Origin of the sequence: Streptosporangium jomthongense (assembly GCF_042650425.1) — a bacterium.
GTDB lineage: Bacteria > Actinomycetota > Actinomycetes > Streptosporangiales > Streptosporangiaceae > Streptosporangium.
Genome location: NZ_JBHSBC010000023.1, coordinates 54,863 through 111,261, shown reverse-complemented (window position 1 = coordinate 111,261; position 56,399 = coordinate 54,863). Strand labels below are relative to the sequence as shown.

General features: G+C 68.4%; 56 protein-coding genes, 1 tRNA gene and 1 pseudogene (1 of these 58 cut by a window edge). 38 read left to right on the top strand and 20 right to left on the bottom strand.

From position 1 onward, the window contains the following. Positions 1–169: 169 nt before the first annotated feature. Positions 170–1,216: a methyltransferase gene (locus tag ACFOYY_RS23985; RefSeq protein WP_386192208.1), complete on the bottom strand. Its 1,047-nt coding sequence runs from the start codon at positions 1,214–1,216 to the stop codon at positions 170–172. 351 nt (positions 1,217–1,567) lie between these two features. Here ACFOYY_RS23985 and ACFOYY_RS23980 point away from each other — a divergent pair, with 351 nt between their 5' ends. The 4 genes from ACFOYY_RS23980 (at position 1,568) to ACFOYY_RS23965 (ending at position 4,121) form a co-directional block, all read left to right on the top strand. Further along, positions 1,568–1,696, top strand: coding sequence for a hypothetical protein (locus ACFOYY_RS23980; protein WP_386192205.1), 129 nt, complete (start codon positions 1,568–1,570; stop codon positions 1,694–1,696). A 302-nt stretch (positions 1,697–1,998) separates the two neighbouring features. Next, complete coding sequence (locus ACFOYY_RS23975; RefSeq protein ID WP_386192202.1) at positions 1,999–2,310, top strand: DUF6355 family natural product biosynthesis protein; 312 nt, start codon at positions 1,999–2,001, stop codon at positions 2,308–2,310. A gap of 289 nt (positions 2,311–2,599) precedes the next feature. Further along, complete coding sequence (locus tag ACFOYY_RS23970) at positions 2,600–3,445, top strand: IS5 family transposase (protein ID WP_386192387.1); 846 nt, start codon at positions 2,600–2,602, stop codon at positions 3,443–3,445. 256 nt (positions 3,446–3,701) lie between these two features. Next, positions 3,702–4,121, top strand: a complete 420-nt coding sequence (locus tag ACFOYY_RS23965; RefSeq protein ID WP_386192199.1) for a hypothetical protein — start codon at positions 3,702–3,704, stop codon at positions 4,119–4,121. Between the two features lie 1,921 nt (positions 4,122–6,042). Here ACFOYY_RS23965 and ACFOYY_RS23960 read toward each other — a convergent pair. The 5 genes from ACFOYY_RS23960 to ACFOYY_RS23940 form a co-directional block, all read right to left on the bottom strand. Further along, complete coding sequence (locus tag ACFOYY_RS23960) at positions 6,043–6,324, bottom strand: hypothetical protein (RefSeq protein WP_386192196.1); 282 nt, start codon at positions 6,322–6,324, stop codon at positions 6,043–6,045. Positions 6,325–6,809: 485 nt separating this feature from the next. Then, positions 6,810–7,427 carry an HNH endonuclease gene (locus ACFOYY_RS23955; protein ID WP_386192384.1) on the bottom strand — a complete coding sequence of 206 codons (618 nt, stop codon included), beginning with the start codon at positions 7,425–7,427 and terminating at the stop codon, positions 6,810–6,812. A 165-nt stretch (positions 7,428–7,592) separates the two neighbouring features. Beyond that, the gene (locus ACFOYY_RS23950) at positions 7,593–8,870 is read right to left on the bottom strand and encodes an AAA family ATPase (RefSeq protein WP_386192193.1); all 1,278 of its coding nucleotides are present in this window, start codon (positions 8,868–8,870) and stop codon (positions 7,593–7,595) included. Positions 8,871–9,302: 432 nt separating this feature from the next. Next, positions 9,303–9,980, bottom strand: coding sequence for an HAD family hydrolase (locus tag ACFOYY_RS23945; protein ID WP_386192190.1), 678 nt, complete (start codon positions 9,978–9,980; stop codon positions 9,303–9,305). Further along, positions 9,977–10,825 (bottom strand): GntR family transcriptional regulator, encoded by an 849-nt coding sequence (locus tag ACFOYY_RS23940; protein ID WP_386192187.1) that lies wholly within the window; start codon positions 10,823–10,825, stop codon positions 9,977–9,979. Before ACFOYY_RS23940 ends, ACFOYY_RS23945 begins: the two co-directional genes overlap by 4 nt. A gap of 249 nt (positions 10,826–11,074) precedes the next feature. Here ACFOYY_RS23940 and ACFOYY_RS23935 point away from each other — a divergent pair, with 249 nt between their 5' ends. The 15 genes from ACFOYY_RS23935 to ACFOYY_RS23865 all read left to right on the top strand — a co-directional run bounded on the left by ACFOYY_RS23935 (position 11,075) and on the right by ACFOYY_RS23865 (position 21,571). Further along, positions 11,075–11,206: a hypothetical protein gene (locus ACFOYY_RS23935; protein ID WP_362774798.1), complete on the top strand. Its 132-nt coding sequence runs from the start codon at positions 11,075–11,077 to the stop codon at positions 11,204–11,206. Continuing rightward, positions 11,203–11,775, top strand: coding sequence for a hypothetical protein (locus ACFOYY_RS23930; protein WP_386192184.1), 573 nt, complete (start codon positions 11,203–11,205; stop codon positions 11,773–11,775). The genes ACFOYY_RS23935 and ACFOYY_RS23930 overlap by 4 nt, the downstream gene beginning before the upstream one ends. A gap of 17 nt (positions 11,776–11,792) precedes the next feature. Next, entirely contained in the window at positions 11,793–11,963 is a 171-nt protein-coding gene (locus ACFOYY_RS23925) for a hypothetical protein (RefSeq protein WP_386192181.1), read from the top strand. 111 nt (positions 11,964–12,074) lie between these two features. Next, positions 12,075–12,623: a WhiB family transcriptional regulator gene (locus ACFOYY_RS23920; protein ID WP_386192178.1), complete on the top strand. Its 549-nt coding sequence runs from the start codon at positions 12,075–12,077 to the stop codon at positions 12,621–12,623. 1 nt (position 12,624) lies between these two features. Next, on the top strand, positions 12,625–12,906 hold the full coding sequence (locus tag ACFOYY_RS23915) for a hypothetical protein (protein WP_386192175.1): 282 nt from the start codon (positions 12,625–12,627) through the stop codon (positions 12,904–12,906). 1 nt (position 12,907) lies between these two features. Further along, positions 12,908–13,081, top strand: coding sequence for a hypothetical protein (locus tag ACFOYY_RS23910; protein WP_386192172.1), 174 nt, complete (start codon positions 12,908–12,910; stop codon positions 13,079–13,081). Beyond that, positions 13,078–13,593, top strand: coding sequence for a Pycsar system effector family protein (locus tag ACFOYY_RS23905; RefSeq protein ID WP_386192169.1), 516 nt, complete (start codon positions 13,078–13,080; stop codon positions 13,591–13,593). Before ACFOYY_RS23910 ends, ACFOYY_RS23905 begins: the two co-directional genes overlap by 4 nt. A 12-nt stretch (positions 13,594–13,605) precedes the next feature. Next, positions 13,606–14,526 carry a hypothetical protein gene (locus ACFOYY_RS23900; protein ID WP_386192166.1) on the top strand — a complete coding sequence of 307 codons (921 nt, stop codon included), beginning with the start codon at positions 13,606–13,608 and terminating at the stop codon, positions 14,524–14,526. Further along, positions 14,526–14,810 (top strand): hypothetical protein, encoded by a 285-nt coding sequence (locus tag ACFOYY_RS23895; RefSeq protein ID WP_386192163.1) that lies wholly within the window; start codon positions 14,526–14,528, stop codon positions 14,808–14,810. Before ACFOYY_RS23900 ends, ACFOYY_RS23895 begins: the two co-directional genes overlap by 1 nt. Beyond that, on the top strand, positions 14,807–15,082 hold the full coding sequence (locus ACFOYY_RS23890) for a hypothetical protein (RefSeq protein ID WP_386192160.1): 276 nt from the start codon (positions 14,807–14,809) through the stop codon (positions 15,080–15,082). The genes ACFOYY_RS23895 and ACFOYY_RS23890 overlap by 4 nt, the downstream gene beginning before the upstream one ends. Next, complete coding sequence (locus ACFOYY_RS23885; protein WP_362774768.1) at positions 15,079–15,465, top strand: hypothetical protein; 387 nt, start codon at positions 15,079–15,081, stop codon at positions 15,463–15,465. The genes ACFOYY_RS23890 and ACFOYY_RS23885 overlap by 4 nt, the downstream gene beginning before the upstream one ends. Further along, a complete protein-coding gene (locus ACFOYY_RS23880; protein ID WP_386192156.1) occupies positions 15,465–17,510 on the top strand; it encodes a hypothetical protein in 2,046 nt (681 codons plus the stop codon). The genes ACFOYY_RS23885 and ACFOYY_RS23880 overlap by 1 nt, the downstream gene beginning before the upstream one ends. Positions 17,511–17,830: 320 nt before the next feature. Continuing rightward, positions 17,831–19,798, top strand: coding sequence for a DUF3987 domain-containing protein (locus ACFOYY_RS23875; RefSeq protein ID WP_386192153.1), 1,968 nt, complete (start codon positions 17,831–17,833; stop codon positions 19,796–19,798). Positions 19,799–19,994: 196 nt separating this feature from the next. Then, entirely contained in the window at positions 19,995–20,186 is a 192-nt protein-coding gene (locus ACFOYY_RS23870) for a helix-turn-helix transcriptional regulator (protein WP_386192150.1), read from the top strand. Next, positions 20,183–21,571 (top strand): tyrosine-type recombinase/integrase, encoded by a 1,389-nt coding sequence (locus ACFOYY_RS23865; RefSeq protein WP_386192147.1) that lies wholly within the window; start codon positions 20,183–20,185, stop codon positions 21,569–21,571. The genes ACFOYY_RS23870 and ACFOYY_RS23865 overlap by 4 nt, the downstream gene beginning before the upstream one ends. A 117-nt stretch (positions 21,572–21,688) precedes the next feature. Here ACFOYY_RS23865 and ACFOYY_RS23860 read toward each other — a convergent pair. Continuing rightward, positions 21,689–21,773 (bottom strand) — tRNA-Tyr (locus tag ACFOYY_RS23860). 278 nt (positions 21,774–22,051) lie between these two features. Between ACFOYY_RS23860 and ACFOYY_RS23855 the strand changes: the two genes are divergently transcribed. Next, entirely contained in the window at positions 22,052–22,546 is a 495-nt protein-coding gene (locus ACFOYY_RS23855; RefSeq protein ID WP_352010809.1) for a YajQ family cyclic di-GMP-binding protein, read from the top strand. Positions 22,547–23,006: 460 nt separating this feature from the next. Here the strand turns inward: ACFOYY_RS23855 and ACFOYY_RS23850 are convergent, their stop codons facing one another. Then, positions 23,007–23,402, bottom strand: a complete 396-nt coding sequence (locus tag ACFOYY_RS23850) for a cupin domain-containing protein (protein ID WP_352010810.1) — start codon at positions 23,400–23,402, stop codon at positions 23,007–23,009. A 339-nt stretch (positions 23,403–23,741) separates the two neighbouring features. Here ACFOYY_RS23850 and ACFOYY_RS23845 point away from each other — a divergent pair, with 339 nt between their 5' ends. The 4 genes from ACFOYY_RS23845 to ACFOYY_RS23830 all read left to right on the top strand — a co-directional run bounded on the left by ACFOYY_RS23845 (position 23,742) and on the right by ACFOYY_RS23830 (position 27,435). Beyond that, positions 23,742–24,704, top strand: a complete 963-nt coding sequence (locus ACFOYY_RS23845) for a GlxA family transcriptional regulator (protein ID WP_352010811.1) — start codon at positions 23,742–23,744, stop codon at positions 24,702–24,704. A gap of 60 nt (positions 24,705–24,764) precedes the next feature. Continuing rightward, positions 24,765–25,772, top strand: a complete 1,008-nt coding sequence (locus tag ACFOYY_RS23840; RefSeq protein ID WP_386192142.1) for a hypothetical protein — start codon at positions 24,765–24,767, stop codon at positions 25,770–25,772. 138 nt (positions 25,773–25,910) lie between these two features. Then, positions 25,911–26,486, top strand: coding sequence for a pyridoxamine 5'-phosphate oxidase family protein (locus ACFOYY_RS23835; RefSeq protein WP_386192139.1), 576 nt, complete (start codon positions 25,911–25,913; stop codon positions 26,484–26,486). Positions 26,487–26,565: 79 nt separating this feature from the next. Further along, on the top strand, positions 26,566–27,435 hold the full coding sequence (locus tag ACFOYY_RS23830; RefSeq protein ID WP_386192136.1) for a metallophosphoesterase: 870 nt from the start codon (positions 26,566–26,568) through the stop codon (positions 27,433–27,435). Here the strand turns inward: ACFOYY_RS23830 and ACFOYY_RS23825 are convergent. Then, a complete protein-coding gene (locus ACFOYY_RS23825; protein WP_386192133.1) occupies positions 27,407–28,126 on the bottom strand; it encodes a GntR family transcriptional regulator in 720 nt (239 codons plus the stop codon). The two genes, ACFOYY_RS23830 and ACFOYY_RS23825, sit on opposite strands and share 29 nt — an antisense overlap. 123 nt (positions 28,127–28,249) lie before the next feature. Between ACFOYY_RS23825 and ACFOYY_RS23820 the strand changes: the two genes are divergently transcribed. Together ACFOYY_RS23820 and ACFOYY_RS23815 are read left to right on the top strand one after the other, a co-directional pair. Continuing rightward, positions 28,250–28,978, top strand: coding sequence for a tyrosine-protein phosphatase (locus ACFOYY_RS23820; RefSeq protein ID WP_386192130.1), 729 nt, complete (start codon positions 28,250–28,252; stop codon positions 28,976–28,978). Positions 28,979–28,994: 16 nt separating this feature from the next. Then, entirely contained in the window at positions 28,995–30,263 is a 1,269-nt protein-coding gene (locus tag ACFOYY_RS23815; protein ID WP_386192127.1) for an MFS transporter, read from the top strand. 56 nt (positions 30,264–30,319) lie between these two features. On the opposite strand, the gene htpX is transcribed toward ACFOYY_RS23815, so the two are convergent. From htpX to ACFOYY_RS23780, 7 genes and pseudogenes are all read right to left on the bottom strand, one after another. After that, on the bottom strand, positions 30,320–31,171 hold the full coding sequence (gene htpX / locus ACFOYY_RS23810; RefSeq protein ID WP_352010818.1) for a zinc metalloprotease HtpX: 852 nt from the start codon (positions 31,169–31,171) through the stop codon (positions 30,320–30,322). A 75-nt stretch (positions 31,172–31,246) separates the two neighbouring features. Beyond that, positions 31,247–33,043, bottom strand: coding sequence for an NADH-quinone oxidoreductase subunit N (locus tag ACFOYY_RS23805; protein WP_386192123.1), 1,797 nt, complete (start codon positions 33,041–33,043; stop codon positions 31,247–31,249). Next, the gene (locus ACFOYY_RS23800) at positions 33,040–34,818 is read right to left on the bottom strand and encodes a complex I subunit 4 family protein (protein ID WP_386192120.1); all 1,779 of its coding nucleotides are present in this window, start codon (positions 34,816–34,818) and stop codon (positions 33,040–33,042) included. Before ACFOYY_RS23800 ends, ACFOYY_RS23805 begins: the two co-directional genes overlap by 4 nt. A 187-nt stretch (positions 34,819–35,005) precedes the next feature. Next, complete coding sequence (locus ACFOYY_RS23795; protein ID WP_386192117.1) at positions 35,006–36,889, bottom strand: NADH-quinone oxidoreductase subunit 5 family protein; 1,884 nt, start codon at positions 36,887–36,889, stop codon at positions 35,006–35,008. 164 nt (positions 36,890–37,053) lie between these two features. Next, positions 37,054–37,335, bottom strand: a pseudogene (nuoK, locus tag ACFOYY_RS23790) (NADH-quinone oxidoreductase subunit NuoK); the annotation flags it as partial. A gap of 1 nt (position 37,336) precedes the next feature. Further along, positions 37,337–37,873, bottom strand: a complete 537-nt coding sequence (locus ACFOYY_RS23785; protein WP_352010822.1) for an NADH-quinone oxidoreductase subunit J family protein — start codon at positions 37,871–37,873, stop codon at positions 37,337–37,339. A gap of 8 nt (positions 37,874–37,881) precedes the next feature. Continuing rightward, complete coding sequence (locus ACFOYY_RS23780; protein WP_386192113.1) at positions 37,882–38,907, bottom strand: 4Fe-4S binding protein; 1,026 nt, start codon at positions 38,905–38,907, stop codon at positions 37,882–37,884. A 324-nt stretch (positions 38,908–39,231) separates the two neighbouring features. On the opposite strand from ACFOYY_RS23780, the gene ACFOYY_RS23775 reads away from it, so the two are divergent. After that, positions 39,232–40,515, top strand: a complete 1,284-nt coding sequence (locus tag ACFOYY_RS23775) for a serine/threonine-protein kinase (protein ID WP_362780714.1) — start codon at positions 39,232–39,234, stop codon at positions 40,513–40,515. Positions 40,516–40,611: 96 nt separating this feature from the next. Next, positions 40,612–42,570: an ABC1 kinase family protein gene (locus tag ACFOYY_RS23770; protein WP_386192109.1), complete on the top strand. Its 1,959-nt coding sequence runs from the start codon at positions 40,612–40,614 to the stop codon at positions 42,568–42,570. Positions 42,571–42,583: 13 nt separating this feature from the next. On the opposite strand, the gene nuoH is transcribed toward ACFOYY_RS23770, so the two are convergent. Genes nuoH through ACFOYY_RS23750 form a run of 4 tightly spaced genes read right to left on the bottom strand, consistent with a single transcriptional unit; the run spans position 42,584 to position 44,967 of the window. Next, positions 42,584–43,531 (bottom strand): NADH-quinone oxidoreductase subunit NuoH, encoded by a 948-nt coding sequence (nuoH, locus tag ACFOYY_RS23765; protein ID WP_352010825.1) that lies wholly within the window; start codon positions 43,529–43,531, stop codon positions 42,584–42,586. Next, complete coding sequence (locus tag ACFOYY_RS23760; protein ID WP_352010826.1) at positions 43,524–44,060, bottom strand: NADH-quinone oxidoreductase subunit C; 537 nt, start codon at positions 44,058–44,060, stop codon at positions 43,524–43,526. Before ACFOYY_RS23760 ends, nuoH begins: the two co-directional genes overlap by 8 nt. Then, positions 44,053–44,562, bottom strand: coding sequence for an NADH-quinone oxidoreductase subunit B (locus tag ACFOYY_RS23755; protein ID WP_449343621.1), 510 nt, complete (start codon positions 44,560–44,562; stop codon positions 44,053–44,055). The genes ACFOYY_RS23760 and ACFOYY_RS23755 overlap by 8 nt, the downstream gene beginning before the upstream one ends. A 33-nt stretch (positions 44,563–44,595) precedes the next feature. Continuing rightward, positions 44,596–44,967, bottom strand: coding sequence for an NADH-quinone oxidoreductase subunit A (locus ACFOYY_RS23750; protein ID WP_386192104.1), 372 nt, complete (start codon positions 44,965–44,967; stop codon positions 44,596–44,598). A gap of 302 nt (positions 44,968–45,269) precedes the next feature. Between ACFOYY_RS23750 and ACFOYY_RS23745 the strand changes: the two genes are divergently transcribed. The 10 genes from ACFOYY_RS23745 to ACFOYY_RS23700 all read left to right on the top strand — a co-directional run. Further along, complete coding sequence (locus ACFOYY_RS23745; protein ID WP_386192102.1) at positions 45,270–46,640, top strand: polysaccharide deacetylase family protein; 1,371 nt, start codon at positions 45,270–45,272, stop codon at positions 46,638–46,640. A gap of 145 nt (positions 46,641–46,785) precedes the next feature. Next, positions 46,786–46,875: a putative leader peptide gene (locus ACFOYY_RS23740; protein WP_352001834.1), complete on the top strand. Its 90-nt coding sequence runs from the start codon at positions 46,786–46,788 to the stop codon at positions 46,873–46,875. A gap of 208 nt (positions 46,876–47,083) precedes the next feature. Further along, on the top strand, positions 47,084–48,937 hold the full coding sequence (locus ACFOYY_RS23735) for a 2-oxoacid:acceptor oxidoreductase subunit alpha (protein ID WP_352010829.1): 1,854 nt from the start codon (positions 47,084–47,086) through the stop codon (positions 48,935–48,937). Next, a complete protein-coding gene (locus ACFOYY_RS23730; protein ID WP_352010830.1) occupies positions 48,930–49,976 on the top strand; it encodes a 2-oxoacid:ferredoxin oxidoreductase subunit beta in 1,047 nt (348 codons plus the stop codon). Before ACFOYY_RS23735 ends, ACFOYY_RS23730 begins: the two co-directional genes overlap by 8 nt. 292 nt (positions 49,977–50,268) lie before the next feature. Further along, entirely contained in the window at positions 50,269–51,231 is a 963-nt protein-coding gene (locus ACFOYY_RS23725) for an NAD-dependent epimerase/dehydratase family protein (protein ID WP_352010831.1), read from the top strand. A 93-nt stretch (positions 51,232–51,324) separates the two neighbouring features. Further along, positions 51,325–51,990 carry a polysaccharide deacetylase family protein gene (locus ACFOYY_RS23720; RefSeq protein WP_352010832.1) on the top strand — a complete coding sequence of 222 codons (666 nt, stop codon included), beginning with the start codon at positions 51,325–51,327 and terminating at the stop codon, positions 51,988–51,990. A 153-nt stretch (positions 51,991–52,143) separates the two neighbouring features. Then, positions 52,144–53,067, top strand: a complete 924-nt coding sequence (locus ACFOYY_RS23715) for a glycosyltransferase family 2 protein (RefSeq protein ID WP_352010833.1) — start codon at positions 52,144–52,146, stop codon at positions 53,065–53,067. Positions 53,068–53,102: 35 nt separating this feature from the next. Next, positions 53,103–54,188 (top strand): GNAT family N-acetyltransferase, encoded by a 1,086-nt coding sequence (locus tag ACFOYY_RS23710; protein ID WP_386192096.1) that lies wholly within the window; start codon positions 53,103–53,105, stop codon positions 54,186–54,188. Between the two features lie 147 nt (positions 54,189–54,335). Continuing rightward, positions 54,336–55,652 (top strand): nucleotide sugar dehydrogenase, encoded by a 1,317-nt coding sequence (locus tag ACFOYY_RS23705; protein WP_362912610.1) that lies wholly within the window; start codon positions 54,336–54,338, stop codon positions 55,650–55,652. Next, positions 55,642–56,399, top strand: partial view of a glycosyltransferase family 4 protein gene (locus tag ACFOYY_RS23700; protein ID WP_386192093.1) — the 5' portion only. It continues 421 nt past the right edge of the window; 758 of the gene's 1,179 nt are visible here — the first part of the coding sequence; its start codon is at positions 55,642–55,644; the stop codon falls past the right edge of the window. The genes ACFOYY_RS23705 and ACFOYY_RS23700 overlap by 11 nt, the downstream gene beginning before the upstream one ends.

The following is a 56,399-nucleotide window of genomic DNA, read 5'->3' as shown; positions in this document are numbered from 1 at the left end:
AGACGGACCGACCGCCCCCCCTGTCCGTACGACGGAGACACCTGGAACGCGTGCCGGTGCCCGTTGACGTCGTCGCTCAGGCAGATCGGCTCGACCCCGCGGGGCGGTGGCGGCGGGCAACCGCACAGGAGTTCTCACCCGCTCGCCGGAGGCTCGGCGCGGGCCGGGATCAGCCGTCCGGGTCCTTCGGAGTCGCCTCCACGACGGACAGGACGGTACCGGTGGGGACGACGCGGGACAGCCGCAGATCGGCCGCCTCGAAAAGCTGTGAGAACTCCTGCGCCGTGCGCTCACGACCGACGAGAGAGGCCATCAGCAGAAGGTCGACGAGCTTCGCCTGGTGCGGGGCGTTGCCGGGGGGAACGACCGCGTCGATGACCAGGATCCGCCCGCCCGGCCGCATCGCCGTACGGCAGTTGCGCAGAATGGCCACGCACTGGTCGTCCTCCCAGTCGTGCAGGATGCGCTTCAGCAGGTAGACGTCCCCTTTGGGGACCTCGGTGAAGAAGTCCCCCACGGCCAGTTCCCAGCGGCCACGGGTCTCCGCCACGTCCAGCAGGTGGTCTCGCAGGACGTGCTCGGCGTCGAAGAGCACGCCCCGCAAGCCGTCCCTCCGGCCCAGCACCTCCCGCAGCAGCCCGCCCTGGCCACCCCCGACGTCGACGACGACTCCCGATTCGGGGAATTCGCAGGCCGCGGCGATCGGCGCGTTCTCCTGGGCGGACATGGCCGCCATCCCATGGTGGAAGATGGCCGCCGTCGCCTGATCTTGTGCGAAATGGTCGAAGAACGGCATGCCGAAGATGTCGTCGAACGCCGGACCGCCCTGCTGCAGGCAGCGTTCCATCTCGCCGGCGGGCCGCCACATCGACTGGTCCGTGAGCATCAGTACGGCCGACCGCGCCGACAGGGGCGCGTCCGTGCGCAGCGCGTCCCCCGCAGGGGTGAGGCGGAACCGGCCGTCGTCCAACTCCTCGAAGATCCCGCGGGTCACCGACACCCGCAGGGCCCGGTACAGGCTCCGCGCGTTGACACCCGTACGCCGGGCCAGGTCTTCGACGGTACGCGGACCGTCCGCGAGATGGTCCGCCACGCCGGTCGCGGCCACGGCCCGCAGGGCGGCCGGGTAATAGAACGTGAGCGCTTCGTCGATCAGGAAGGACGCCGACGTTCGGCCGTCGGCGGTCGCGCTGTCCTGTTCGTGGCGGCCTTCCATCGAGGTGCCTCCCCTGGTGGGATCTGCGTGTCCTTCGCCGGCGCGACGGAACACGCCGTCCGCCGACGCTGCGGTGTGGGACCTCGTTCGAGCCTATGGGCCTGCCGGATCTTCAACCATTGGTCCGGGGGGCGATATACGGCTGCACCACGAGTGAGCATAGTGTCGCGCGAGTCACCGTGGGTGCTCAACGATTTCCGGACAGTCAGGCGCATAACCTGACAGAGAGCCTGGAAGAGATAGGTACGCGACGCGACGTCGCAGGCGGTTCTCGCCCGAGTTCAAGGAGGAAGCCGCCCGCATGATGCTGGACGGCCCCGCACGGTCGCCTCAGCGGCCCGCGAGTCCGGCATGAACCCCACCACCCTCGGTAGCCGGGTCAACGTGCACAAAACCATCCACCCCTCGGCCGGCCGCACCGGCGTCCGCTGCGACAACGCGATGGCCGAATCGTTCTTCACCGCGATCAAAACCGAGTAGCCGGACCGGTTTGTCTTCTTAAAGACCAGCACCGACCGGCAAACCGCACATCGGCGACGGCTCCACCGTTGGCGCCGAGACAGGAACAGGCACCGATACCCGGTGAACGCCCTCATTGCCTGGGGTGCCGTCAAGCGAACCACCGCTCCGAAGACGTTAGTTCTCACAGGGCAGGGGCAACACGGCCGAGGGACTTTGGCAGAAAACCTTGACTGTTTGGCAGGAATCACGGTGGAGCAACCCAAATCCCACTGGATACTGTGGATGAAATTACGCACGACGCGAAGGGAAGTGAAATACGAATGCTTACCCGGATCCTCAAGACGGTTGGCGGCACGCTAGCCGCCCTGGCACTGACCACTGCTCCGGTATACGCCAACGCCATCACGACCGCCGGCGACCCGGGCGGCGCGAGGGCGCTCGTCGAGTGCGGTTACGACGAGGTCGGCGGGAGTGCCTATTACACCCACTGCAACTCAGATGTCAATGTCCTTATCCGTGTCGAACGGCACTGGGACCTGCCTGGATACGACCAGTGCGTACGTCCGGGGTCAACCTTCCTTGGCCTTACATACGAGATCAAGTTCGCGTGGTACAAGGGCGTTCTTTGCTGAACCGGTCATTGAGGTGATCTCAGCGAAATAGCTCGAACGACTGGATTTGTTGGACGCGGACTTCCGGCCTTCGAGAGATATTACCGAAGGCCGGAAACAGGTACGGAGCCCGAGTCAGAAAAGGGTCGTCTTCACTACTGCCCGGTTGATGACGGCCTTGGAACGCATGGCCCCACTCGTACGCCTTGTCCACGTCGATGCCGTAGTTCTGGGCGACGATCAGAGGGTGTCTGAAAAGCTGGCGTTCGCGTAACTGTCCGGTGGTCTGTCGGTGCGCGTTGCCGGCCCCATGCCCGACCCCCGACGCCCTTATCCAACCGATCTCACCGACGCTGAGTGGGCGCTGCTGGAGCCGCTGATTCCAGCCCCCAAGCACAACGGACGCCCAGCGGTGCACCCGCGCCGGGAGATCGTGAACGCCATCTCCTACTGGCTGCGGGCCGGCTGCGCCTGGCGACTGCTGCCGCACGACTTCCCGCCGTGGCAGACGGTCTATCACTACTGGCGCCAATGGCGGATCGCCGACTTGTGGGAAGACGTCCTGGCCAGGCTACGGGAGCAGAAAAGACTCGGCCAGGGCCGCGATCCCACACCAAGCGCCGGGGTCATCGACAGTCAGAGCGTGCGCGGTACCGAACGCGGCGGTCTGCACGGCTACGACGGCGCCAAGAAGGTCCTGGGCGTCAAGCGGCACCTGCTGGTCGACACGCTCGGCATCGTGCTGGGCGCCTGTGTGAGCCCGGCCAACGCTGATGACCGGGACGGCGCGATGGCGGTGCTGTCGCGCAGCATCGACCGTTTCCCGCGGCTGCATCATGTGTGGGCCGATCAGGGCTATCGCGGAATCCGGTTCATCGGCTGGGCGCAGGAGGCGCTCGACGTGGCCGTGCAGATCATGGTGCGCCGCGACGGCGGCATGCGCTCCACCTGGGCCAGGAACGACCCACCGCCACGCGAAGTACCGCGTATCGGGGTGATCCCGCGCCGCTGGGTCGTGGAGCGGACCTTCGCCTGGCTGGGCCGCTATCGGCGGCTGCCACGCAACTACGAGTACCTGATCAGAACCTCCGAGAACGTCATCTACACAGCCACCTGCATGCTGCTCCTACACCGCCTCGGAACACATCGATCATGACTTTTCAGACACCCTCTGAGACCGTTGACCCTCGCGTGGCGGTCAATCCGCGGCGGGCTCAGGAGCTCCTGACCATGGTCACCCACGTGGGCGGTCGCGGCCGGGGTCGCCGGCCATGGTGCTGTTCGCGCACATGTGTTACGCGGCCCTGCGCCCGGCCGAGGGCGGTCGGCCTGCGAGTGCGGGACTGCCACCTTCCGCTCAAGGGCTGGGGGCGGCTGACGGTCGACGTCTCCCGTCCCGAGGTCGACACGCGGTGGACCGACAGCGGGGACTCAAGCATCGAGGGCGTGACGACGTACGGCCGGTACCGATCCCGCCGACGCTGGTCGAGATTCTCCGGGAGCACATCGCCGAGTACGGCACCGGCCAGGACGGGCGGCTCTTCCGGAGTGAGCGCGGCGGGGTGGTCGCCTCGACGGCCTACACCGAGGTCTGGCAGGAGGCCAGGAAGCTTGCTCTCACTCCTGCCCAGGTGGCCTCTCCCCTGGCTCGCAGGCCGTACGACCTGCGGCACGCGGCGGTGTCGCTGTGGCTCAACGCGGGTGTCCCCGCTCCCGAGGTGGCCGAGCGGGCCGGGCACAGCGTGGACGTCCTGCTGCGGGTCTACGCCAAGTGCCTCGGCGGGCAGAAGGACGTGGCCAACCGACGGATAGACGACGCACTGGCCGCCTGAGCTGCCTGCCGTACGACCAGGACCCCGGGGTCCTTTGGCGTTCCGGGGCCGATTCTCGCCCCGGCACTGCCCGGAAACCCCGGCTCCACCTGGGGAAATGCCTTCAAGATCATTGCACGTATGTCGGTGGAGCGGTGACATACGGCTGCTCCTGGCCGCGTACGACCGCATGTCCCGGAAAAGCAAAAGAGCCCCTCGCGGGGCTCTGAGCTGCCGTTTTGGCTGGTGGCAGGTGCAGGACTTGAACCTGCGTAGGCTGAGCCGACGGTTTTACAGAGCCCTGTCTAATGAGGCGCCGCGCAGTACTTGACGTGCCAAAACGCAGCAGCGACGAACGGACAAGCACTTACGGCGACGCGCATACGACACAGCCCTTCCCAAAGACTGGCATCAGCTGGGGGCTGATGAGAACCTCCGCCCGTCCGCTGAGCAGGTCATCCACCAGATGGTTGCGAACCCTCGTAGGGCTGATGAGGACATGGGTCACATCAGACCGGCCGAGCGCCAGTAGCAGCTGCGAACCCTTGTAGGGGCGATGAGCACTCCCGATCTCCTATGGCCCCCACATCCCCGAGGTGATGTTGCGAACCCTCATAGGGGCGATGAGGACCCGGAAGGGGAGACAACCCTCTGCGGTCTACCTCTGTTGCGAACCCTCGTAGGGGCGATGATGACGGCCCCACGACGCCTCATGGTGAGGATGGCCAACAGGTTGTGCACCCTCGTAGGGGCGATGAGGACCTGGCGACCGGGTCGAGTTCAAGGGCTTCGGCACCTTGTTGCGAACCCTCGTAGGGCTGATGAGGACCCCGATGCCGGTCCCGATGGCCGATGCCCGCTTCTAGTCGCGAACCCTCGTAGGGCTGATGAGGACGACCACAGAGACACTCCTTGACCTTGAGCGCCATAGGACGTTGCGAACCCTCGTAGGGCTGATGAGGACCCATTGAACTAAAGTCGCTTAGCTGGCCATCCTGGATTGTTGCGAACCCTCGTAGGGCTGATGAGGACCCCAATGTAAAGCCCCAGCTCAGCAGCCGGATCATCGGGGAGATTCGAGGCTATTTTTCAGCGAACCTCCGGTAGAGCAGAAACCCTGGGAGGTTCGCTGAAAACCTTTGGCGCTTCATCTTGCCACGGCAGAGAACTGGCTGCCCTGCTATGACCTGAGCCTAGGGAGGATTTCCAGGCATGGAGGCTACCGGCTTGCCTGGCATCGGCAGGGCAGTGTCGTCAAGCTCCTGGTGGCCCGATCGACGTGGGCGAGCCTGCCCGACCCAAGGCAGAGGCGCCAAGTGCATCCACGGCCAGCCGGGCGAGGTGATGCGCCGGATCTGGGACGCGACCAGGGCCTGAAAACTTCGGTACGTATTCGGCACAGGCTCCCGTAGGGCGCCGTCGACAGTCAGGAACAGCCGGACATGACGAAAGAGCCCCTGACCGGCATCTCTGCTGGTCAGGGGCTCTTTTCGCTGCTGGTGGCAGGTGCAGGACTTGAACCTGCGTAGGCTGAGTCAACGGTTTTACAGTCCCAGCGCAGAAATGCTCTGACCAGCAGCGATGCGCTCCTAAGGAGCGATCTCGGCACGTATTCGGCATGGCCGAGCTCGACAACCAACCACCCTTGGCCGGTCCCATCGCCATGCACGACACGATGCAGGGATTATGAGACATCCACGCAGTCACAACGAGACGCACCCCCTACCTGCGCAAACGCCTCTGTCGCCGAACCGGCGCACCCACCTTGGGAAGGCATTGGGAAGAGCCACCGCCACAGGCGTCCGAAGCCTGGCGACGACCGGCACGCACCCGAGAAGCCAAGCGACGCCCAGACCATCTGTCGCACGGTAATCCAGCCCATGAGCGGTGCGTGCCCCCTCCCTGTTTCGAGTGGAGACCTCGCACTGACATTCCCATGAGCTCACCGGCCGACCAGGTGAAGATCGCCTCCAAAGCTCCAGGCGACCACACTTCCCGTGTCGAAGACGAACTCCGCCTCCATGCACTGGTCGTAAGCCTCGGCGTCGAATCTCTCGATCACCCGCACCAGCCGTTCACCGACATGGCGTACGAACGGAACCCCGTTAGGCGCCAGTACGACATCGACCCGGCTGCCGAGCTCCGGCATCGTGTAACTCTCCTCGGGCTCGTCCAGCGTGATCCGCAGCTGCCAATCGGAGGCGACACGGACTAAGACCGTCATCGACTCCAGTCGAAGGTAGACATCGACCAGCTCCGGGGCATCGGACCTATGAGTGACCAAGCTCGCGCTAACCCCGACCAGATACCGGCGCTCTACACAGGAAAGATCCACCGCCCCATCATCCCTGAACTGGTTCGAGTTATTCCCTATCTCTTCCTTCGTAGCGCGGAAATGATCAATTCGAAAAGCACCGCTTCAGGAGAGCGGTGGCCATACGGCCGTCCGATATGGGATGAGCTGCGCAAACATTCCATGCAGGCCTGCGGTGTTTGATCGTGCTGCTTTATCCCACTGCTGTAAATAGCACCCTGGCGGACGTCCCACCCGTCATTTGACGGCAAGGGGACGCATAACGCAGGGCTGCCAGGCCCGAGGAACGGAAGCCCCGCAATAGCAATTGCTGTTGCGGGGGGTCACCCAACATCACTGCTGTCATAACATGCCAAACATCCAGCAAATATTACATCGATCGACCCGCTAGACTATTACATCAAACTTGCGATACTCACATCGATAGGCTTATCGACATAAGGCCATCGCATTGCAAATGATATGAGCCTCCGATTGAGGTGAGGGAATGAGCATTTAAATGAAGAAAAAGGATCCTCACGGCTCCCCTCCCATGCAAAAAGCCACAGAGAGACGCCATAGTCATCTTCGGCCACTTCCTGTAGCAGCCGCTCCCATGCCTCCGCCTTTTCTTCTCGATTCAAAAAATCAGCTACAGCACGACGTAGTCGTTTTATTACCCTTAGTCGCCCTTCGCTGATCGATTCGTTCAACAGACAGTGAAGAACGTCTAGCGTCGCTTCACCAATTGGGTCATAATCTTCTTCACTGTAACGAGGGGCAATCAGCCCTGTGTGCACATCAAGAATAAGGTGCTTCCATGGATCCCTAGTGGAAGGATCAAGAAGTAGGGGATTTCCAGAGCTATCAGTGGGAAAGCGGTCAGACTTATGGCGGTTGCAGTTAGGGCAAACAAGCAACCAGTTTTTCCAAGTAAACGTTAGCGAATGCTTAAGTGCAATAGGCCAATAATGGTCAACGTCAGCCCCTAGAGAGTCTCCACAGTAGAAGCATCGCGCTCGCTTTCCGCTCATCTGCCCCAGCGCATTCAATGCATTCGCAGAAAACTTTGTTCGTCGAAAATTATTCCAGCATCTACGCCCTTCTTCTTTGGAGGTAACCGCTTTTGAGCGCCGATACAACTCCACCCTCAGGTCCAGGGGGAGCATAGGCCGGTAGAGTCGTCGCATTGGCCTCGTCTAGTTGTCTTCCGCGAACAGGGAGACGTAACCGAGCTCCCTTGCCTCGTCTTCTGTTAGTCCCTTTGAGATTCTCTTAGCGACTAGACGCGAGTGCTTTCTTCTAGCTTCGACCGCACGTGGCGATCGAGTATTTGTTAACCCAAAAGCAGGTGTGAGAAGAATTTGATCAGGCTTTCCTGTGATGATCCGAACATAATCATCATCCGAAAGAATGAACGGGTTCCCGGCACCGACAGGAGGCATATGATAGATCCGCTTACCGTCAGCAGCTTGACATACCAGTGGGCTGTGTGTAGTAACAATAAATTGCACTGCAGGAAAATGGCTCTTAAGCCAGAATCCAATCTCCCTCTGCCATTCTGGGTGAAGGTGGGCATCTACCTCATCAATAAGCACTACGCCGGGACGATTAACATACGAAGAACCGTCTGGATGGTGAGATACCAGATTCTCCACACCGTAGGCGTCAACCATGTGGCGGAATATATCAATTAGCATAGCGAGAGCAGCTCGGTATCCCTCGCTCATATCAGATAGCGGCATTCTTCTACCTGATGAATCTCGCAGCCACATGCCTTCTGAGTTCACTTCTTCGATGGTGATTCCTTGACGCAAGAAATCATCCCCTAAAATTTGAAGAAGAGAGTCTAGGGTGGCGCTTTCCTCCTGTCGAGACTCTAGCTTTCTATACTTTAGCTGCTTGACCCACTGTTCACACTCCCCCAGGGTTGCATCCTCTTTAAACAATGTCGCGAAGCGCGGGATTCTCCCAGGAATTACCATAAGGCGCTGGGCATCAGGAGAACTTCCATAAAGTCGCCTAAAGGGTCCGTATCCGAGCGCAAACCAACCCGGTGTACCCGCAGACCAAGGACCGTTGAACGCCCCCTTCCTTTTTTTCCGAAAAACATCCGTCGGAGACATTTCCCATACGCCTGCCTCTTTTGAAATCTGGACTTCAGCCCAGAAAGTAGACTGCGTCGGTGTGCCACCTTTAGCAGTCCGATCGATCTCATGATCGGGCTTTACTTCGACAGATATTGTCCCTATTTCCTCACCTTCGGTGACCCATCCGCGAAGATCCTGAATTAGTCCGCGGGCCTGGTCGGGCCCCATCAAAGCCAAGCAAGTCGCTTTAAGGAACGCGGTTTTTCCAGTGCCGTTATCCCCTGTCACAACGGCCCAACCTGGAAACCTTTCTCCATCTGGACATAGATCCAGATCGGCAACCTCGAAACCCTTTATATTTTTGAGGACGACACGACTTATGTACATGCCCCTACTTCCACGCCGCTCCGAAACGGTAGCGAATCTACTTGATGAGGATAGGCTAGTATGCCCTTGACTCGTTGTCTCCTGGTATAGCGTTGCCGAATTGTATCTCAGGGCCATATGTACTTCTAGAGTGTAGAGTCCCCTGAAGTGCAACAAACTAGATCAAATGCCTTCGTTCCCTACGAAACATCCCATATCGGCAGCACCACAACGTAGAAACATCCGTTTTTTACCCATTTGTGAAGACAAGGCTCCGTCATGATCACTACGGTGTCCTTGGTATCAGCGATCTCAGCATCGATGAGCCGGCAAGTGCGTGGATAGTGCGGGACCGCGATCGCCCGACGCTCAGCAAGGCGCTGAAGGGCGGATCGTCTTTAATACTCGTGCAGAAATTTCTCATTCAGAGGCGTGTCCTGTGTAGCTCGCAGCTCAGGTCAGAGCATCTGCGATGACCTTCATCGACCCCACGACCGCCACAGCACCGGCCGCTGCCAAAGAGCTGTCTTTCCCTGGCTTGTTGGCGTACCCGACGGTGGATACGTCTGCAGCGTCACCGGCTTCGACGTCTCGTACGGCGTCACCGATAAAGACACACTCCGCAGGGACGGAACCAGCGACATCCATGGCGTCCAGCAGCAGCCGTGGACTCGGCTTCATCGACGCCGGATCACCCGGGACACGGCCGAAGACACCCGCCACTTGGCTATTGAGACCGCGCGCGTTCAGGTAGGCCCGGATCGCACTGCTCGCGTTGTTGCTGACCAACCAGACAGTACGGCCAGACTCGGCACAGGCTCGGAGAACAGTCTCTCCCCCGGGTGTTGGGTGGGCGAGTTGGACGGCTTCCTCTTCCAGCCGCGTCAGCGCCGCATCCGCCATCGCCACGAGGTCTGGCCGTTCGATGCTGATGCGCCGCAGAAGGGCGAGCGGGTCGGTCTCGCTCTCCCAGCTCGTCGACGCCCTTTCTCCGTTGGAGAACAGGGCCGCGCGCAGGCGCTGGGCGACCTCCGGTGCGGGAAGGCCGGCGAAGACTGAGCAGATGGGGCCGTCGAAATCGATCAGGACGTGTTTCACCGGCCGCAGCACTTCCGCAAGGTCGGCGTTCATACGGGACGCTCGTAGGCGATGGTGGTCCACACGCTGTCGAACCAGACTTGAGCCTGCTGCACGTACTGGGAGCCCAGGGAGGCGTCGTCCGGGCCCGCGGAGTGGTGGAACAGGGTGGTGTCCTTCCCGGTGACGTCGTAGAAGGTGTGGCTGTCGCCGTCGATCGTCAGGGACCGTTCACGTAGCGGGTAGAACCCGAAGAAGGCTTCGGAGCGGTTCAGGATGTAGAGCTTGAACAGGCTCGACGCCTTGTGCACCTTCACCTGGACGCTCGCCGACTGGACAAGCCCGAGTTCGGCGAGGACCTCGACCGAGTGCGCGATGCCGCCGGCGTTGGTCAGTGCGATGGTGCGGGCGCGCTCCCGAAGCGCGGCCTCGTCGCGCAGCTCGTCCACGAGGACGGGTACGGCCATCGGCGCCGAGGTGTCCGGCAGCAGCAGCCGCACGCTGATCGTCTCCGGGGCAAGGCGGCCTGAGCGGACCTTGTCGAGCGGTTCCTGCATCGCGTTGTGCAGCGTCTCGCTGGAGAAGCCCGAGAAGTCGATGGTGACGTGCGGCTCGGCGAACGCGGCTTCCAGGTGCGGACGCAGTCCGACCGGCCGTTCCGTCCGCTCCCGGACGAAGGATCCGCTTCCCTGCCGGGTGACGATCAGCCCTTCGCTCCTGAGGAGGTCCAGGGCCTTGTCCACCGTTCCGCGGGCCACGCCGTAGTGCTTGGACAGCTCTGGCCCTGAAGGAAGTTTGTCGCCGGGCTGGAACCCCTCTCTCTTCGTGAGGATCGCGGCTCGTAGAGAGCTGCTGACCTGCTGGTATGGCGGGCGAGGGTCGTCCGGGTCGAGGCTCATACCCCAATGCTAAGCCACATGCCCAACACAGCCGAGATGCTCAACTCTGTTGACCTGCCTAAGCAGGTTGTCTATGTTGAGCATGTCGCCACCGCGAGGAGCGGAAGCGGCTGGAGGGGCCTTATTTGGGCTGCTCAGAGCATGGAAAAGGCTTCCGGCAATCGCGCCGAAAGCCTCAAAAACTGGGGCTGTCCCCATCCGCCAAGACCAGGACAGCCCCGCGACTCCTCGACAAGGAGCACACCAATCATGTCCCACAGAACGACTCTGCTGATCGCGCTCCGGGGTCCCTGTCACTGCTGTGGCGGCGAGGGGTGGATGACCTCCACCCAGAAGTGCGGGGTGTGCGAGGGCACCGGTCAGTGCGGCAGGCAGCGGTGAGTAACCTGCGTCACGCCTACTTCAACTGGTGTCCTGTCGGTCATCTGCCCGGCTGTCGCCGTCCCGCCTGGGACGTGCAGACCCTCCGCCTGGAGCGGCCCGGTGGGATGAGTGAGCTGGGGATGCGGGCGGTGTGCTGGTCGTGCGGCACCGTCCACGACCTCACCGCCCACATCGCTCCCGACACCGACCCCAATCCCGACGTCGACGTCAACGAGATGCGGTCGGAGGCGCACCTGCGGCTGACCGCGACCTGGGTCACCGGGTACGGCCAGCCCGCTCTCCGGTCGGCTGGGCTGTGGCTGCACCCCGGCCCGGCCGTCCTGCGCCGCATCGGCACCCCGCCGGACCCGGTCGGCTACCTCGTCACCACCACCCCCGCCGTCCCCCGCACCGCCACCGACGTCGCCGGGGTCATCACCCGCCGCCGCGGCCCGCGCGGCGGGGTCGTGTGGAGCGCGGGCGTCGGCTACGACCCGCCCACCGCCACCCGGCACGGCCTGCCCTCCCGGACAGCTGGGGCCCGCTGGATCGCCGCCACCATCACCGCTCAGACCACCCGCCCGTAACCGCGAAGGAGCACGTCATGGGCAAGAAAGTCGACTTCGCCGTGTACCGGACCAACCACGACGCCCGGTTCACGATGGCCTACACCTGCGTGTGCGGTCAGCCGACCATCGGCTACAGCGACGACCTCAAGGGCCTGTTCACCGGCGAGTGCGCCAACGGCCACTCCTCCACCGTGATGGCCAGCTGACCCGCCGGACCTTCTCCGTTGCTGGTCCGGGGCGGCTCGTTTCCGCCAAGTCCCGACGCCGCCCCGGCCGGCTCCTTTTCCACTCTTCAGTAGTCAGGAGTTCTCGCCATCATGGCAAATCTCGTTCGTCTGCACACCACCGAGCCGATGCGGCACACGGTGGGGGTTGAGCCCATCACCGAGGGCCTGCGTCTGCGGGACCCGTCGCTGCCCGCCGCGGCGCGCCTGGCCGTGGTCGAGCGCACCGGTGGCCGGTTCGGCGCGGTGTGCACCACCGACGTGACCAACCACAGTGGCGCCGACCTGGGCGCCATGGCCCGCGTCTACGCCGCCGCCTACGGCGCCCAGGCCCTGCCGCCCCTGCACCCGTCCCGGATGACCGACGAGCAGCTCGCCGCAGCCTGGCGCATCGAAGGAGAGCCGCTGGCCCCCGAGTGCGCCTACGACCCTGAGATGCACACCGGCCCTGAGCACGGCGCCGAGACGCCCGGCGAGCAGGCCGCCCGCGAGGAGATCGGCCGCGAGGTGTGCGCCACCTGCCCGGCGCTCCTGCTGTGCGGTCTGTACGCCGCCGAAGTTCGTCCCTCCTCTGGGGTCTGGGCGGGCCGTACGCGCGAGCAGGTCGACCAGGTGGCCGAGTTCGGGCAGCGGGTGGCCTGACATGGAACAGCGTTACTTCTCCGTCCTGGCCCCGGCGCCGTGGAACAAGTCCGGCACGACCCGCGTCACGGTGCGCACCGGCGGCTCGTACGCGGTGTACCTGTGCGTCGGCAACGCCCGACTCGGCCTGAACGCCGACGAGGCGTGGGCGCTGTGGACCGCGATGGGCACCGCCCTGGCCACCACCTTCGGCCCCATCCCCGACTGGGCCACCCAACAGGCCGCCAGCAAGCCCGCCCCCACCATCTCCACCCCGGCCCCGACCAGCGACAAGGAGGGATGAGGTGAGCATGACCCGCTTCCAGTGCTCGGCCTGCTCGCGCCGTCACACCGCGCTGACCGGCTGCCCACGCTGCACCGACAGCGTCGGCCAGATCCAGCGCTGTCCGACCCACGGTGCTCGTTTGTCGGCCCAGTGCGGCGCCTGCCGCGCCCTGACCCGATCCCGTGGCCGGTGATCGCCGTGACTCACTCCACGATCCCCACCGCGCCGATGTCCGGTCGCGCGGTTGCCGCGCTGCAGCAGGAGGTAGCCGCGGTGCGGGGTGAGCTGGCTCGGGTGGATGCCAAGTGCGCCCTGCTGGTTTCCCTGGCCGCTGGGGGACTCGCCCTCGTCGCCACCGTCGACCTCCCGGCCGACGTCGTCGGGGCGGTGACTGTTCTGCGGCAGTTCGCCGGGGTCCTGTTCGCCGCTGCGGTGGGGGTGGTGCTGGTCGCGGTACTGCCTCGCATCCCCCGCCGTGGCGGTACAGGGTTCGTCGCCCACGCCCGGCACGCCTGCCCGGCCGACCTGCTCGCTTCCCTCACCTCTGGCGCCGACGGCGCCCAGGAGGAAGGGGAGCGGTTGTCGGCCGAGGTGTGGCGGCTGTCTCGCCTGGCTCTCGCCAAGTACCGGACCATCCGCGTCGCGGTGTGGCTGCTGATCGCCGCGACGACCACCGTGCTCGTCGCGCTGCTGATGAGCCGCTGAAAGGAGGCCGTCATGACCACTATCCCCCTTCCCGCTCCGGAACCGGATGAGGTCGCCCGAGGGCTGGCCGCGCTGGAACACCACCTCGCCCAGCAGCTCCCGGCCCTCCCCGACTCCGACGCACCCGGCCGGACCGGCCAGGGAGAGGTCAGTGGGGAGACCGCTCGGGTTCGGCGGTTGCGGGCCGAGGTCGCCGAGGCCCGCCGCCTGGCCGAGCTGCAGGACGATGACACGCCGTTGCTGGTGGAGAGTGTGCGGGTGCGGCGGTTGCGGCAGGCCGCGCACGAGGCCGGACGGCTGGCCGAGCTGGCCCAGGACCCCGCCATGCGGATCTACCAGAGCATGCGGGTCCGACGGCTGCTGGTCGGCGTGGCGCTGACGTCGCTGACGCTCGCGCTGGCCTGGTCCACCGCAGGTGTGCAGACCTTCGCCGCCGACGGCGCCCCTGTCGGGTCGCCGGTGTGGTGGTTCGCCTGGCTGGTCGAGCCGTTCCTGTCGCTGGCCCTGCTCGTCGTGGTCGGCGCCCGCGCCTATCTAGGCACCCGAGGCCATGTGCTGGACCACCCGACTCTGGTCAAGGTCGAACGGCTGTTCCTGGCCCTGACGGTCGGCATGAACGCTTGGCCGTACCTGCCGCTCGTCGCCGAGCCGTTCAATCTGGCCCGGCTGGTGCTGCACATCCTCGGCCCCGTGGTCGCGGTCGCCATCACCACCGCCCTGCCGGTCATCCTGGCCGCCTTCTCCCACCTGGACCAGCCCGCCCCTACTGGCCCTACGTACTGGGCAAACGCCGAACTCGTGAACCGGGTCCGCGCCCTGATCCAGGCCGGGGAACTGCCTGACAGTCCGAGCGCGACCCGGATTCAGCGCACCCTGCGCTGCGGGATGGACGACGCCCGCGCCATCCGTGACGCCCTCGCCGGGGGTGCCTGATGACCACCGTCGCACCTGTCCGGCACCGGCCGACGATCACCCGCACCGCCGGGGAGCTCAGCACCGTCTACCGGTTCGTGTGCCTGTGCGGGGCGGCCGGTGAGGAGCACGCGGCCCGCCGCATGGCCCAGGTGGACCTGAACGAACACGTTCTGTCCCTGCCGAAGGTGCCAGCCACTGAGCGGTGCCAGGCCCCGCGTGCTCACGGCCGGTCGGTGTGGGAGTCGTGCGGTCTGTGCGCGAACCAGGGGACCCTGTTCGACCTGGCGGGGGTGGATCGGTGAGTGTGCGTCCGCCCCGGGTGGTCTACGTCATCACCGACGCCCCTCCCCGACCGCTGCACGAACGCGTGCGGGACCTGTGCCTGAGCGTGCTGGCCTGGCTGCTGATGGCGCTGGCCGTTCTCGGTCAGGCGCTGGGGCTGCTGATCGGCGCGCTGGACGCGCTGATCGCCGCCCGGCTCGGTACCCGCCGTATCGCCTACCTGGCCCGTCTGCTGTGCCAGGCCATCCGTGATTCCCGCTCTCACCGTTTCGGAGAGGACGACGACCTGTGAGCGACAAGCCTGGCCGTAGCCGCATCCCTGAACTGTCCAACATCCCCTGGCAGGGTCCGGTGGCCATCACCAACTACGCCAAGGTCGGCCGTGACCTGTGCCGGGACCTGGGCGAGGAACTCACCCTCGGCGCCGACGAGCTCTACGCCGTGCTCATCCGCTCCTTCAAGGGCCACCCGGTTCTGAGCGTGTTCGGGGCGCCGGATGTGCGCATGCGCGCCCGCCGTGTGGTCAAGCGGCTCAAGCGCGCCGCCGAACTGCAGAAGGGTTCCGGGGTGGAGCTGGTGAAGTTCCACGCCCAGTTCCGCAAGGAGTTCGTCGACATCCTCCCGCAGGCCAAGCCCGAAAAGCGGCGTGCCGAGTTCAACTGGAACGACGTCTGATGGCCCGTCACGCGCAGCACGCGCCCACCGTCATCCCGGCCGTGCCGGACAGCCCGGGTTCCTGGGAGCAGGTCGCCACCCGCGAGGTGTCCAAGGCACTGCTGTACTTCCCGCCATGGCTGATCGGTGTTCTGCTGTTCGGGCTCGGGTTCGTCTTCCATGTCACTCTGCGCTCCGATGACCCGCAGGTGGTGGCGTGGACCACCGCCCTGATCACCGGGTGTGTGATCGGACTTACCGGCCTGACCTGGCACCAGTCCCACGCCCGCAGCCCCGTCGGCCGGCTGCACACCACCCTGACCACCCTGGCTGGCGGGCTGTGGGTGTGCGCGGCCACCATCAACGGCCCCACCTCCACGGTGACCGGCCGGTTGATGCTGGTCGGCGGGGTCACCATGGCCCTGTCGTTCAACATCCGCACCGTGATCCGCACCAAGCAGATCGACGTGGCCGGGGCCGTCACCGACCCCTTGGGGTTCCTGTTCGGCCGCGGCGCCACCGCCGCCGGGATGCACGCGGTGCAGGCGAGGACCACGCGGGCGAGCGCGCACAAGGTCGAAGGGGCGGTACAGCTGGAGGCCGGACGGCAGACCGCTGACGACCTGACCAAGAAGCTCCCCTACGTCGAGTCCGGCATCGGCCTGCCACCCGGCAGCATCACCACCAGCGTCGACCCGGACGACGCCAGCAAGGCCAGGGTGGTCATCTCCGATCCGCGGGTGATGAAGAACCCGATCCCCTGGCCCGGCCCCTCGGCGCCCGGTTCGTCGATCTCCGATCCGATCCGGCTGGGGCTGTGGCAGGACCTGGACGAGGTCGCCTACGTCATCACCGGCCATCACCTGCAGGTCATGGGCAAGACCGGCGCGGGCAAGTCCATCGGCGGTGCGTGGAACTTCTTGGCCGAGGCCGTCACCCGGGACGACGTGGCGGTGTTCGCGATCGACATCACCAAGGGCGAGCAGACCCTCGGCCCGCTCAAGGCCGCGCTGCACCGGTTGGAGACCACCAAGCAAGGTGCCCGTCAGCTGCTGGGCGAGATGCAGGCCAAGGTCAAGGAGCGCACCGACCAGTTGGCCGCCAAGGGCCTGCAGAAGTGGGTCAAGGGTTGCGGCCTGACCTACTGGATTCTGTGGCTGGAGGAGTTCCCCGACATCTTCGACGCCCTGTCGGACAAGGAGCAGGAGCAGTTCCTGAGCCTGGTCAAGGCGATCCGGTCGGCGGGCGGCACGGTCGTGCTGAGCCTGCAGCGTTCGGACTACACGCAGATGCCCACCTTGGCGCGTGGGCAGCTGGCCAAGATGTGCTTCGGCGTCGACTCGGCCGCCGATGCGTCCTTCGGCCTGTCGGAGCAGCAGGACGACGCCGGATGCCGCCCCGAGCTCTGGTCGAACAAGCAGCCCGGCATGGCCTACCTGGACGCCCCCAGCATCCCGGACGAGCGGATCACGATGCCGATGCGCACCTACGCCTGGGGACTCGACGCGAACGGGGCCTTCAACGACGAGCGGGCCAACGCCGCGCTGCGCGCGCACGCCGCCGCCTTCCCGGCCGCCTACAAGAAGGTCGATCCCGGCACCGCGACCCTGTCCCGGCTGGACGCCTCCGCGCTGACCAGCCCCGCCCCGCTGCCCGCCCTGGACGCTCCGGAACTCCCGAACGACGAGGACGCCGACGACGAGGAGGTGAGGAACGTGGCCGCCGAGTACCTGGCCACCGACGACCCCGACCCGGACGTGCAGGCCGACCTGGACGACGAGATCCCCGACATCCCCGACGGCGAACCGCCCATGACGTTCGCCGCACCGGATCGGGAGATGACGCCCGAGGAGCGCGGCGCTGCACTGATGGAACGGCTGCAGGAGCTGTGGGACGACGGCGCCCGAGACTTCTCCTCCGGAGACCTCAAGCCCCTGTGGGAGTCGACGGACGTCTCCCGCTCCTGGGTGCAGAAGCAACTCAAGCGGCTGGACAAGGCCGGGGTGCTGGGCGGCTACGACGATGAGGCCCAGCGCTACCTGATGCCGACCCGGCCCGAGGTCTGACCACCCCTTCCAGTGATCGCGTGGCACCCCCTCGGGTGCCACGGCGGGGGTCTGGGGGAGGGAGTTACAGGTCAGACGGGGTGCCACGCATCGTGGCACCCCCCGTGGCACCTCGTGTGGCACCCCCGTGGCACCCAGCGTGGCAGGGGCGTGGCACCCCTCCGTGGCACCCCGTGGCAGCAAGATCAAAAACTTTTTGGCGCGCATCCCACGCGCAGCCGTACGCGCGAGACGCGCCCTTGCTCTCTTCCATCGACAGGAGACCCACCCATGCTCGCTTTCCCGTACCTTCCCCGCGCCGTGCAGACAAGGCCGACGGCATGAGCACCTCGGCGGGCAGGCTGCGGGTGATCCACCCCGGCGACGGGGGCGAGTGGGCGCAGCCTCTGCCGCACAACATCGAGGCCGAACAGTGTGTGCTGGGGGCGGCGATGCTGTCGCCGACCGCGCTGGCCGCGATCCGGCCACTGTTGGAGCCTGGGGTGTTTCACCGTCCGGCGCACGCCCGGATCTGGGAGACCATCACCGCGCTGGCCGACCAGGGGGCGCCCACCGATCCGCTGGCGGTGGGTGCTGCGCTGGGCCGGGACCTGGCCGCAGCCGGGGGTGCGCCGTATCTGCACACGCTAATCGCCATGGTGCCGACCGCGGTCAACGCCCCCTACTACGCGCACCTGCTGCGGGGGCTGGCCTACGCCCGCCAGGTCATCGCCTCCGGTACCCGCCTGGTCCAGCTCGGCCACGACACCACCACCGCCCACACCGAGGCCGCGCAGCTGCGGGCGGCCGTGACCGCCGAACTGGCCACCCTGACCGCCGTCGACGAGCAAGGGTGGCCGGAGCCGACACCGTTGTCGGCCGTGCGGGAGGCCGCGGCGTTCCCGGTGTGGGCGCTGCCGTCCTGGCTGGGCGAGTACGCCAGCGCGGTCGCCGAGGTCACCCAGACCCCGCCGGACCTGGCCGGGTGCCTGGCGTTGGCGGTGCTGGCAGTGGCCGCCGCCGGACGGGTGTGGGTGCAGGCGCCCGCCTGGCGGGAGCCGACCAACCTGTACGTCGTGGTGGTGCTGCCGCCCGGCAACCGCAAGTCCGAGGTCTACGCCCTGATGACCGCCCCCGTCCGCACCGCCGAGAACCACCTCGCCGAGGCGGCCCGGCCGCTCATCGTCGAAGCCGAACTCACCCGGAAGATCGCCGAGGCCGAGGCCGACAAGACCGCCCGCATCGCCGCCAACGCCGACCCCGACCGGCAGACCGAAGCCCTGGCCGAAGCCTCCTCCGCCGCCATGGCCCTGGACGGCCTGACCGTCCCGGCCGAGCCGAAGCTGTTCACCGCCAACGCCACTGTGGAACGCCTGACCTCGCTGCTGGCCGAACAAGGAGGCCGGTTCGCGGTCCTGGCCCCGGAGGGGAAGATCTTCTCCATCCTGGCCGGCCGCTACTCCGGAAGCCCCGACCTGGAGGTGTTCCTGTCCGGACACGCGGGCGAGGAGATGCGCATCGACCGCATGGGCCGCCCCTCCGAGCGCATCGAGTCCACGACCCTCACGCTGGGGGTGTGCGTGCAGCCGGGCGTGCTGGCCCGGCTCGGCGACACCCCCGAGTTCCGTGAGCAGGGCCTGCTGGGGCGGCTGCTGTACGCGCTGCCGACCTCGCTGCTGGGCTACCGCAAGGAGAACCCCGACCCCATCCCCGCCCAGGCCGCGCAGCGCTACGCCACCGACCTGACTGCGCTGCTGCTGTCCCTGCACGACCTGACCGAACCCGTCACCCTGCACTTCGACGCCGAAGCCGCCGAGGCCATCAGGCGGCTGCTGGCCGACACCGAGGTACGGTTCCGGCCCGGCGGGGACCTGCACCACATGACCGACTGGGGCGGCAAGCTCGTCGGCGCCACCATCCGCATCGCCGCCCTGCTGCACCTGGCCAAGCACCTACGCGACGGCTGGAACCGCCCGATCGACCTGGACACCTTCGCCGCGGCCTGCGAGATCGGCGAGTACTTCACCAGCCACGCCCAGACCGCCTACGACCACATCGGCGCCGACCCCGCCGTCGCCGACGCCCGCGCCCTGCTGGACTGGGCCGGCCGTACTGGAACGACTCGCTTCACCGCCCGCGAGGTCCTGCCCGCCATGCGCTCCCGGTTCGCCAAGGTCGCCGATCTGGACCCCGCCCTACGGGTGCTGGAGGCCCACGGCTGGATCCGGCGCCTGCCCGCCACCCCGCAAACCGGCCGGGGACGGCCCGCCTCTCCGGCCTACGAAGTCCACCCCTCAGCCACCGCGTGACGTCCGCCGAGGGTCACGCATCGTGGCCGCGCTCCACACCCGTCACCGGGTCTGCAGCACCGCAGCACGTCAGCAAAAAACAACAGAAATGTTTTTGCTGATTTCTGCTGAAGCGCTGCACCGCTGCAACCCCCTCCCCCACCCGAACGACCGTCACTCACCGCCACTGCCTACGGAGTCTGGAAGGACACGCCCCATGCCCAGGGCCAGCGCCAAAAAGATCACCGTTGACTACATCTGCAAGGACCTGGAGATCAGCCGGTCCACCTTCTACGACTGGCGAGCCAAAGGCCGCGCCCCCAAGTGCACCAAGCTCCCCAACGGAGCGCTGCGCGTCTACCTGACGGACTACGAGAACTGGCTCGCTGATCGAGAGGGCGCCGCTTGATAAACACCACCTACGACGTGCGCGTGTGGCGCGTCCTCACGAACAAGAACAAGGGCGGGAACACCTACACCGCCCGATGGGTCACCGCCGAGAAGTCATGGCGAGAAACGTTCACCACACGAGCGCTCGCCGAGAGCTTCCGTGCCGAACTACTCACCGCGATTCGGCAGGGCAAGGCGTTCGACCTGGCTACGGGGCGACCCGCCGAGTACGCCGGACAGCGTGGCCAGTCAGTCACCTGGTGGGCGCTGATGTGTGAGTACGTTGACCACCGCTGGGACGACGCGGCCCCGAACACTCGCCGCTCGATCGCTGATGCTCTGGCCACCGCCACGCTTTCCCTGGTCGCTTCCGGCGCCGGGAAGCCGTCCAAGCCGGACATTCGCCGGGCTGTGTCCAAGTGGGCCGCGCATAAGCCGCGCCGTACCGCCGGGGAGATGCCAACGGACATCGCCCGCGCCGTCGCGTGGCTGGAGAAGAACACGGTTCCCGTGGCCGCCCTGGCCGATGAGGCCGTGATCCTGGGAACGCTGAAAGGCATTTCCCGGACCCTGACAGGAAAGACCGCCTCGGGAACCACCATTGCCCGTAAGCGCGCGGTCTTCTACAACGTGCTGGATTACGCGGTGAGCCCCGCGAAGCTGCTAAGCAACAACCCGCTGATCAGCGTGAAGTGGAAGAGACCGAAGATCGCCGAGGAGATCTCTCCCCGCCGCGTGGTCAATCCGCAGCAGGCCGAAGCGCTGTTGACCGCGGTCGGGAAGACCATGGATCAGCTGACCGCGTTCTTCGCTGCCATGTACTACGCGGCCTTGCGCCCTGCGGAAGCCGTGGGCCTCACCCTCGACGAGATCGACCTCCCGGCCCCTGGGAACGGCGATGAATGGGGGTGGTTCCTGCTGGGCGATTCCGCCCCGGCTGTGGGAGCCGACTGGACAGGAAACGGCCAGCGCCGGGAATCACGGGAACTCAAACACCGGGCGCGCAAGGCCGTACGGCCGGTGCCGATCCCGCCGCCCCTGGTCGCCATCCTCCGAAGCCACATCGCCAAGCACGGCGTGAGCCCGGATGGTCATCTGTTCGTCGGCGAGCGAGGCGGCCCGCTGTCCGAGAGCGTCTACGGGCGCGTCTGGCAGAAGGCTCGTACGGCTGCGCTGGGTGAGGCAGAGGCCGCCTCACCGCTCGCCGAGCGGCCGTACGATCTGCGACACGCCTGCGTGTCCACATGGCTCAACGCCGGGGTGCCCGCAACCCAGGTCGCCGAGTGGGCGGGGCACAGTGTGAACGTGCTTCTGCGGGTCTACGCCAAGTGCATCGTGGGTCAGGATGCGACCGCTCGGAAGCTCATCAGCGCGGCGCTGAAAGCGTCTCACTCCGCCGACTGACGCCGACGCGCATACGACGCGGGCACCCGTAGAAGGCCGTTGACGGCCGGGGACAACCGGACATGACGAAAGAGCCCCTGATCGGCATCTCTGCTGATCAGGGGCTCTTTTCGCTGCTGGTGGCAGGTGCAGGACTTGAACCTGCGTAGGCTGAGCCGACGGTTTTACAGACCGCTCCCTTTGACCACTCGGGCAACCTGCCTTGTCCTCCGCCTGCGGCGGCGACAGGAAGAAGAATAGCGGACTTCCGGGTGTGACGTGACATCGGCGGAGACTGCCTACCGAAAGCCCGCCGTACCAGGACTTTTGCCGCCCGCGCCATGGGGGTACCGGCTGGGAACGAAGGGGATGACGGTTCACGTGGGGTGCTGGGCCCGGCGGTTTTCGACACCGTTGTCGTGGTGTTGGTGGTCACGTTCATCATGAGCCGACAGGTGAGGCGCTAGGGTCGGCAGGAGAGCTAGAGAGGACAGTCGACGCATGGCCGACAGCAGTTTTGACATCGTCAGCAAGATCGACCACCAGGAGGCCGACAACGCGCTGAACCAGACGGTCAAGGAGGTCGGGCACCGGTTTGACTTCAAGGGCACCGGCGCGACCATCGCTTGGTCGGGCGGGCAGAAAGCCATCGAGATCAAGGCTAACAGCGAGGAGCGCGCCAACGCCGTCCTTGACGTGTTCAAGGACAAGTTGATCAAGCGGGGGCTCTCCCTCAAGATCCTGGACGCCGGTGAGCCGAAGCTGTCCGGCAAGGAGTACCGGCTTGTGGTCACCCTCAAGGAGGGCATCGACCAGGAGTACGCCAAGAAGATCTCGAAGATCATCCGGGATGAGGGCCCCAAGGGCGTCAAGGCCCAGATCCAGGGTGACGAACTGCGGGTGAGCTCCAAGAAGAGGGACGAGCTCCAGGAGGTCATCGCCCTCCTCAAGGGCAAGGACCTGGAGATCGCGCTGCAGTTCACGAACTACCGATAGCGCCAACGGGTATGCCAGGGGCACATGGCCGAAGGCCTGTGCCCTGACCCGACGAAATCTCCGATCCGGCAGAACTCCGGCCCCACGGAGCCCCGCTTCGGCAAACCTCGGTCCGGCAGACCGGGACGCGCCCATCTGGACCGGTGTACGGCCTCAGCCGCGGGGAGATGGTGGCGCAGCCTCCACGCATTTCCTCCGGAAGGAAACCCGGCACGCCCGAAGAGAGGCCGCCGCGCCCTAAAGAGGTGTGGTGTGCGTCCACGATGACGAGGCCCCCGTACGGCGACCGTGTCCGTTCCGGGAAGAAACGCCCGACGAGAAGCCTGGTGTGCGTCCACGGCGACGAGGCCCGAAGTGGAGCCCCCGTACGGCGCCCCGCCCTCCCCACGACGGCGGCCGCGTCCGTGTGATGCCGGCCCCCGAAGGTTGACGGTTCTGTGCGGCATCACGGGTCTTCTGGTCAGGTGCCGAGGGGGTGGCCCGTCGTGGCGTCGATGTGGGCGGGGATCTCGGTTGGCCGGTCACCGACCGACGAGGTCCCGGTCGGCTCGAACATGAGGATCGCGGCGCCGGTGGGTGCCGACGGCCGGTGCTCCGTGCCACGGGGGACGGTGAACACCGAGCCGCGCGGGAGCCGTACCGTGCGTTCTCCGGTGGGTTCGCGCAGGCCGATGGTCAGTTCCCCGTCGAGCACCAGGAAGAACTCGTCGGTTTCCTGGTGGACGTGCCAGATGTGTTCGCCTTCGACCTTGGCGATCCGAACGTCGTAGTCGTTGACGTGCGTGACGACGCGGGGACTCCAGAGGGCGTCGAACGAGGTCAGGGCCTCGTCAAGGGCGATGGGTTCGTTGCTCACAGGTGAATCCTGGCCCACCGGTACGGCCGGGGCGAGTGCTAGGAATAGCACATGGCGCAAGAATCCTCGCACGCAGAGCAGGCAGAGCAGGCAGCACACACAATCTGCGAAGCGCACACAGAACGGGTGGCGCACACGGTTCGCGAAGCGCACGCGGAACAGACGGTGCATACGGTCCGCGAAGCGCATACGGAGCAGACAGCGCGCGCAGGACAGCCAACGCGCGTAGTCCGTAGAGCGCACACGGAACAAGCGGCACACGCAGCTCGTGAAGCGCGCACGGAACAGGCGGTGCGCGCGGTCCGCGAAGCGCATGCGGAGCAGGGCAAAAGACGAGCGGTGGGTGCGGGGGAGGCGCTGCACCGGGTTGTCGTGATCGTGGACGAGAACTCCAACCCGTTCGAGCTGGGGTGCGCGACCGAGGTCTTCGGTCTGCGCAGGCCGGAGCTCGGGCGTGACCTCTACGATTTTCGGCTGTGCTCGCCGGAGCCGCGTACGCCGATGCGGGACGGCTTCTTCACACTCACGGGCGTCGCGGGCCTTGAGGCGGCCGAGACGGCGGACACGTTGATCGTCCCCAACCGTCCCGACGTGGAGGTTCCCCGGCGGCCCGCCGTACTCGCGGCCATTCGGCGGGCGCACGCACGGGGCGCCCGGCTGGTCGGGTTCTGCAGTGGTGCCTTCACCCTTGCCGAGGCCGGGGTCCTCGACGGGCGACGGGCCACGGCGCACTGGCAGTGGGCGCACTCCTTCCGGTCCCGTTTCCCGTCGGTACGGTTGGAGACGGACGTGTTGTTCGTGGACGACGGCGACATCCTGACCGCCGCGGGGAGTTCGGCGGCGCTCGATCTCGGTCTGTACATCGTCCGGCTCGACCATGGCGCGGAGGTCGCCAACGCCGTGAGCAGGCGGCTCGTCTTCGCCGCGCACCGCGACGGCGGGCAGCGGCAGTTCGTGGAACGGCCGGTTCCCGACGTACCGGACGAGTCCCTGGCGCCCCTCCTGGCCTGGGCGCAGGAACGGCTGGACACCGCGCTCACGGTCTCCGACCTGGCGGCGCGGGCCTCGGTCAGTCAGGCGACGCTGCACCGCCGTTTCCGGGCGCAGCTGGGCACCACACCGCTGGCCTGGCTCACCGGGGAACGGCTCGACGTGGCGTGCCGGATGATCGAGCGTGGCGAGTCGCGCTTCGAGGTGGTCGCGCGGCGCAGCGGGCTGGGAACCGCCGCCAACCTGCGCGCGTTGATGCGCCGCAGGATCGGGCTCACCCCGCTGGAGTACCGGAACCGGTGGTGTGGCTGATCCGTGACAGAACCTTTCACCCGGAGGAGGCATCTACCTCGGTGACGAAAGGAAGACGCGATGTCCTCGATCCGCGGCCTGGCCGTACTCGCGCTCGGCACCGTGACAGCCACCGTGGTGGCCATGACCATGACCGTTCCCCCGGCGGAGGCCAGGACGGACGACCTGGTCCGGTACGCGTGGATCAAGAGCTGCGCCAAGGGAGACCACACGGTCCCCTGCGGGAAGTGGACGTTGACGCTGCGCAGCGGCAGGACCGTCAGGCTCGACGACGCGCGGGTCAATCCCCGGCGGGCCAACGGCACCGTGGACAAGGACGCGGGCACGACCTTCGCGGTCAGCGGTGACGGCCGGGTCGTGAACTACCTCAGGGGGGACGTCCTCGTCGTTCGTGACGTCACCAGTGGGAAGGTCGTCCCGCTGCCGGGAAGGGCCGCGACCCTGCCCAAGGGGCTCGACCAGGCCAGCGTGGACACCATGCTCTCCGAGGACGGATCGGCCGTCGTGATCGACTACCTCGACGACGAGGAGCGACTGCCGTCCCTGCTCGTCGACCGTGAGAGCGGGAAGATCGCCACGCTTCCCGCGAAGATCAACGTGATGGGCTTCAGCCCGGACGGACGGCACGTGCTCACCAGCCGCTACACCGATGACAGCACCACTGAGTTCGTGGTCTTCGACGGTGCGGGGCGGGTGACGGCCAGCCGGGTCGTGCCGCAGATCGTGGCCAACAACTCCCCGGTCGCGTTGGCGAACGACGGCACCACGACGGCGTTCGTCGTCACCGGGGCGATGACGAAGAAGGCTCGGCTGCACACCTACAGCCTGACCTCGGACACGGTCTCGGCGGCGGTACGGCTCGGCGTCTCGGTCAACGACGGCGCGCAGCGGCTCTCCTGGAACCCGGCGGGCGCGCTGACGCTCTGGACGAGCTTCAGCGAGGCCCACGGCGGACAGGTCACCTCGGCGGCGAAGCGTACGGTGAACGCGAGGACCGGCACCGTCCGCACGGTGGACTCCTTCCCGATCAAGAACGCCCCGTGGAGCTGGTGGCTACCCGGCGAGTGATCCAACGCCCGGCCGATGCCCCAGGCCCGGCAAGCGGCCCAGAGTCCGGCTGATGAGTCGAGGCCCGCTGATGGCCGGTGGTCTGGAACCCGGCGGGTGCGCCAAGGCTTGGCGGGTGGGAGGACATATCTTCTCTTCATGGGGAAAGTCCATGAAAAGCTCAGTGACCGGTTGCGTGCGTTCATCGAGGCGCAGCCGGTCTTCTTCGTCGCCACCGCTCCCGAGCAGGGTGGTCACGTCAACGTCTCCCCCAAGGGATACGCCGACACGTTCTCTGTGATCGACGACACCACCGTGGCCTACCTCGATCTGGACGGCAGCGGTGTGGAGACCATCGCCCACCTCCGCCAGAACGGGCGTATCACGATCATGTTCTGCGCCTTCTCCGGTCCTCCGAACATCCTTCGCCTGTACGGCACAGGCCGGGTCGTCACCCCCGGCGACGCCGAGTTCTCCGGGCTGCTCACGAGGTTCGGGTCGCATCCGGGTGTCCGGTCGATCATCGTCGTCGACTGTGAGCGCATCGCCGACTCCTGTGGTTTCTCGGTGCCGTTCATGTCGTTCGACAAGGACCGGACGCTGCTCGACGAGTGGGCGGAGCGCAAGGACGTGCAGCAGCGACGGACCTACCGGGCGAAGAACAACCGGGAGAGCATCGACGGCATCGCCGGCCTGGCCCCCGAGGAGACGGACCCGGTCACCCAGCACTCCTGACCGGTGCGCCGCGAGCCGTACGGCCGTAATTCATATAGATGACCGGTCACGTTCAGTGGCGTGGACGACCGTTGTGGTCATGAAGCGTTACACCCTCATCCATCTCACCGACGTCCACGCCGTCGCCGACGGCCTGCTCCACGGCCACGTCGACTCGACCACGGCGTTCAGGAACGCGCTGGACACCGTGGTCGCCGCGGGGCAGCCCGTGGACGCGATCATCCTGTCCGGCGACATCGCCGACCAGGGGGACGAGCCCTCCTACCGGCTGGTCGCGCGGGCGCTGGAGAAGGCCGCCGGTGAGCTCGGCGCGGCCGTCGTGGTCGCGATGGGCAACCACGACGAACGGGGCGCCTTCCGTTCGGCCCTCGTCAACGACCAGGCGGACGGCCGAGAAGGTGACCGGACAGGCGACCAGGTGGGCGGTGAGCCGTACGACGTGGTGACCTGGGTCGGCGGGTTGCGGATCGTGACGCTGGACAGCACCGTGCCCGGTGAGCACCACGGCGAACTGTCCGCCGACCAGCTGGAGTGGCTGGCCTCGGTGCTGACCGAGCCCGCGCCCGACGGAAGCGTGCTGGTGCTGCACCATCCGCCCATCCCCAGTGTGCTGCCGCTGATGGACGGGATCGGCCTGCGGGAGCCGGAGAGGCTGGCGCGGGCACTGACCGGCTCCGACGTACGGATCGTCCTCGCCGGACACACGCACAGCGCGTCCGCGGGCACACTGGCGGGCATCCCCGTCTGGATCGGTCCCGGCGGGGCCTACGCCGCCGACACCATGGCGCCCGCGGGAAAGACCAGGGGCATACCGTCACAGGCCTTCAGCCGGGTGGACGTCACCGAGGACGGTGTGATCACCACGGTCGTCCCGATGACGTCGGCTCCCCCGGTCTACGAACTGGACACCGAGGTGCTGCTCAGTCACCTGGCCGGTCATAGCGGGTGACGAAGGAGACGAGGTCGGCCCGACAGCGCCGTTCGACGTGACACAGGGGCTCGTCGCCGTGCATGACGAGCCCCTCGCGCACCAGTACGGCGGCGCCCGCGTCGAGCGCGAGGGCGGACTGGTCGGCGAGGTCGGCGAGGTCCGCCGAGATCGCGTGCCAGGTGTAGCGGTAGGAGACCCCACCGGCCTCCAGAGAGCCGAGCACGCCGAGTTCGGGGTCGCAGAGCAGGTCGGCGCGCTCCGGGTGGAGCCGGTAGCGGCTCAGCACACATGGCGCCCCCTCGGACCTGAGCAGGGTGGTGATCTCGTAGACCTCCTCACCCGCGACCCTCAGGCGCCGCGCCCCCGCCGGATGCTCGACGAGCCCCCGGCCGAGGATCTCCTCTCCCCCGGCGAAGACCGTCGCCAGCCCCTCCAGGTCGGCCCGCCGGTGCCTGCGGGTCACCGGGTCGATGGACACCTCGATCCGGCGCGGGACACGCCTGACGAAACTCCCCAGACCGTGCCGTGTCTCGACCAGCCCGGCCCTGCGCAGCTCGACCATGGCCTGCCTGGCGGTGAGCCGGTGCACGCCGAACCGCTCGGCGAGCGCGTCCTCGGTCGGCAACCGCTCACCGGGGGGCAGCTCACCGGACTCGATGCGCCGCCCGAGCTCACGGGCGATCGCGCGGTAGCGGGCTTCTCTGGACATCTGGACAACTGTACGGCTCCCGCCTTCCCGGCCCCGCCGATGATCCAGGGATTGCCCGGCCGTTCATCGCGAATCCATCTTTTCGCCGCGTTCACGCAGGTCAGCCAGTCATATATATGACTCATGCCGCTCTTGAACCTCCGTGACGTCGCCGAAGGCGCCGGAACTCCTGTCCGCTCCGGGATGCTGCTGCGCTCGGCGCAACCCCACCGGCTGACCGCCGCCGACACCGACCGGTTGGCGGATCTCCTCGGTGGGCAGCTCGAAGGACTACGGCTCGTCGCGGACCTGCGAAGCGAGGCCGAACTCGCCGGGGACGACTGGGCCCTCCTGACCGACCTCGGTGTCAGGGTCACCCGCCTCGGCACCTCGGGATCCCCCGCCGACCTGTCCGCCCTTCCGCCGGGAATCGACCTCGGCGACCTCTATGTGCTGATGCTCGACCACCGCACCGCCTGGTTCGCCTCCGTCGTGGCGGAGATCGCCGACGGGTTGCCCGCCCTGGTGCACTGCGCGGCGGGCAAGGACCGTACCGGCCTGGTCATCGCCCTGATCCTCGATCTGGTCGGGGTGGATCACGAGGCGATCGTCCGCGACTACGCCGCGACCGTGACGCACCTCCCCCAGATCATGACGATGCTCGGCCTGACCACCCCGCCCCCTGTCGCTCTGTCCCCGGCCGCTTCGGTCTCGGTCGCGGGGGCCGTGTCCGGGTTGCTCGACGCCCCCGAGGCCGCCATCCGCACCTTCCTGACCGCTCTCGACGCCCGCGGGGGCGCCGAACGACTGCTCACCGCCCACGGTCTGACCGAGGGCCACGTCCAGCGGCTGCGCGCCGCCCTCGTCGGCTGACCAGAAAGGCGACCCCGTGTCCCTCACCCTTCCCCGGGAAACCGGCGCACCCCAAAAAACCGGCCGTGGGCTGGTCGCGGCCATCGGTGTGGCCGAACTCTTCTACGCGGCGGCCGGGGCCCTGCCGCTGATCCTCGGTCTCGGCCTCAAGGTCCAGGAGATCGCGCCCGCCAACAAGGAGGCCGTACTCGGCTTCGTCGCCGCGCTCGGCGGAGTAGCCACGGTGATCTCCAACCCGCTCAGCGGCCACCTGTCCGACCGCACCACCAGCCGGTACGGCATGCGCAGGCCGTGGATCCTGGGCGGTTCCCTGCTCGGCCTGGCCGGGCTGATCCTCCTGGCGCTCGCCGGGTCGATCGCCCTCGTCGCGGTCGGCTGGATGGTCGCCGTCACCGGCTACCAGGCCATGGTCGCCGGGCTGACCGCGACGGTCGTCGACCAGTTCCCCGTGGAACGCCGCGTCCGGGTGGCGGGCGTGTTCTCGATGTGCAACATGCTCGGCGTCGTCCCGGCCATGGCGCTGTCCCAGATGTTCAAGGGCGAGTTGCTGCTGCAGTTCACGATCTGCGGTGGACTCGCCGTGACGGCCGCCGGCGTGCTCTGCGCGCTGTTGCCCGACCGTCGTCTCGACCCGGCCGAGCGACGCCCGGTGAACGTCGGCAGTCTCGTCTCGGCGCTGCTCGTACTGCCCCGGCACGCCCGTGACTACCGGCTGCTGTGGGTGCAGCGGCTGCTCGTCAGCATCGGCTTCGCGTTGATCTCCTCCTACTCGCTCTACTACCTGCAGAGTCGCATCGGCATGCCGACCGCCGAGGCCGTCGCGCTGGTCGGGCTGACCACCATCGCCAGCACCCTGCTGTCCGGTCTCTTCGCCTATCTCGGTGGCCGCTGGTCGGCCAGGATCGGCAGGGGCCGTCCGTTCGTGCTGTGGGCGACGGCGATCCTGGGTGTGACGCTGCTGCTGAAGGCCGCGACCGCCAGCGTCGGCGTGGTGATCGTCGTAGCGGTCATCAGCGGCGCCGCCACCGGCGTCTACTACGCCGTCGATCTCGGCCTGGTCACCCAGGTGCTTCCTGACGAGCGGGACGCGGGCCGCTATCTCGGCGCCTTCGCGATGGCCAAGCACCTGCCCAGCGCTATCGCCCCGGCGCTGGCTCCGGTCCTGCTCGGCCTGGGGTCCGACCCCTTCGCCGAGGGGCCGAACTACTTCGTGCTCTTCTCGGTCTGTGGCCTGCTGACGCTGGCCGCCGCCCCGCTGGTCGGCCTGCTGAGAGACGTACGGTGACCGGCGGCGAGGTGTGTGCCGGGCATACGTGACGGCCGGTCGGGCTACCGCCCCGCTCAGCGGCGGTAGCCCGCCATCCGCTCCAGACGGGCGATGCGCTCGGCGGTCGGCGGGTGGGTGGAGAACAGCCTGCCGATGCCCGCGCCCCGGAAGGGGTTGGCGATCATGAGGTGTGAGGCCGAGGCGAGACGGGCGTTCTCCGGGAGAGGAAGCTGCCGGGCGCCCATCTCGATCTTCCGCAACGCGGAGGCCAGGGCCAGAGGGTCTCCGGTCAGCCGGGCCCCCGACTCGTCCGCCTGGTACTCCCGGGAGCGGGAGACCGCCATCTGGATCATCCCCGCGGCGACCGGGCCGAGCACGATCATGAGCAGCGCGCCGAGGAAACCGGGCCCCTCGTCGTCGTCTCCCCCGCCGAAGAACAGGCCGATGTATCCGAGGTAGGTGATCATCGTGGCCAGCGCCCCGGCCACGGAGGAGATCAGGATGTCGCGGTTGTAGACGTGGGACAGCTCATGTCCGATGACCCCGCGCAGCTCGGACTCGTCGAGCAACTGGGTGATGCCGTAGGTCACGCAGACCGCGGCGTTGCGGGGGTTGCGTCCGGTGGCGAAGGCGTTGGGCTGCATGGTCGGCGAGACGTACAGCCTGGGCATGGGCTGACGGGCCTCGGTGGAGAGTTCACGCACGATCCGGTACAGGGTCGGCTGCTCGACCTCGCTCACCGGACGGGCCCGCATGGCCGACAGGGCGATCCTGTCGGAGAAGAAGTAGGCGAAACCGTTGGTCAGCAGGGCGGCCAGAACCCCGATCTGCAGGCCCACGCCACCGCCCAGCCACGCCCCGACGGCGATGATCGCCGCGGACAGTGCGCCAAGGAGGACGGCGGTACGCAGACCGTTGTGGTGCACTACACCCCCCTTGTCGGTTGATGCCGATTCACCTTCTCCAACGTCTCCGGCCTGGCCGAACGTTCCCGAAAACGTTCACCTCCCGATGCCGGCGCCCCCGGGGAGGAGGTCGAGCACCACCTGTGGCGCGACCGAGAACACCAGGGCGACGACAACGGTCAGTCCGATCGCGACGACGACCGGCAACCACCCCCTGCGACCGCCGCCCGTTTCCTCCCCCGAGCCGACCGGATTTTCCGGGACCGCCACGGCCCCCGGAGCCGATATATCCGGCATATCCGAAACAACCCCCTGGCTGGCTCCACGCGGGGCCGGGGTGAAGATCCGTGCCGCCCAGGCCACGTAGTAGTAGAGGCCGATGACCGTGTTGACCGCCATCACCACGGCCAGCCATGCCACGCCGCCACCGACGAGCTCGCGGAACACCACGATCTTGGCGAACAGACCCGCCAGCCCCGGCGGCAGGCCCGCCAGGCAGAGCAGGAAGAACGCCAGCGCCGGCCCGGCGACCGGGTCGCGGAAGGCGAGCCCCCGGTAGTCGTCCAGTTCGTTGCGTGCGACGCGCCGCGAGACCAGCATGACCACCGCGAACGCCCCGAGGTTCATCGCCGCGTAGAACACCAGATAGGCGATCGACGCGCCCGTCGCCTCGTCGTCACGGACGGCGAGCGGCGCCAGGATGTAGCCCGACTGCGCCACCGAGGACCAGGCGAGCAGCCGTACGGCGTGGCGTTGCCGTAGCGCCAGGAGGTTGCCGACCGTCATGGTCAGCGCCGCGACGAGCGCCACCGGTGGGCCCCAGGTGCTCGCCTCGCTCCCCAGCGCCGTGACGAGGATGAGGATCAGCCCGGCGAACCCGGCCGCCTTGGAGATCACCGAGAGCAGCGCGGCCACCGGGACCGGCGCCCCCTGGTAGACGTCACCCGCCCAGGCGTGGAACGGCACCGCGGCGACCTTGAAGGCGAACCCGGCCAGCACCAGGACGACGGCCACGGCCAGCACGGACGACAGGTCGGGAGGCGGCGAGTCGTAGGAGAGGTGAAGCGCGGAGACGTAGGCCTCGGTGGTCCCGGTCACCTGGGGCAGCGCGTCACCGGCCGCCTGGCCGGGACCGGGGACGGCGGGAACGGCCGCGCGTTCACGCAGGACCTGGGCCAGCCGGTCGAGGTGGACGGTTCCCGTCGCGCCGTACAGCAGGGAGACGCCGAAGAGCGTCACCGCCGTCGAGACCACGGAGACCAGGAAGAGTTTGACCGCCGCCTCTGAGGCACGGCCGTCGTGGCGTCTGAGCCCGGTGAGCGCGAAGACCGGCAGCGAGACCAGCTCAAGCGCGACGACCAGCATGATCAGGTCTCGGGAGGCGGGCAGGGCGACGGCGCCGGTGAGCGTGCACAGCAGCAGGAAGTGCCACTCGCCGACGGGGATCTCACCGGAGGCGAGCAAGGTCATGGACAGCAGCACCACGACGATCCCGGCGGCCAGGGCGAGCCCGGCGAAGACCAGGGTGAAGTCGTCGACCACGAACGAGCACGACGGCACGGCCCCCGTCTCAGGCCCGGAGGCGGCGACCGCGATCGTTCCGGTGAGTTTCCCCGTCGTCGGCCGCACACCCGGTGGGAGGGCCGGGACGATCCTGGGCGCGGTGGTCAGGCCCTCGGGCACGCAGAAGGTCCGGAGGGCCTCGCCCGAACGCGACGCCTGCGCGACCACGAAGCCCAAGGCGGTGAGCACCCCGGCCAGCGTGACCACGCCGAGCATCGGCCTGACGTACGGCCTGCGCGGCAGGAAGGCGTCCAGGAGCAGCACCAGCCCGGCGGCCAGCGCCAGAACCAGTGGCGGCGCCACCGCGAAGTAGTCGATCGACTGGATCATGGCGTCCCCAGCAGGCTGTGGACCACCGGGTCGGTGAGGGACAGCAGTGCCTTCGGCCACAGACCGAACAGCAGGATCAGGGCGACCAGCGGCACCCAGGCGGCCAGTTCGTGGGCGGTCACGTCCCGCGTGCGCCCGCTCCCGGCTCCTCCGGCGCCTCGGCCGCTTCCGGTTTCTCCCGCGCTTCCCGAACCTCCGGCTCTCGCGGTCGTGTCCGGCGGGCCGTCACCCGCCATGGTCTCCTCGACCACCTGTTCGGCGTCCGCGGTGACCTTCTCCGTCACCCGCTCCGCGGCCACCATCGCCTCCTGGGCCTCCCGGGCCTCCTGGGCCGCCTCACCGGCCTCCGGCGTCCCGGTGGCGCCCGCCGCGGTGAGCAGGGGGGCGTGGACGGTCTCGGTCGGACGGCCGTGGGTGACCCTGGACAGCATGACCAGGAAGTAGGCCGCGGTCAGGACGGTGCCGACCCCCGCGACGACCATGAAGAGCAGGAAGAGCGGCCGGGACAGACCCGGTGCCGGGTCGAAGGCGCCGAGGAGGGCGAGCATCTCCCCCCAGAAGCCCGCCAGACCGGGCAGGCCGAGGGAGGCGAAGCAGGCGAAGGTGAGCAGGGACGCGAGGTGCGGCAGGCGCGCCAGCATGCCGCCGCCGAGTGCCGGGATGTCGGCGGTGCCGTAGCGCTCCTTGATCGCTCCGGCGACGAAGAAGAGCAGCGCGGTGATCAGGCCGTGGGCGATGTTGCCGAAGAGCGCGGCGTTGAGCCCGACCGGGGTGAGCGTGGCGAAGCCCAGGAGCACGAACCCCATGTGGCCGATCGAGGAGTAGGCGATCATCCGCTTCAGGTCACGCTGGGCCAGACAGGCCAGGCAGCCGTAGATGACGCCGATCACCGCGAACGCGCCGAGCCAGGGGGCGACGGCCGCGGCGCCCTCGGGCAGGATCGGGATGGCGATGCGGGCGAAGCCGTAGGTGCCCATCTTCAGCAGCACACCCGCCAGGAGCACCGAGCCGACGGTCGGCGCCTCGGTGTGGGCGGCCGGCAGCCAGGTGTGCAGCGGCCACATCGGGGCCTTGACGGCGAGCCCGACGCCGATGGCGACGAAGGCGAGGATCTGCGCCGGGCGGGACATGCCCGCCCCGTGCGCCGCGGCGAGGGAGACCATGTCCAGAGTGCCGGTCCCCGCCCAGACGAACAGCAGGCCGATCAGGAGGACGACCGAGCCGAGCAGCGTGTAGAGGATGAACTTGGTCGCCGCCGCCCGCCGGGCACGACCGCCCCAGATGGCGATCACGAAGTACATCGGGACCAGGACGACCTCGAAGAACACGAAGAACAGCAGCAGGTCGAGGGCGAGGAAGGTGCCGACCATGCCGACTTCGAGGAGCAGGAGCGTGAACACCAGTGCCCTGGCCCGCTCCGGCCCCGGCCTCCCTCTTGGCAGCCGGTCCGTTCCGCCGGCGCCCCCACGGCACAGGTAGACGAAACACAGGAACGTCAGCAGCGTGGTCAGCACGACCAGCGGCAGGGAGACCCCGTCGACGCCGAGGTGGAACCTCAGGTTCAGCCAGGGGACCCAGGCCAGGTCGGTCTCCAGGCCGATGCCCGTCGCGCCGCCACGGACGTACGTGACGGCGGCCACCAGGGAGAGCGCGAACGTCACCCCGGAGACCGTCAGCGCGTGCGCCCTGAGCAGCCGCCCCCTCCCGTACGGCATGAGCAGCGCCACGGCCCCGGCCAGCGGAACCGCGAGCATCGCCACCGGCACCCAGCTCATCTCCCGGCCCCCCTCTCCTGGGCCGGGACGGTGCCCCGGGCGGTGAGATCACGGTGGGAATCGCGGCGGGAACGGTCGGCGGAAGAGACCTGGCACGTGGGGCCGTGGCGGAGGCGGCCGGTCGTCCGAGGACCACCGCCTGGATCACGGCGACCAGGGCGCGGCGCTCGGCGTTGGAGGTGGCCGGTCATCCGAGGACCACCGCCCCCACCGCGAGAAGGAGGACACCCGCAAGGACGGCGGTGACGTAGAGCTGGGCGTTGCCGTTCTGCGTCGCCCTGACCAGGCCGGACAGGCTCAGTGTCGCCCTTCCCGAGCCGCGGACGGCGCCGTCGACCACCCGGTCGTCGGCGCGGGCCGTCAGACGGGCCAGGCGCAGCACCGGCAGGACGAACAGCGCGCGGTAGAGGGAGTCGACGAAGAAGGCCCGTTCGAACAACACCCGGAAGAGGCCGAGCACCCGGGCGGGGTCGTCCAGCGGGGCGCCGCGCCAGACGACGTAGACCGAGGCGGCCCCGAGCAGCGCCAGCAGGACGCTGAGGACGGCGGTGCCCCAGTGAACGTCGGCGGCACCCGCGAAGCCGACGCCCGTGAACCCGAGGAGCAGCGTGGGCACCGCGAGCACGACGACCGGCCAGAGCATGCTCGACGGAGCCTCACGGGAACCGCCGGTGTGCGGAGCGGCGGACACCGGAAGCGGTACGGCCCGGCGCTCGCCGAAGAAGGTCCGCAGCCACGCCCGGGTCGCGTAGGCACCGGTCACCGCGACCGTGGCCAGGGCGCAGCCGTACAGCAGGAGGGCGGCGGCGTCGGTGAGCGGCCCGGTGGACAGGGCCCGCTCCATGGACACCAGCACCTCGTCCTTGCTGAAGAAGCCGCTGGCCGGGGGCAGGCCCATCAGGGCGGCGAAGCCGACGGTCATCGCGGCGAAGGTGACGGGAAGCCTTCCCCGCAGACCGCCCATCGCGCTCATCAGGTTGGAGCCGACCGTGTGGATGACGACCCCCGCGCACAGGAAGAGCAGGGCCTTGAAGGCGCCGTGGGTGATCAGGTGAAGGATCGCGGCGTCGTCCGACCCGGCGGCCAGGGCTCCGGCCATGTAGGCGAGCTGGCTGATCGTGGAGTAGGCCAGGACCCGTTTCAGGTCGTCCTGCGCCAGGGCCGCCAGCGCGGCGCCGAGCATGCCGAGCGCGGCGGCCACGGCGAGCACGTCCAGGGTGGGACCCGCCCCGGCGAAGACCGGGTGGAGACGGGCGACGAGGAAGATCCCGGCCGCGACCATGGTCGCGGCGTGGATGAGCGCGCTGATGGGGGTCGGGCCCGCCATCGCGTCGGGAAGCCAGGTGTGCAGCGGCACCTGGGCGCTCTTTCCCGCGACCCCGGCGAGCAGCAGCAGGGTCGCGGTGACGACCGTGCCCGAGGACATCAGCGGGACCGCCGCGATGACGTCGGCGATCCTGAAGCTCCCGGCCGCCGTGCCGAGGACGAAGACCCCGAACAGGAAGCCGACGTCGCCGACCCTGGTGACCAGGAACGACTTGATCGCGGCCCGGGAGTTGGCGCGGTCTTCCCACCAGTGGCCGATCAGCAGGTAGGAGCACAGGCCCATGACCTCCCAGCCCACGTAGAGGACGAGGAGGTCGGCGGCGTGGACCACCAGGAGCATGGCACTGGTGAACAGGCTGACGAAGGCGCTGTAGGAGGGGTAGCGCCGGTCTCCTGACAGGTAGCCCACCGAGTAGACCTGCACGGCCAGCGCGACCACGGTCACCAGCACCGCGACCGAGGCGGACAGGGGGTCGACGAGGAGGCCGACCGAGATCGGCAGTGACCCGGTGGGGATGACGTCGAGGGTGCCCGTTGACACGCCCCCGCCGGTGAGGGATGTGTAGGCCGTCCAGAGGGCGAGCAGGGTGGAGAGGGCGGCCGGGACGACCGCGATCAGGGCCGCCCTGCGGTTGGCGGCCAGGTCGGCGGCCCCGCCCCTGGCTCCCCTGGGCAGTCTGGAGCCCAGCAGCCCGGCGACGGCGGCGAGGAAGGGCAGCAGGATGACGAGGGCGACGGCGGTCACGGCGTGACCTCCGGGGGGTCGTCCCGGCCCGGCGGGTGGGTGGGAGCCGTGACGACGGCCGCCCTGGCGGTCTGCCCGGCCGCGCCCTTCCGCGGCCCTCCTGAAGGGCTCCCGGTGGGAGTCTCGGCGGGCGGGTCGGGGGACTCGGCCAGGGCGCGGAGGCGGTCGAGGTCGACGGTCGCGCGGTTGCGGTAGAGGCCGAGGACGATCGCCAGCCCCAGGCCGACCTCCGCCGCGGCGATCACGATGACGAACAGCGTGAGCACCTGGCCGCTGTGCAGCCGGTCGCGCAGCCACACGTCGAACACGACGAGGTTGAGGTTGACCGCGTTGAGCATCAGCTCGACCGACATCAGGACGAGGATCGTGTTGCGGCGGGCGAGCACGCCGTACACCCCGATGGAGAACAGCAGCGCGGAGACGACCGCCGGATAGACGACGTGCACGTCATCTCCTCCCGCGGATGTCGGTGCGGGACAGGACGATGGCGCCGACGAGGGCGGCCAGCAGCAGGACCGAGAGCACCTCGAAGGGAAGCACCCAGGTGCGGAAGACGCTGGAGCCGATCTCTCTGGCGGACCCGCCACCCGGCTCAAGGGGGGCGTAGGCCGTACGGAAGCCGTCGACGACCACGGTGACCAGCACGACCGCGGTGGCCGTCGCCACGACGGCGGCGACGGGCCGGTTACGGCTGTCGAGATCGGCGGCCCTGCCGATCGGGGCCCGGGTGAGCATCAGGCCGAACAGCAACAGGACCACGACCGCGCCGACGTAGATCAGCACCTGGACCCACGCGACGAACTCGGCGGTCAGGACGAGATAGCCCCCGGCGAGGGCGCCGAGACAGACGACCAGCCACAGGGCCGCGTGGACGAGCTGTCTGGTCGTCACCACGAGCAGCGCCGCCCCGACCGCCACGACGCCGAGCAGCAGGAAGACGATCTCCTGCCCCGTCGGTGACAGATAGGACGGCACGTCGGCCACGTCTCCTCCTAGGACTCCCCGGGCTCCTCAGGCCGCTGAGGCCCGCTGTTCGGTTCCGTGGCAGAAGTCTGCTCCGTCGCGCCCTCCGCCGGTGGCACGCCACCCCCACCTGTGGACAACTTCTCACCGGCGGACTCGCCTGTGGAAAACTTTCCCCCCGCTTCCTCCTCGGGAGGCGTGTCCTTCTTGGGAAGCGCACCCGGCGGCCTGATCGCCCGGACATTCGCATGCCCCGCCGAAGCACGCCGCGCCGGCCTGCCCCCGGCCGAGGCCCCGGAAGCCGCAGAAGGCCCCGAAGGCCCCGAAGGATCGGAGGAAGACCCGGAGGCCCCCGAGGCGTCCTGTGCAGGAGGCGTGTCCTTCCTGGGAAGCGCACCCGGCGGCCTGATCGCCCGGACATTCGCATGCCCCGCGGAAACACGCCGCGCCGGCCCGTCCCCAGCCGAAGAACCCGGTGGTCCGGAAGCGTCCCGAGGCGGCCGCGCGCCCGAGTCTCCGGAATCACCTGAAGGAACATCCGGGGAGTCGCCCGGAGCCACGGGACCGTCCCCCGCCGTACGGCCGCCGCCGGGCCTTGACGGCGGGGTGCGGGCCGGCCGGGACCCGGCGGCCAGTTCCTTCGGCGGTTCGGCGTTCGGCTCGTGCGCGGGCGGCGGGGGCACGGTCTCCGCCCATCCGGCCAGCCTGTCCTTCTCGTGCAGGAGGTTGCGGATGTCGCCCTCGGCGTACTCGAACTCGGGGGACCAGAAAAGCGCGTCGAAGGGACAGACCTCGATGCAGATGCCGCAGTACATGCACAGGGAGAAGTCGATCGCGAAGCGGTCGAGCACGTTGCGGGCGCGGGGCCGTCCTCCCTCGGGGGCGGGGAGCGTCTCCTTGTGGGAGTCGATGTAGATGCACCAGTCGGGGCACTCACGGGCGCAGAGCATGCAGACCGTGCAGTTCTCCTCGACCAGGCCGATGACGCCCCTGCTACGGGCGGGCAGGTCGGGCCGCACCTCGGGGTACTGCTGGGTCACCGACTTGCTCAGCATGTGGCGAAGGGTGACGGAGAGCCCCTTCGCCAGCCCCACTCCTGGTATCCGTGCCACCTCAACATCTTGACATCCCCGTCCCCCACGAACGAGAACCCGTGCGCGAGAACCTCGCAAAACACAACACGTCCGCCGATCATCCCAAGTTATCCACAGCCGTTATCCACAGACTGTGTGTTCGAGTGTCGCCTTCCGCCGAAGAATCACCCTTGAAGAGGACTGCAAGACCAACCAGAAATACGTATTCTTCGCCACATGTCCCACCAGTACGGTGCCCCGTGGCACAACCAGCCGCCACCTCCTCGATCGAATACGGGGCTGAGTGTGGTGTGGGCACTGGTCCCCCTGTTCACCTGTGGCATGGGGACGCCCCTGATCATGGCGCACGCCGCCCGCAGACTGCGCAGTCCGCTCCACGCCCTGGCCGCGGTCCTGTACGCCCTGGGCATCGGGGTGTTCATCGTCGCGATCTCCGTCTACGACGACACCGACCTGATGCCGGGCTGGCTGGACGCCGTCACGACGATCGGGCTCTTCGGCAGCTGGCTCGGCGGCATGGGGCACGCGCTGATCATCAGAGGATCGGTCTTCAGGCAGGACCCCCACAACGCGCAGGGCCCGCGGAACATGCCGAACTACGGCGTGCAGTCCTTCAACGCGCCCCCGCCCCCGGTTCATGCCGTGCCGTACCCGACCGCGCCGACCGTCGCCTCGAACGTCCACCCGCCCGCCCACCGGCCGGTCCAGCACGCCGTACGGCCCCAGCCCCAGCCTCACCTCCAGCACTCCCAGCCGTCCCGGCCGCAGCCGGCTCCCACCCAGCAGCAGAACCCGACCAAGGGCTGGCTGGGGCCGTACCGGCTGATCGGGGAGCTGGGCAAGGGCGGGCAGGGCACGGTCCACCTGGCCCTCACCCCGCAGGGGCAGAAGGTCGCGATCAAGCTCCTGCACCAGCACCTCACCGGCGACCAGATGGTCAGGGAGAGGTTCCTGCGGGAGGTCGAGGCGACGCGCAAGGTGGCGACCTTCTCGACGGCCAGGGTGCTCGACGTGAACATCACCGACGACCAGGCCTACATCGTCAGCGAGTTCGTGGACGGCATCTCGCTGGAGCAGCTCGTCCGCGACCAGGGTCCCCGCAACGAGGACGGCCTGACCCGGCTCGCCCTGGCCACGGCGGGCGCGCTCGCCGCGATCCACCGGGCGGGGGTCGTGCACCGTGACTTCAAGCCCGCGAACGTGCTGATCGGCCCGGACGGCCCCCGGGTGATCGACTTCGGCATCGCCCGCGCCCTCAACCAGGTCACCGCGACCTCGGGCAACATCATGGGCACCCCCGCCTACATGTCCCCCGAGCAGCTCGCCGGGGGGAACATCGGCCCGGAGACGGACGTGTTCAGCTGGGCGGCGACCATGATCTTCGCCGCGTCCGGGCGCGTGGCCTTCGGCGAGGACACGATCCCGGCGATCCTCAACCGGGTGATCAACCAGCATCCCGACCTGTCGGCGCTGCCCCAGTCGTTGCGCCCGCTGGCCTCGGAGTGCCTGGACAAGCAGCCGGGCAACCGGCCGACCGCCGCCGACATCATGCTGCGCATCGTCCAGTGAACACGGCACCGGACATACCGATCTATGTCCGCAAAACGCATTAGGGTTGCGCCATGGCACCCGGGGACGGCCTGAACGGCGGAGACGGATACTGACATGTCCAACCTGATCGCTGTTTTCGCCACCATCGTCAACGCCTATCTCGTCGCGCTCTTCGCCAGAAGGACGCTCGGGGTGCCGGTCGGCTGGCCGCGTGCCCTCGTCATGGGCGTGGTCCTGGGCCTGAGCGTCGCGTGGGCGGCCACCGAGGTCGGCACGATGACCGGCGTCTACGCCAACGGCAGGATCAGCGCCCCGCTCAGCGTGGTCTTCGTCGTCACGGCGCTGGTCACCGCGTGGACCTTCGTGATCGGCCTGATCGTCCTGGTCCTGCTCGAACTGTTCGTCCCGACGGGCACGCTTCCCGCGCCCTCGGCGTTCCTGCGCGGCTGGAAGGCCCGCAGGAGCAGGGCCCGGCGCTACACCCAGGTCATGCGGATCGCCGCCAAGCACGGGCTCGGCGGTTACCTCGGACGGCGCAGCAGGGCCGGGGAGAGGCCCGCCGCGATCGCCCGTTCGCTGCGTGACGCGCTCAACGAGGGCGGCGTCACCTTCGTCAAACTCGGGCAGATGCTCTCGACCCGGCGCGACCTGCTGCCCGAGGTCTTCGTCGACCAGCTCGCGACCCTGCAGACCAGGGCGGAGCCCGAGCCGTGGGAGCAGATCGAACGGGCCATCGAGGAGGAGCTCGGCAGGCCGCTCACCGAGGTCTTCCAGACGGTCGATCCCACCCCGCTCGCCTCGGCCTCGGTCGCGCAGGTCCACTCCGCCCGGCTGCTCGACGGCAGGCCCGTCGTGCTCAAGGTGCAGCGTCCCGGGGCGCGCAAGCAGGTCACCTCGGACGTCGAGATCATCCTGAGGCTGGCCGCGTGGCTTGAGCGGACGACGCCGTGGGGCAGGTCGCTGCGGGTGTCCCGGCTGGCCGAGGGCTTCGCCGCCTCCCTCGACGAGGAACTCGACTACACCGTCGAGCTGGACAACCTGCGGGGCGTCGAGGCCACCCTGGGCGACGGGATCAGGGTGCCCGTCGCCCACGAGGGGTACTCGACCGGCAGGCTCCTGGTCATGGACCGCCTCGACGGCACCCCGGTCGGCGAGGCGGGCGAGCTGCTGGCCGCGCTGCCCCCGGCCGAACGGGAGGCGATCGCCGGACGGCTGCTCGGCGAGATCCTCAGGCAGCTCGTGCACACCGGCGTCTTCCACGCCGACCTGCACCCGGGCAACATCCTCCTCACCGAGGACGGCAGGCTCGGGCTGCTCGACTTCGGCTCGGTCGGCCGTCTCGACCAGTCGACCCGCAACGCGCTCGGCATGCTGCTGCTGGCCGTCGACAACAACGACGCGATCGGCGCCACCGACTCCCTCATCGAGATGCTCGACCGGCCGGACGGGCTGGCCGAACGGGAGCTCGAACGCGACCTGGGCCAGCTCATGGTCCGCTACCGCTCGGGGTTCGGCAGGAACGGCAGCGCGGGCCTGTTCGCCGCGCTGTTCAAGCTGATCCACGCGTACGGCTTCGCCGTACCGCCCCAGATCGCGGCCGCCTTCAGGGCGCTGGCCGCGCTCGACGGCACGCTCACCCTGATCAGCCCCGACCTCGACGTGGTCGGCGCGGTCAGGAAGCAGGGCAGGGAGATGATGCGCGAGTCCCTCTCGCCAGAGTCGGTGCGCGCCGACCTGGAGAGCCGTCTCGCCGGTTTCCTGCCGATCCTGCAGCGGCTGCCCAGGCGGCTCAACAAACTCACCGAGGACCTTGAGCACGGCAGGATCTCGATCAACATCAGGCCGCTGGCGGACGAGGGGGACCGGCGTTTCCTGACCGGCCTCGTGCAGCAGGTGGTCGTCGCCGTCCTGGCCGCGGCGGCGACGCTGGGGGCGATCGTGCTCATCGCGGCGGACTCGGGGCCGATGGTGACGCCCGAGCTGCGGCTGTTCGCGCTGGTCGGCTTCGCGTTGCTGCTGGTCGGCTTCGTGCTCGCGCTGCGCTCGCTCGCGCTGGTCTTCCGCCGGGAGTGACCCGGCCGGCGCGTCAGAGGACCCTGACGATCCCGGTCAGCGCGAGCTGGAGCAGCGCCAGCGGCACCAGGGCGACCCAGGCGAGCCGTTGCAGCTGGTCCTCACGGAGTCTGGGGTAGCTCACCCGCACCCAGATCACCACGAACACCAGCAGGGCCGTCTTCAGCAGCGTCCACACCGGCCCGGGCAGCAGGGGGCCCTGCCAGCCGCCGAGGAACAGCACCGTGGTCAGCGCGCAGAGCACGATGATCCCGGCGTACTCGGCCAGCATGAACAGCGCGAACCGCATGCCGGTGTACTCGGTCATCGGGCCCATGATGATCTCGGAGTCCGCGATCGGCATGTCGAACGGCGGGCGGCGCAGTTCGGCGAGCCCGGCGACGAAGAAGACCACCGCGCCGATCGCCTGCCATGGCAGCCACCACCACTGCCAGGCCTCCACGACGCCCGGCAGGGAGAGCGTGCCCGCCGCCATCGCGACGCTGGAGGCGGCCAGGACCAGCGGCAGCTCGTAGGCCATGAGCTGGGCGGCCGAGCGCATCCCGCCCATGAGGGAGTACTTGTTGCCCGAGGACCACCCGGCCATGATCGAGCCGAGCACGCCGACCCCCATCACGGCCAGCGCGAAGAACAGGCCCGCGTCCAGGTCGGCCCCGACCAGGCCGGGACCGACCGGGATGACGACCATGACCAGCAGGTACGGGATCAGCGCGACCGCGGGCGCCAGGCCGAAGACCCGGCGGTCGGCCGCGGCGGGAATCACGTCCTCCTTCTGGGCGAACTTGACGCCGTCGGCGATCAGCTGGGCCCAGCCGTGGAAACCCCCGGCGTACATGGGGCCGAGGCGGGACTGCATGTGCGCCATGACCTTGTGTTCGGCCTGACCGGCGACCAGCGGCAGCACCAGGAAGGCGGCGACGACCAGGACGAGCCTGAGGGCCGCCTCCAGCACCTCAGCCATCGCGCCCCCAGTCGGCGGGCACGCCGGGGGGAAGCGTCTTGCGGCGGCTCGGCGAGCCGTGGTCGGACTCGCCCGGCTCCTTGGCTCCCGGCCACGCCTTGGCGACCCTGGCGGCCAGCACGAAGTCCTTGCGCAGCGGGTGGCCCTCGAAGCCCTCGGGCAGCAGCAGCGGGACAAGGTTCGGGTGCCCGTCGAAGACGACGCCGAACATCTCGAAGGTCTCCCGTTCGTGCCAGTCGGCGCCCCTGAAGACGCCGACCGCGCTGGGCAGGCGGGGGTCGGCGCGCGGCACCCGGGTGCGGGTCAGCAGCCGCCGGTGCGAGACGGGGTCGAGGAGGTGGGCGACGACCTGGAAGGCGTCCGGCGGGTCGTCGACCGCGGTGAGCCAGTCGAAGAACTCGTACCCTCCGGCGCGGGCGAAGGCGAGCAGGTCGAGCCAGTCGCCCGGCTCGACGTCGGCCGTGGTCTCGCCGAAGGACTCCGAAAGCCGCACGCGCGGGCCGTACCGCTCCACGAGGGCCTCACGCACGGTGGTCCTCCATGCCCTCGGCGGCGATCTTCTCCTGGAGGAGCATGATGCCGTTGAGCAGCGCCTCGGGGCGGGGCGGGCAGCCGGGCACGTAGACGTCGACCGGGATGATCTGGTCCACCCCCTTGGTCACGCAGTAGGAGTCCCAGTAGGGACCGCCGGAGTTGGAGCAGGCGCCGAAGGAGATGACGTACTTGGGGTCGGGCATCTGCTCGTAGAGCCGTTTGACGGCCGGGGCCATCTTGTCGGTCACCGTGCCGGAGACGATCATCAGGTCGGCCTGTCGCGGGCCGTTCGCGAACGGGATGACCCCGAACCTGATGAAGTCGTGGCGGCTCATCGAGGTCGCGATGAACTCGATCGCGCAGCAGGCGAGCCCGAAGTTGAACGCCCACAGCGAGTAGCGCCGCCCCCAGTTGAGGATGAAGCGCATGGGTTTCGGGGCCAGCCGTGAGGCCGGTCCGACGGTGGGTGCCCGGGTGGGCATCGGAAGGTCCGCCATGTTGTTCATTGTCCCCCACCTGCCCGCCGGTTCTCAGGCCCAGGCGAGCACGCGTTTGCGCCAGGCGTACAGCACGCCGAGCGCGACGAAGCCCAGGAAGACGAACATCTCGGCCAGCGCGGCCGTACCGAAGCCGGGGTCGGCGAAAACCGTCGCCCACGGAAAGACGAAGACGGCGTCCACCGCGAAAACGACGTAGAGGTAGGTGAAGACGTAGTAACGCACCTGGGACTGCGCCCAGCCCTCACCGACCGGGTCGACGCCGCACTCGTAGGTCGCCAGTTTGTCCGGGGTGGGACGGCTCGGGCGCAGGAGGCGGTTGACCAGCAGCGCTCCGGACACGATCACGACGCCCAGTACGAGCAGCGCGCCGACCACCGCGTAGGGGCCGTAGTAACCGTGCATGACTCCCCCTCTCCACGGGGTTTCCCGAAGTCTCTCCGCGTACGGCGAGGCCTTCCCCACCAGCTATAGCAGCACCGTCCTCCCCCGTCATGCGGCCCTGCCGTCAATCCCAAACTCTGCACCCTTTAATACCAAGCATCCGTAAATACCACTCTTTTTCAAGTAATGTGCCGTTTATGCCTAAAATCCGGTTTTCCGGAGGGATCGCGCTTATCGCCGTGCTGGCCGCAGGGTGCGGCACCGCGACAGCGACACCCAGGGCGCAGGAGCCGATCCCCTCGGAACCCACACTGATCGATTCCGTGGACCCGGCCGACGTCCCCGGACTCACCATGCACACCGTCACCGAAGGGGAGACCGGGGGCCTGCGCGCCCACGCCGTCTACCCGTCCGTCAGCGACGCGCCACGCCTGACGGAGAGACTGCACCGCACGATCACCGAGCATCTGCGGTCGTTCGACCAGGCCAACAGAGGCGGTACGGAAACCGGCCGGCCCGGGCCCGAGTTCAATGTGGACTGGCAGCTGCCGACGGTCTCGACCCAGATGATGGGCGTGAACCTCACCATCGGCAGAACCGTCGACTCCCGCTGGTCGGAGGAGCACACCACCGTCTGGTACGACCGGGTGGACAAGCGTGTCCTCGACTCCGCGGACCTGCTGAAGGACAAGGCCGCGCTGGGCGAGCTCGCCAGGCTCACCCGTGACCAGCTGGGCCGGTCGGGATCCGGGATCGACCCCGAGGCGATCACCGCCGACGCGAGACTGTTCGACTCGCTGGCCTTCAACCGCCGCGGCGACCTCGTGGCCGAGTTCGACGACCAGCAGGTGGGGAGCGCCACCCTCAGCAGGGTCGCCGTACCGGCCGCGAAGGTGAAGGGGCTGCTGTCCCCCGCCGGTGAGCGGGCACAGCGCTCCGCGATCGAGTTCGGCGCCGGGGTCGACCACCGGGCCGAGCGGATGGCCAAGTACAAGGAGTACGCCGCCCTGCCGGTCGCCGAGAGCACCGCCTACGGCAGCGTGGACTGCGCCAAGGTCAAGTGCGTCGCGCTCACCTATGACGACGGTCCCGGCCCGGGCACCGGGAAGCTGCTGGACGCGCTGAACGCCCAGCGCGCCAGGGCGACGTTCTTCGCCGTCGGCACCAACTCCATCGCCCACACCGCGCTGCTGCGGCGGATCATGCGGGAGGGTCACCTCGTCGGCGACCACACCTGGTCGCACCGTGACCTGACCACCCTGGACGACAGCAGGATGGGCGACCAGTTCGGCCGCGCCCAGTGCACGCTGGGACGGGCCGTCGGACGCCATCCCGGCCTGGTGCGCCCGCCGTACGGGGCGGTCAACGACCGGGTGCCGCCCGTCGCCAGGCAGTACCGCCTGGCCCTGGTTCGCTGGAACGTCGACGCCAAGGACCTGCAGACCCGGGATCCCAAGGCCGTCGCCGACCGGGTCGTCTCGCAGACGAGGCCCGGATCGATCGTCCTCATGCACGACGTCGGCGGCACCGCCGCGAAGGCGACTCCCGAGATCCTGCGACGACTGCGCGACAAGGGCTACACCTTCGTCACCGTCCCCGAGCTGTACGGCAAGGCCGGCATGAAGCCGGGCGAGGTCTACGACTCGGGTGAGGGACCGCGCGAGATGATCTCGGCCGACGGCTCACAGGGCTGAGGAGCTGGGCGAAGACGCCCTCCGCGGGACGCGAGAACCGGCGTCCCGCGGAGGGCGTCTCCATGTCACCCCATAGCCGCCGGCTATGAGTACATAGCCACCGGCGATGAGGCCGCCTCCCTGGTGGGACATATAGTTAGGCATCGTGACCCTTACCGTCCTGTTCGGCCGCCTGCACGTGGATCTGTGTCGGCTCGCCGCCGGGCTGTGTCGGGCCTGCCGCTCGCGATCATGACCTCCTTCACGGCCGCCGCCAGGCCGCCACGCGCGTCTTCACCGCGCCCGGATTTCGACTCGGCCTCCACCGAGGGATCTGCGACATGCGTCACACTCCTCCGCCGAGTGGAACGCGAAGCCACTACGGGTTATCCCCAGGGATCTAGCATGGAACTGAGAACATGCCACCATCAACGGCGCCTTTTCGCGTCGAGGAGGACTGAGCTGTGACCAAGCAGGTTCAGCAACTCGATCGCGTCATCATCCGCTTCGCCGGTGACTCCGGCGACGGTATGCAGCTGACCGGTGATCGCTTCACATCGGGCACGGCGGAGTTCGGCAACGACCTGTCGACCCTCCCCAACTTCCCGGCGGAGATCCGCGCCCCCGCAGGCACCCTGCCGGGCGTTTCGAGCTTCCAGCTCCACTTCGCCGACCACGACATCCTCACCCCCGGTGACGCGCCGAACGTCCTGGTGGCGATGAACCCCGCCGCGCTGAAGGCCAACCTCGGCGACCTGCCGCGCGGGGCCGACATCATCGCCAACACCGACGAGTTCACCAAGCGCAACCTGCAGAAGGTCGGCTACGACGTCAGCCCCCTTGAGGACGACTCGCTCGCCGAGTGGCGGCTCCATCCGGTGCCGCTGACCTCGCTGACGGTCAAGGCGCTCGAAGGCTTCGACCTGTCCAAGAAGGACGCCGAGCGCTCCAAGAACATGTTCGCCCTCGGCCTGCTGAGCTGGCTCTACCACCGGCCGACCGAGACCACGATCAAGTTCCTTGAGACCAAGTTCGCCAAGCGGCCCGACATCGCCAAGGCCAACATCGCGGCCTTCCAGGCGGGCTGGAACTACGGCGAGACCACCGAGTCCTTCTCGGTCTCCTACGAGGTCAAGCCCGCCCAGCTGCCGCCGGGCGTCTACCGCAACATCTCCGGCAACCAGGCGCTCGCCTACGGCCTGATCGCCGCCTCGGTCCAGTCGAAGCTGCCGCTGTTCCTGGGGTCCTACCCGATCACCCCGGCCAGTGACATCCTGCACGAGCTGTCCAAGCACAAGCGCTTCGGCATCCGCACCTTCCAGGCGGAGGACGAGATCGCCGGTGTCGGCGCGGCGCTCGGGGCCTCGTTCGGCGGCGCCCTCGGCGTCACCACGACCTCCGGGCCGGGTGTCGCGCTCAAGGCCGAGACCGTCGGCCTGGCGGTGACCACCGAGCTGCCGCTGATCGTGGTCGACGTGCAGCGGGCCGGGCCGAGCACCGGAATGCCCACCAAGACCGAGCAGACCGACCTGCTGATGGCCATGTACGGCCGCAACGGCGAGTCACCGCTGCCGATCGTGGCGCCCGCGACCCCGTCCGACTGCTTCGACGCCGCGATCGAGGCGGCCCGCCTGGCGGTGAAGTACCGCACGCCGGTCATGCTGCTGTCCGACGGTTACCTGGCCAACGGCTCCGAGCCGTGGCGGGTGCCGGGCAGCGCCGAGCTGCCCGACATCTCCACCGAGTTCGCCGACGGCCCCAACGGCGAGGACGGCGTGACGTTCCTGCCGTTCAAGCGCGACCCGGAGACCCTGGCCCGTCCCTGGGCCATCCCGGGCACCGCGGGTCTCGAACACCGCATCGGCGGCATCGAGAAGGCCGACGGCACCGGCAACATCTCCTACGACCCCAACAACCACGACAAGATGGTCCGGCTCCGCCAGGCCAAGATCGACGGGATCGCCCAGGACATCCCGCCGCTCGACGTCGACGACCCCGACGGCGACGCCCGGGTGCTCGTTCTCGGCTGGGGCTCGACCTACGGGCCGATCGCGGCGGCCGTACGACGGATCAGGAGGGCGGGGGGCAAGGTCGCCCAGGCCCACCTGCGCCACCTCAACCCGCTGCCCGCCAACACCGGCGAGGTGCTGCGCGCCTACGACAAGGTGCTGCTTCCGGAGATCAACCTCGGCCAGCTCGCGCTGCTGCTGCGCGCCCGTTTCCTGGTCGACATCATCAGCTACAACCGCGTGCGCGGGCTTCCGTTCAAGGCCGAGGAGCTGGCCGGCGTGATCCAGGACGTGATCGACAGTGAGTGAGATCCAGAACGGCAGGGGCCTGTCCCTGGTGCCGAAGTCCGACGTCAAGCTGGGGATGAAGGACTTCAAGTCCGACCAGGAGGTCCGCTGGTGCCCGGGGTGCGGTGACTACGCCATCCTGGCCGCGGTCCAGTCCTTCGTTCCCGAGCTGGGCCTCAAGCGCGAGAACATGGTGTTCGTCTCGGGCATCGGCTGCTCGTCCCGGTTCCCGTACTACATGAACACCTACGGGTTCCACTCGATCCACGGGCGGGCCCCGGCGATCGCGACCGGCCTGGCCGCCTCCCGGCCCGACCTGTCGGTCTGGGTGATCACCGGTGACGGCGACGCGCTGTCCATCGGCGGCAACCACCTGATCCACGCGCTGCGCCGCAACGTCAACCTGAACATCCTGCTGTTCAACAACAGGATCTACGGTCTGACCAAGGGCCAGTACTCCCCGACCTCCGAGGTCGGCAAGATCACCAAGTCCACCCCGATGGGCTCGCTGGACAAGCCGTTCAACCCGATCTCGCTGGCTCTGGGCGCCGAGGCCTCCTTCGTGGCCAGGACCATCGACTCCGACAGGAAGCACCTGCACTCGGTGCTGCGCCAGGCCGCCGAGCACAGGGGCACCTCGCTGGTCGAGATCTACCAGAACTGCAACATCTTCAACGACGGGGCCTTCGACCAGCTCAAGGACCCCGACCAGCGTGACTCCATCACGCTGCGCCTTGAGCACGGCCAGCCGATCGTCTCGGCGACCAAGGCCGTACGGCGCAGGCCGGACGGCGGCATCGAGGTCGTCCCGCGCTCCGAGGCGAGCGAGGAGGAGATCCTCGTCCACGACGTCAGCCGGCCTGACCCGACGCTGGCCTTCGCCCTGTCCCGGCTGGACGAGCCCGCCTTCGAGCACGTCCCGATCGGCGTCTTCCGCAGCGTTGACCGTCCCTCCTACGACGAGCTGATGGCCGGCCAGCTGGCCGAGGCGACCGGCAAGGGCGGCCCCGGTGACCTGGACGACCTGCTGCTCGCGGGAGACACCTGGCGCATCGGCTGATCACGACGACCGACCCCGACTCCCGGGATCTCCCGGACGGGGCCGTACCGGAAAGCCCGGAAAGCCCGGAAAGCATGGCAACGGGGTCGCTCACCCGAGCGACCCCGTTTGCTTTTCCGGAAATCCAGGTTAGTTTCAGGTGAAGTTGATATCTTCCACATTCGCCTGTCAGGCGAGGTATGGGGACAAAGACCCACACACAACGTGTCACCGTGTTTCGGGAGACATACCCTATGTGGCAGGGTCTGACGGAAAGCATCCGACGAACTCGTCCCATGCGAGGAGAACGCCAATGCTCACGGTTCCGTTAGCCGGAGATCGCCTCACCTCCGGGCAGGAGGATTTCAGCCGGTACAGCGGATCACGCGTCCTGGTCACGGGTGCGAGCGGCTTCATCGGGACCCATCTGGTGCGGCGCCTGGGCGAGCTGGGCGCGCGGGTGCACGCCGTGAGCCGTACCCCGAGGCAGGACTCCGACGACCCGGCGACCTGGCACGTCGCCGACGTCGGGGACGCCGAGACGATCGGCGCCCTCATCGCCTCCCTGCGCCCCTCCGTCGTCTTCCACCTGGCCAGCGAGGTCACGGGCACCCGGGATCCCGGCGTCGTGCGCGCGATGCTGGACAGCAACCTGGCCAGCGTGGTCAACCTGCTGACGGCGGTCGCCGAGCACCACCCGGAGACCCGGACGGTGCTGGCCGGGTCGCTTGAGGAGCTCAGGCCGGAGGAGGGCGGCAAGGCTCCCTCCTCCCCCTACGCGGTCGCCAAGTGGGCGGCCAACGGCTACGCGAGGATGTTCCACCAGCTGTGGGACGTGCACGCGACCACCCTGCGCGTCGGAATGGTCTACGGCCCCGGGGACATGAACCACCACAGGCTGGTGCCGTACGTCACTCTCTCGCTGCTGCGGGGCGAGGAGCCGGCCATCGGCAGCGGGACGCGCCTGATCGACTGGGTCTACGTGGACGACGTCGTCGACGCCTTCCTTGCGGCGGGCAGGAGTCCGGGCTCCGCGGGCCTGAGCCTGGACGTGGGGACCGGGACGGCCACCTCCATCCGTGACACCGTCGAGGCGCTGGTGCGGATCACCGACAGCCCGCTGCGTCCCCGGTACGGCGCGCTCCCCGGCCGCCCGCTGGACGGCGCCAGGATCGCCGACATCGTCCCGACGACCGAGGTGCTCGGCTGGCGTCCCACCGTCGGCCTTGAGGAGGGACTGGAGCTGACCGTGGAGTGGTACGCGAAGCATCTGTAACGGTCCAACCGAAAATACGATATCCACCAAGACACCGGACATAAGTCAGCACCCTTCTACGATCAGGGTGCCGAATCAGAAACGAGGAAGTCGGTGCATTCGGTCGTCAATCTCACGGTGCACGGCATCGGTCCGACCGACCGTGAGCTCGACCCCGGCGAGGACCAGACCTGGGTCAGCGTCGAGCAGTTCGAACAGGTGCTCGACGCCGTGGTCGGCCGGGAGGACGTCCGCATCACCTTCGACGACGGCAACGCCTCGGATCTGGAGATCGGCCTGCCCCGCCTGCTCGAACGCGGCCTCACCGCGGAGTTCTTCGTGCTGGCGGGGCTGCTCGGCGAGCCGGGAAGGCTCGACGAGGCCGGGGTGCTGGAGCTGCAGGCCGCGGGCATGCGGATCGGTTCGCACGGCTGGGGGCACCGCGACTGGCGCAAGCTCGACGCCGAGCAGGCCGTCCAGGAGATCACCGAGGCCAACCGGTTCCTCGGCACGCTCACCGGACGGCCGGTCTCGCGGGTCGCGATCCCCTTCGGCTCCTACGACAGGCGCGTGCTCAGCAGGCTGCGGCAGGCGAACGTGACGCGCGCCTACACCAGCGACGGAGGCCGCGCCAGGCCCGCCTCCTGGCTCCAGGCCCGCAACAGCCTGCGCCACGACATCGACGCGACATGGGCTCCTCGTGTCCTGGACGGGACCCCCCCTTTGCCTGTTCGTGCGCGCCGCATAGCCTCTCGGACATACAAACGCGTTCGCGGCTGAACACGTCTGTAAAGGTCGTCTACTGACGATCTGAACGTGAGTGCGAAAAGGGGAATCCGGCTGCCAAAGTAGGCGCCGGGCCAGGTGCCGGACAGGCGGGAGCGTGATTTGGAACGTAGTAACGGCGTCACGCCGGTCGACGATGACCCGTGTATGACGCCTGGTCCCCCCCGGATCGCCATAGTGATCGTCACCTACAACAGCGCCCAGGTGATCGAAGGCTGTCTGCGGTCCCTCGGTGAGGGCGCGCGCGGCGTCAACCTCGTACACGTGATCGTGGCCGACAACAACTCCAAGGACGACTGCCTCAAGGTCGTCGGCGAGGTCACCGACCTTCCCGTCCAGGTCGTCCAGGTCGGAAGGAACGCCGGATACGCCGCGGCTATCAACGCGGGCGTCGAGGTCCTGGACGTCGCCACCCTCGACGCCGTCCTGGTGCTCAACCCCGACTGCAGGCTGCGCCCCGGCTCCCTGCTGCCGCTCGCGGAGTCGCTGCGGCGGCCGGGGCGCGGCATCGCCGCCCCGCTCCTGGTCAACCCGGACGGCAGCCTGCAGCCCTCGCTGCGCCGGATGCCCGCCGTCGGCAGGGCCGTGGTCGAGGCGGTGATCGGAGGCAACCTCGCGGGCCGGATCGGCACGCTGGGCGAGATGGTCACCCACCCGCGCGAGTACGCCAAGGCGGGCGAGGTGGCCTGGGCGACCGGTGCCGCCATGCTCATCTCGACCGACGTCATCAAGGAGATCGGCGCCTGGGACGAGTCGTTCCTGCTCTACAGCGAGGAGACCGAGTTCTCGCTGCGCGCCCGCGACCACGGCTGGATCACCTGGTACGAGCCCGCCTCGGTCGTCGAGCACATCGGCGGCGACTCCGCGATCAACCCGATGCTCGCCTCCCTGCTCATCGTGAACAAGGTGAAGCTCTTCCGCAGACGCAGGAGCACCCCCGCCTTCCTCGCCTACTACCTGGCGGTCGTCCTCGGCGAGGCGCTTCGCGCGCTCATGGGACGCCGCATCTCCAAGGCCTCGGTGGTGGCGCTCCTGCGCCCCTCACGCCGCGTCCACAAGCTCGCGGACTGACCCCGCCGCCTTCGAGAAGAGAGACCACGATGAGCATGCCCGCGAGCACGGAGCCCGCGCGGGTGCACGCCGTACGGACGGTCCGCCTCGACGCGCTCACCGCGCAGGAGCTGGAGACCTGGCACCGGCTGCGGGAGACCAACCCCGCCCTGGACAGTCCCTACTTCCACCCCGGCTTCGCGCAGGCCGTACACGCCAGCGGGCGGCAGGTGACGGTCGCCGTCGGCAGGGACGGGACGGGCACGGTCAGGGCGCTGCTGCCCCACCACCGTGAGCGGTCGCTGATCAGGCCCGCGGGCTGGCCCGCCGCCGACTTCCAGGGGCCCGTGCTCGCCCCCGGCACCGGTTTCCCGCCGCTCGGGCTGCTCACCGACGGGGTACGCGGCTTCGCCTTCGACCACCTCGTCGAGGACTGCGCGGACTTCGAGCCGTGGATCGAGTCCCGCAGGCCCTCGCCGTTCCTGGACGTCTCCGGCGGCCTCGACGGCTATCTGGGACGCGCCTCGCGCAGCGGCAAGGACAACATGGGCCAGGCCCGCCGCCGCGCCGCCAAGGCCGAGCGGACCCACGGCCCGGTGCGCTTCGTCGCCGACAGCACCGACCAGGACGTCCTGGAGCGGGTGATCGAGCTCAAACGCGCGCAGTACGCCGCGACCGGCGCCAAGGACTACTTCGCCGCGCCCGACCGGCACGAGCTGATGAGCGGGCTGCTGCGCACCCGGGGTACCTCCTTCGCGGGCGTGCTGTCCACGCTGCACGCGGGCCCGCACCTGCTCGCGGCGCACTTCGGCATCCGCTCGGGCTCGGTGCTGCACTGGTGGTTCCCTGTCTACGACCCCGACTTCGGCAACCTCGCCCCCGGCTGGATGCTGCTGCGTGAGCTCGCGATCGCCGCCCCGGCGATGGGAATCACGCGTATCGACCTCGGGCGAGGCGACGATGAGTACAAAAGGCGTGCCAAAACCGGCGAAACGCTGGTATGCCAAGGAATGGTGACACGTAGCTCGGCCCGGCAGACACTGCGGCGGGCGCGCGACTCCGTGGTCGAGACGGCGAAGTCGTCCGCTCTCGGCCCCGGCCTGCGAAAGATCGTCCACGGCCTCCGGAACCTGAACCGCTAGCCGCGCCGGGACCCTGACGATGAACCACCACACAGAACGCAACGACCACAAGGAATCATCCGGCCGTCGGGTGAGTCGGGCGAGGCTTGGCAAGACGCCCCCTGCCTCGCGCCCGGCCGCACATGACGCGATGGAGGCAGCGCACAAATGAGAATCAGCGTGTTCGGGCTCGGCTATGTGGGCTGCGTGTCCGCGGCCTGCCTCGCGGCCAGCGGGCACGAGGTGGTCGGCGTCGACGTCAACCCCGTGAAGGTCGACCTCATCTCCCGGGGCAACGCCCCGGTGGTCGAGGAGCGGATCGGCGAGCTGACCGCGGAGGTCGTGGCCAGTGGCGCGCTGCGGGCGACCACCGACGTGGCGGAGGCCGTCGGCGCGACCGACATCTCCCTGATCTGCGTCGGCACCCCCTCGGCCCAGAACGGCAGCCTGTCGACCGTCTACCTGGAGCGGGTCTCCGAGGAGATCGGCCAGGCCCTGACCGCCAAGGACGGGCGGCACACGATCGTCTTCCGCAGCACCATGCTGCCCGGCACCTGCACCGACCTGCTCATCCCGATCCTGGAGAAGGCCTCGGGCTACCGGGCGGGCGTCGACTTCGGCGTCGCGGTCAACCCGGAGTTCCTGCGCGAGGGCACGAGCGTGCGCGACTTCTTCGAGCCGCCGAAGACCGTCATCGGCGAGTTCGACGCCGCCAGCGGTGACGCGGTCGCCGCGCTGTACGAGGGGCTTCCCGGCGAGGTCTTCCGGGTGCCCGTCGCGGTGGCCGAGATGACCAAGTACGCCGACAACGCCTTCCACGGTCTGAAGATCAGCTTCGCCAACGAGATCGGGGCGATCTGCCAGGCGCTGGGCCTCGACTCGCACCGGGTCATGGACGTCTTCCTCGCCGACCGCAAGCTCAACGTCAGCACAGCCTACCTGCGCCCCGGCTTCGCCTTCGGCGGCTCCTGCCTGCCCAAGGACCTGCGCGGCCTGGTCTACGCGGCCAGGCGGGCCGACGTCTCGGTGCCGCTGCTGTCGCACGTGCTGCCCTCCAACGAGGACCACCTCAGGCGCGCCTTCGACCTGGTGACCGCCGCGGGCAGCCGCAAGGTCGGGCTGTTCGGGCTGTCCTTCAAGCCCGGTACGGACGACCTGCGGGAGAGCCCGCTGGTCGAGCTGGCCGAACGGCTCCTCGGCAAGGGCTACGACCTGCGCATCTACGACGCCAACGTCACCCTGTCGCGGCTCATGGGCGCCAACAGGGAGTACATCGACGGCAGGCTCCCGCACCTGGGCGACCTGCTGACCAACTCCGTCGAGGAGGTGCTCGCGCACGCCGACGTCTGCGTCGTCGGCTGCAAGGACCCCGCGGTGCTGAGCGCGCTCGACAACGCGGGAGACCGCACGATCATCGACCTCGTCCGCCTTCCCGACGCGGAGACGCGCCGGGCGCACCCTGGATACGTTGGCCTTGGCTGGTAAAGCACTCATCCTCGTCGAGAACCTCTCCGTCCCGTTCGACAGGCGGGTGTGGCAGGAGAGCACCACGCTGCGCGACGCCGGGTGGGACGTGCACGTCATCTGCCCGCAGGGCACCAAACGCGACACCGAACCGTACGCCGAGATCGACGGGGTGAAGATCCACCGCTACCCGCTGAAGGCGGCGACCGGCGGCCCCCTCGGCTACGTCCAGGAGTACGGCTCGGCGCTGTGGCACACCTTCCGGCTGGCCAGGCGGGTCGGCCGGGTGGACGTGGTGCACGCCTGCAACCCGCCCGACCTGCTCTACCTCGTCGCCAAGCGGCTCAAGCGGCAGGGCGCGCGGTTCGTCTTCGACCAGCACGACCTGGTGCCCGAGCTGTACCTGTCCCGCTTCGACCGGGGTGAGGACTTCCTCTACCGGGCGGTGTGCAGGCTCGAACGGCTCACCTACCGGACCGCCGACGTGGTGATCGCCACCAACGAGAGCTACCGCGACGTGGCGGTCAGCCGGGGCGGCAAGCGGCCGGAGAAGGTGTTCGTGGTGCGCAGCGCGCCCGCGGTCGAGCGCTTCCGCCAGGTCCCCGTCGAGGAGGGCCTCAGGAAGGGCAAGCCGTACATGCTGTGCTACCTGGGGGTCATGGGGCCGCAGGACGGCGTCGACTACGCGCTGCGGGCGCTGGCCAAGCTCCGCGACGAGGTCGGCCGTAAGGACTGGCACGCGGTCTTCCTCGGCGGCGGCGACACCTT

Excerpts from the sequence above, each read along its gene's own strand:
- ACFOYY_RS23985 (WP_386192208.1), bottom strand. The coding sequence starts at position 1,216 with ATGGAAGGCCGCCACGAACAGGACAGCGCGACCGCCGACGGCCGAACG.
- ACFOYY_RS23980 (WP_386192205.1), top strand. The coding sequence starts at position 1,568 with ATGAACCCCACCACCCTCGGTAGCCGGGTCAACGTGCACAAAACCATC.
- ACFOYY_RS23975 (WP_386192202.1), top strand. The coding sequence starts at position 1,999 with ATGCTTACCCGGATCCTCAAGACGGTTGGCGGCACGCTAGCCGCCCTG.
- ACFOYY_RS23970 (WP_386192387.1), top strand. The coding sequence starts at position 2,600 with ATGCCCGACCCCCGACGCCCTTATCCAACCGATCTCACCGACGCTGAG.
- ACFOYY_RS23960 (WP_386192196.1), bottom strand. The coding sequence starts at position 6,324 with ATGACGGTCTTAGTCCGTGTCGCCTCCGATTGGCAGCTGCGGATCACG.
- ACFOYY_RS23955 (WP_386192384.1), bottom strand. The coding sequence starts at position 7,427 with ATGAGCGGAAAGCGAGCGCGATGCTTCTACTGTGGAGACTCTCTAGGG.
- ACFOYY_RS23950 (WP_386192193.1), bottom strand. The coding sequence starts at position 8,870 with ATGTACATAAGTCGTGTCGTCCTCAAAAATATAAAGGGTTTCGAGGTT.
- ACFOYY_RS23945 (WP_386192190.1), bottom strand. The coding sequence starts at position 9,980 with ATGAACGCCGACCTTGCGGAAGTGCTGCGGCCGGTGAAACACGTCCTG.
- ACFOYY_RS23940 (WP_386192187.1), bottom strand. The coding sequence starts at position 10,825 with ATGAGCCTCGACCCGGACGACCCTCGCCCGCCATACCAGCAGGTCAGC.
- ACFOYY_RS23935 (WP_362774798.1), top strand. The coding sequence starts at position 11,075 with ATGTCCCACAGAACGACTCTGCTGATCGCGCTCCGGGGTCCCTGTCAC.
- ACFOYY_RS23925 (WP_386192181.1), top strand. The coding sequence starts at position 11,793 with ATGGGCAAGAAAGTCGACTTCGCCGTGTACCGGACCAACCACGACGCC.
- ACFOYY_RS23920 (WP_386192178.1), top strand. The coding sequence starts at position 12,075 with ATGGCAAATCTCGTTCGTCTGCACACCACCGAGCCGATGCGGCACACG.
- ACFOYY_RS23915 (WP_386192175.1), top strand. The coding sequence starts at position 12,625 with ATGGAACAGCGTTACTTCTCCGTCCTGGCCCCGGCGCCGTGGAACAAG.
- ACFOYY_RS23900 (WP_386192166.1), top strand. The coding sequence starts at position 13,606 with ATGACCACTATCCCCCTTCCCGCTCCGGAACCGGATGAGGTCGCCCGA.
- ACFOYY_RS23895 (WP_386192163.1), top strand. The coding sequence starts at position 14,526 with ATGACCACCGTCGCACCTGTCCGGCACCGGCCGACGATCACCCGCACC.
- ACFOYY_RS23880 (WP_386192156.1), top strand. The coding sequence starts at position 15,465 with ATGGCCCGTCACGCGCAGCACGCGCCCACCGTCATCCCGGCCGTGCCG.
- ACFOYY_RS23875 (WP_386192153.1), top strand. The coding sequence starts at position 17,831 with ATGAGCACCTCGGCGGGCAGGCTGCGGGTGATCCACCCCGGCGACGGG.
- ACFOYY_RS23870 (WP_386192150.1), top strand. The coding sequence starts at position 19,995 with ATGCCCAGGGCCAGCGCCAAAAAGATCACCGTTGACTACATCTGCAAG.
- ACFOYY_RS23855 (WP_352010809.1), top strand. The coding sequence starts at position 22,052 with ATGGCCGACAGCAGTTTTGACATCGTCAGCAAGATCGACCACCAGGAG.
- ACFOYY_RS23840 (WP_386192142.1), top strand. The coding sequence starts at position 24,765 with ATGTCCTCGATCCGCGGCCTGGCCGTACTCGCGCTCGGCACCGTGACA.
- ACFOYY_RS23835 (WP_386192139.1), top strand. The coding sequence starts at position 25,911 with ATGGGGAAAGTCCATGAAAAGCTCAGTGACCGGTTGCGTGCGTTCATC.
- ACFOYY_RS23830 (WP_386192136.1), top strand. The coding sequence starts at position 26,566 with ATGAAGCGTTACACCCTCATCCATCTCACCGACGTCCACGCCGTCGCC.
- ACFOYY_RS23825 (WP_386192133.1), bottom strand. The coding sequence starts at position 28,126 with ATGTCCAGAGAAGCCCGCTACCGCGCGATCGCCCGTGAGCTCGGGCGG.
- ACFOYY_RS23820 (WP_386192130.1), top strand. The coding sequence starts at position 28,250 with ATGCCGCTCTTGAACCTCCGTGACGTCGCCGAAGGCGCCGGAACTCCT.
- ACFOYY_RS23805 (WP_386192123.1), bottom strand. The coding sequence starts at position 33,043 with ATGATCCAGTCGATCGACTACTTCGCGGTGGCGCCGCCACTGGTTCTG.
- ACFOYY_RS23800 (WP_386192120.1), bottom strand. The coding sequence starts at position 34,818 with ATGAGCTGGGTGCCGGTGGCGATGCTCGCGGTTCCGCTGGCCGGGGCC.
- ACFOYY_RS23780 (WP_386192113.1), bottom strand. The coding sequence starts at position 38,907 with ATGCTGAGCAAGTCGGTGACCCAGCAGTACCCCGAGGTGCGGCCCGAC.
- ACFOYY_RS23770 (WP_386192109.1), top strand. The coding sequence starts at position 40,612 with ATGTCCAACCTGATCGCTGTTTTCGCCACCATCGTCAACGCCTATCTC.
- nuoH (WP_352010825.1), bottom strand. The coding sequence starts at position 43,531 with ATGGCTGAGGTGCTGGAGGCGGCCCTCAGGCTCGTCCTGGTCGTCGCC.
- ACFOYY_RS23755 (WP_449343621.1), bottom strand. The coding sequence starts at position 44,562 with ATGGCGGACCTTCCGATGCCCACCCGGGCACCCACCGTCGGACCGGCC.
- ACFOYY_RS23750 (WP_386192104.1), bottom strand. The coding sequence starts at position 44,967 with ATGCACGGTTACTACGGCCCCTACGCGGTGGTCGGCGCGCTGCTCGTA.
- ACFOYY_RS23725 (WP_352010831.1), top strand. The coding sequence starts at position 50,269 with ATGCTCACGGTTCCGTTAGCCGGAGATCGCCTCACCTCCGGGCAGGAG.
- ACFOYY_RS23715 (WP_352010833.1), top strand. The coding sequence starts at position 52,144 with ATGACGCCTGGTCCCCCCCGGATCGCCATAGTGATCGTCACCTACAAC.
- ACFOYY_RS23710 (WP_386192096.1), top strand. The coding sequence starts at position 53,103 with ATGCCCGCGAGCACGGAGCCCGCGCGGGTGCACGCCGTACGGACGGTC.
- ACFOYY_RS23705 (WP_362912610.1), top strand. The coding sequence starts at position 54,336 with ATGAGAATCAGCGTGTTCGGGCTCGGCTATGTGGGCTGCGTGTCCGCG.